54 protein-coding genes (2 of these 54 running past the window's edge) are annotated in these 57271 nt (G+C 62.2%); 38 read left to right on the top strand and 16 right to left on the bottom strand.

What is annotated here, in order from left to right:
* From ACZ9IU_RS13835 to ACZ9IU_RS13850, 4 genes are all read left to right on the top strand, one after another.
* Positions 1-206, top strand: the 3' end of a protein-coding gene (locus tag ACZ9IU_RS13835; protein ID WP_038543839.1) for a 2-dehydro-3-deoxygalactonokinase. 718 nt of this gene lie to the left of the window's left edge; 206 of the gene's 924 nt are visible here — the last part of the coding sequence; its start codon lies off the left edge, out of view; the stop codon is at positions 204-206.
* Positions 207-208: 2 nt separating this feature from the next.
* A complete protein-coding gene (locus ACZ9IU_RS13840) occupies positions 209-1138 on the top strand; it encodes a 2-dehydro-3-deoxygalactonokinase (protein WP_038543841.1) in 930 nt (309 codons plus the stop codon).
* 12 nt (positions 1139-1150) lie between these two features.
* Positions 1151-1771, top strand: coding sequence for a 2-dehydro-3-deoxy-6-phosphogalactonate aldolase (locus ACZ9IU_RS13845; RefSeq protein ID WP_038543844.1), 621 nt, complete (start codon positions 1151-1153; stop codon positions 1769-1771).
* A gap of 93 nt (positions 1772-1864) precedes the next feature.
* Positions 1865-2515 (top strand): class I SAM-dependent methyltransferase, encoded by a 651-nt coding sequence (locus ACZ9IU_RS13850; protein WP_038543846.1) that lies wholly within the window; start codon positions 1865-1867, stop codon positions 2513-2515.
* A gap of 9 nt (positions 2516-2524) precedes the next feature.
* On the opposite strand, the gene ACZ9IU_RS13855 is transcribed toward ACZ9IU_RS13850, so the two are convergent.
* Complete coding sequence (locus tag ACZ9IU_RS13855; RefSeq protein WP_038543847.1) at positions 2525-3376, bottom strand: MurR/RpiR family transcriptional regulator; 852 nt, start codon at positions 3374-3376, stop codon at positions 2525-2527.
* Between the two features lie 228 nt (positions 3377-3604).
* Here ACZ9IU_RS13855 and murA point away from each other — a divergent pair, with 228 nt between their 5' ends.
* The 10 genes from murA to ACZ9IU_RS13905 all read left to right on the top strand — a co-directional run bounded on the left by murA (position 3605) and on the right by ACZ9IU_RS13905 (position 15149).
* Positions 3605-4861, top strand: coding sequence for a UDP-N-acetylglucosamine 1-carboxyvinyltransferase (gene murA / locus ACZ9IU_RS13860; RefSeq protein WP_038543849.1), 1257 nt, complete (start codon positions 3605-3607; stop codon positions 4859-4861).
* On the top strand, positions 4858-5742 hold the full coding sequence (locus ACZ9IU_RS13865; RefSeq protein WP_038543853.1) for a glucosamine kinase nucleotide-binding domain-containing protein: 885 nt from the start codon (positions 4858-4860) through the stop codon (positions 5740-5742). The genes murA and ACZ9IU_RS13865 overlap by 4 nt, the downstream gene beginning before the upstream one ends.
* 181 nt (positions 5743-5923) lie before the next feature.
* Positions 5924-6847 (top strand): N-acetylmuramic acid 6-phosphate etherase, encoded by a 924-nt coding sequence (gene murQ / locus ACZ9IU_RS13870; RefSeq protein ID WP_038549359.1) that lies wholly within the window; start codon positions 5924-5926, stop codon positions 6845-6847.
* A gap of 77 nt (positions 6848-6924) precedes the next feature.
* Complete coding sequence (locus tag ACZ9IU_RS13875) at positions 6925-8445, top strand: ABC transporter substrate-binding protein (RefSeq protein WP_038543855.1); 1521 nt, start codon at positions 6925-6927, stop codon at positions 8443-8445.
* A 36-nt stretch (positions 8446-8481) separates the two neighbouring features.
* Positions 8482-9444, top strand: a complete 963-nt coding sequence (locus ACZ9IU_RS13880; protein WP_038543858.1) for an ABC transporter permease — start codon at positions 8482-8484, stop codon at positions 9442-9444.
* Positions 9444-10283 (top strand): ABC transporter permease, encoded by an 840-nt coding sequence (locus ACZ9IU_RS13885; RefSeq protein WP_038543861.1) that lies wholly within the window; start codon positions 9444-9446, stop codon positions 10281-10283. The genes ACZ9IU_RS13880 and ACZ9IU_RS13885 overlap by 1 nt, the downstream gene beginning before the upstream one ends.
* On the top strand, positions 10280-12016 hold the full coding sequence (locus ACZ9IU_RS13890; RefSeq protein ID WP_038543863.1) for an ABC transporter ATP-binding protein: 1737 nt from the start codon (positions 10280-10282) through the stop codon (positions 12014-12016). The genes ACZ9IU_RS13885 and ACZ9IU_RS13890 overlap by 4 nt, the downstream gene beginning before the upstream one ends.
* A 12-nt stretch (positions 12017-12028) precedes the next feature.
* Positions 12029-13054 carry a serine hydrolase domain-containing protein gene (locus ACZ9IU_RS13895; protein WP_038543866.1) on the top strand — a complete coding sequence of 342 codons (1026 nt, stop codon included), beginning with the start codon at positions 12029-12031 and terminating at the stop codon, positions 13052-13054.
* A 10-nt stretch (positions 13055-13064) separates the two neighbouring features.
* A complete protein-coding gene (locus ACZ9IU_RS13900) occupies positions 13065-14180 on the top strand; it encodes an anhydro-N-acetylmuramic acid kinase (protein ID WP_038543868.1) in 1116 nt (371 codons plus the stop codon).
* 48 nt (positions 14181-14228) lie between these two features.
* Positions 14229-15149, top strand: coding sequence for a DMT family transporter (locus ACZ9IU_RS13905; protein ID WP_038543870.1), 921 nt, complete (start codon positions 14229-14231; stop codon positions 15147-15149).
* Here the strand turns inward: ACZ9IU_RS13905 and ACZ9IU_RS13910 are convergent.
* The 9 genes from ACZ9IU_RS13910 to ACZ9IU_RS13950 all read right to left on the bottom strand — a co-directional run bounded on the left by ACZ9IU_RS13910 (position 15146) and on the right by ACZ9IU_RS13950 (position 23916).
* On the bottom strand, positions 15146-15889 hold the full coding sequence (locus tag ACZ9IU_RS13910; RefSeq protein ID WP_038543873.1) for an ABC transporter permease: 744 nt from the start codon (positions 15887-15889) through the stop codon (positions 15146-15148). The two genes, ACZ9IU_RS13905 and ACZ9IU_RS13910, sit on opposite strands and share 4 nt — an antisense overlap.
* Positions 15886-16824 (bottom strand): ABC transporter ATP-binding protein, encoded by a 939-nt coding sequence (locus ACZ9IU_RS13915; protein WP_038543875.1) that lies wholly within the window; start codon positions 16822-16824, stop codon positions 15886-15888. Before ACZ9IU_RS13915 ends, ACZ9IU_RS13910 begins: the two co-directional genes overlap by 4 nt.
* Entirely contained in the window at positions 16821-17987 is a 1167-nt protein-coding gene (locus ACZ9IU_RS13920) for an ABC transporter permease (RefSeq protein ID WP_038543877.1), read from the bottom strand. The genes ACZ9IU_RS13915 and ACZ9IU_RS13920 overlap by 4 nt, the downstream gene beginning before the upstream one ends.
* Before the next feature lie 98 nt (positions 17988-18085).
* Positions 18086-18997: a glycine betaine ABC transporter substrate-binding protein OsmF gene (gene osmF, locus ACZ9IU_RS13925; protein WP_038543879.1), complete on the bottom strand. Its 912-nt coding sequence runs from the start codon at positions 18995-18997 to the stop codon at positions 18086-18088.
* 213 nt (positions 18998-19210) lie between these two features.
* Complete coding sequence (locus tag ACZ9IU_RS13930) at positions 19211-20101, bottom strand: aldose epimerase family protein (protein ID WP_038543881.1); 891 nt, start codon at positions 20099-20101, stop codon at positions 19211-19213.
* A gap of 29 nt (positions 20102-20130) precedes the next feature.
* Positions 20131-21003 carry an SMP-30/gluconolactonase/LRE family protein gene (locus ACZ9IU_RS13935; protein ID WP_051899751.1) on the bottom strand — a complete coding sequence of 291 codons (873 nt, stop codon included), beginning with the start codon at positions 21001-21003 and terminating at the stop codon, positions 20131-20133.
* A complete protein-coding gene (locus ACZ9IU_RS13940) occupies positions 21003-22205 on the bottom strand; it encodes a mandelate racemase/muconate lactonizing enzyme family protein (protein WP_038543884.1) in 1203 nt (400 codons plus the stop codon). The genes ACZ9IU_RS13935 and ACZ9IU_RS13940 overlap by 1 nt, the downstream gene beginning before the upstream one ends.
* Before the next feature lie 108 nt (positions 22206-22313).
* Positions 22314-23222, bottom strand: coding sequence for a dihydrodipicolinate synthase family protein (locus ACZ9IU_RS13945; RefSeq protein ID WP_038549363.1), 909 nt, complete (start codon positions 23220-23222; stop codon positions 22314-22316).
* A 25-nt stretch (positions 23223-23247) separates the two neighbouring features.
* On the bottom strand, positions 23248-23916 hold the full coding sequence (locus tag ACZ9IU_RS13950) for a GntR family transcriptional regulator (protein WP_038543887.1): 669 nt from the start codon (positions 23914-23916) through the stop codon (positions 23248-23250).
* Positions 23917-24103: 187 nt separating this feature from the next.
* On the opposite strand from ACZ9IU_RS13950, the gene araD reads away from it, so the two are divergent.
* Complete coding sequence (gene araD, locus ACZ9IU_RS13955; RefSeq protein ID WP_038543890.1) at positions 24104-25834, top strand: L-arabinonate dehydratase; 1731 nt, start codon at positions 24104-24106, stop codon at positions 25832-25834.
* Positions 25835-25845: 11 nt separating this feature from the next.
* Positions 25846-26571: a ribonuclease activity regulator RraA gene (locus tag ACZ9IU_RS13960; protein WP_038543892.1), complete on the top strand. Its 726-nt coding sequence runs from the start codon at positions 25846-25848 to the stop codon at positions 26569-26571.
* A gap of 66 nt (positions 26572-26637) precedes the next feature.
* Here the strand turns inward: ACZ9IU_RS13960 and ACZ9IU_RS13965 are convergent, their stop codons facing one another.
* The gene (locus tag ACZ9IU_RS13965) at positions 26638-27882 is read right to left on the bottom strand and encodes an ROK family transcriptional regulator (protein WP_051899752.1); all 1245 of its coding nucleotides are present in this window, start codon (positions 27880-27882) and stop codon (positions 26638-26640) included.
* A 316-nt stretch (positions 27883-28198) separates the two neighbouring features.
* On the opposite strand from ACZ9IU_RS13965, the gene ACZ9IU_RS13970 reads away from it, so the two are divergent.
* The 13 genes from ACZ9IU_RS13970 (at position 28199) to ACZ9IU_RS14030 (ending at position 42020) form a co-directional block, all read left to right on the top strand.
* The gene (locus ACZ9IU_RS13970) at positions 28199-29224 is read left to right on the top strand and encodes a sugar ABC transporter substrate-binding protein (RefSeq protein WP_038543894.1); all 1026 of its coding nucleotides are present in this window, start codon (positions 28199-28201) and stop codon (positions 29222-29224) included.
* Between the two features lie 141 nt (positions 29225-29365).
* Positions 29366-30430: an ABC transporter permease gene (locus ACZ9IU_RS13975; RefSeq protein ID WP_038543895.1), complete on the top strand. Its 1065-nt coding sequence runs from the start codon at positions 29366-29368 to the stop codon at positions 30428-30430.
* A 2-nt stretch (positions 30431-30432) separates the two neighbouring features.
* Positions 30433-31212, top strand: a complete 780-nt coding sequence (locus ACZ9IU_RS13980) for an ATP-binding cassette domain-containing protein (RefSeq protein ID WP_038543897.1) — start codon at positions 30433-30435, stop codon at positions 31210-31212.
* A 692-nt stretch (positions 31213-31904) separates the two neighbouring features.
* Complete coding sequence (locus ACZ9IU_RS13985) at positions 31905-32522, top strand: HAD-IA family hydrolase (RefSeq protein WP_051899753.1); 618 nt, start codon at positions 31905-31907, stop codon at positions 32520-32522.
* A gap of 18 nt (positions 32523-32540) precedes the next feature.
* Entirely contained in the window at positions 32541-33611 is a 1071-nt protein-coding gene (locus ACZ9IU_RS13990; RefSeq protein WP_038543901.1) for an ABC transporter ATP-binding protein, read from the top strand.
* Positions 33612-33653: 42 nt separating this feature from the next.
* A complete protein-coding gene (locus ACZ9IU_RS13995) occupies positions 33654-34892 on the top strand; it encodes an extracellular solute-binding protein (RefSeq protein ID WP_038543903.1) in 1239 nt (412 codons plus the stop codon).
* Between the two features lie 58 nt (positions 34893-34950).
* Positions 34951-35871, top strand: a complete 921-nt coding sequence (locus ACZ9IU_RS14000) for a carbohydrate ABC transporter permease (protein ID WP_038543905.1) — start codon at positions 34951-34953, stop codon at positions 35869-35871.
* Positions 35868-36731, top strand: coding sequence for a carbohydrate ABC transporter permease (locus ACZ9IU_RS14005; protein WP_038543907.1), 864 nt, complete (start codon positions 35868-35870; stop codon positions 36729-36731). The genes ACZ9IU_RS14000 and ACZ9IU_RS14005 overlap by 4 nt, the downstream gene beginning before the upstream one ends.
* A 573-nt stretch (positions 36732-37304) precedes the next feature.
* Positions 37305-39245 carry an AfsR/SARP family transcriptional regulator gene (locus ACZ9IU_RS14010; RefSeq protein ID WP_038543909.1) on the top strand — a complete coding sequence of 647 codons (1941 nt, stop codon included), beginning with the start codon at positions 37305-37307 and terminating at the stop codon, positions 39243-39245.
* A gap of 95 nt (positions 39246-39340) precedes the next feature.
* Positions 39341-39496, top strand: coding sequence for a hypothetical protein (locus tag ACZ9IU_RS14015; protein WP_173426750.1), 156 nt, complete (start codon positions 39341-39343; stop codon positions 39494-39496).
* A gap of 265 nt (positions 39497-39761) precedes the next feature.
* Positions 39762-41039: a YcaO-like family protein gene (locus tag ACZ9IU_RS14020; RefSeq protein ID WP_244447506.1), complete on the top strand. Its 1278-nt coding sequence runs from the start codon at positions 39762-39764 to the stop codon at positions 41037-41039.
* Positions 41036-41779, top strand: coding sequence for a TfuA-like protein (locus ACZ9IU_RS14025; protein WP_038543911.1), 744 nt, complete (start codon positions 41036-41038; stop codon positions 41777-41779). The genes ACZ9IU_RS14020 and ACZ9IU_RS14025 overlap by 4 nt, the downstream gene beginning before the upstream one ends.
* Positions 41772-42020 carry a hypothetical protein gene (locus tag ACZ9IU_RS14030; RefSeq protein WP_038543913.1) on the top strand — a complete coding sequence of 83 codons (249 nt, stop codon included), beginning with the start codon at positions 41772-41774 and terminating at the stop codon, positions 42018-42020. Before ACZ9IU_RS14025 ends, ACZ9IU_RS14030 begins: the two co-directional genes overlap by 8 nt.
* Here ACZ9IU_RS14030 and ACZ9IU_RS14035 read toward each other — a convergent pair.
* Positions 42017-42463 (bottom strand): helix-turn-helix domain-containing protein, encoded by a 447-nt coding sequence (locus ACZ9IU_RS14035; RefSeq protein WP_080719177.1) that lies wholly within the window; start codon positions 42461-42463, stop codon positions 42017-42019. The genes ACZ9IU_RS14030 and ACZ9IU_RS14035 overlap by 4 nt on opposite strands.
* 364 nt (positions 42464-42827) lie before the next feature.
* On the opposite strand from ACZ9IU_RS14035, the gene ACZ9IU_RS14040 reads away from it, so the two are divergent.
* Genes ACZ9IU_RS14040 through ACZ9IU_RS14075 form a run of 8 tightly spaced genes read left to right on the top strand, consistent with a single transcriptional unit; the run spans position 42828 to position 51213 of the window.
* Positions 42828-43862 carry an ABC transporter substrate-binding protein gene (locus tag ACZ9IU_RS14040; RefSeq protein ID WP_038543915.1) on the top strand — a complete coding sequence of 345 codons (1035 nt, stop codon included), beginning with the start codon at positions 42828-42830 and terminating at the stop codon, positions 43860-43862.
* A 26-nt stretch (positions 43863-43888) separates the two neighbouring features.
* Positions 43889-44683, top strand: coding sequence for an ABC transporter ATP-binding protein (locus ACZ9IU_RS14045; RefSeq protein ID WP_244447507.1), 795 nt, complete (start codon positions 43889-43891; stop codon positions 44681-44683).
* Complete coding sequence (locus tag ACZ9IU_RS14050; RefSeq protein WP_038543919.1) at positions 44680-45513, top strand: ABC transporter permease; 834 nt, start codon at positions 44680-44682, stop codon at positions 45511-45513. Before ACZ9IU_RS14045 ends, ACZ9IU_RS14050 begins: the two co-directional genes overlap by 4 nt.
* 55 nt (positions 45514-45568) lie before the next feature.
* Positions 45569-46927 (top strand): FAD-dependent oxidoreductase, encoded by a 1359-nt coding sequence (locus tag ACZ9IU_RS14055; protein WP_038543921.1) that lies wholly within the window; start codon positions 45569-45571, stop codon positions 46925-46927.
* A complete protein-coding gene (locus ACZ9IU_RS14060) occupies positions 46924-48081 on the top strand; it encodes a CaiB/BaiF CoA transferase family protein (RefSeq protein ID WP_038543923.1) in 1158 nt (385 codons plus the stop codon). The genes ACZ9IU_RS14055 and ACZ9IU_RS14060 overlap by 4 nt, the downstream gene beginning before the upstream one ends.
* Positions 48078-48854 (top strand): enoyl-CoA hydratase-related protein, encoded by a 777-nt coding sequence (locus tag ACZ9IU_RS14065; protein ID WP_038543925.1) that lies wholly within the window; start codon positions 48078-48080, stop codon positions 48852-48854. The genes ACZ9IU_RS14060 and ACZ9IU_RS14065 overlap by 4 nt, the downstream gene beginning before the upstream one ends.
* 35 nt (positions 48855-48889) lie before the next feature.
* Positions 48890-49813, top strand: coding sequence for a LysR family transcriptional regulator (locus ACZ9IU_RS14070; protein ID WP_038549375.1), 924 nt, complete (start codon positions 48890-48892; stop codon positions 49811-49813).
* Positions 49810-51213 carry an amidohydrolase family protein gene (locus ACZ9IU_RS14075; RefSeq protein WP_038543927.1) on the top strand — a complete coding sequence of 468 codons (1404 nt, stop codon included), beginning with the start codon at positions 49810-49812 and terminating at the stop codon, positions 51211-51213. Before ACZ9IU_RS14070 ends, ACZ9IU_RS14075 begins: the two co-directional genes overlap by 4 nt.
* Here ACZ9IU_RS14075 and fdxA read toward each other — a convergent pair.
* Positions 51210-51548 carry a ferredoxin gene (gene fdxA / locus ACZ9IU_RS14080; RefSeq protein WP_038543928.1) on the bottom strand — a complete coding sequence of 113 codons (339 nt, stop codon included), beginning with the start codon at positions 51546-51548 and terminating at the stop codon, positions 51210-51212. The two genes, ACZ9IU_RS14075 and fdxA, sit on opposite strands and share 4 nt — an antisense overlap.
* 196 nt (positions 51549-51744) lie before the next feature.
* On the opposite strand from fdxA, the gene ACZ9IU_RS14085 reads away from it, so the two are divergent.
* Complete coding sequence (locus ACZ9IU_RS14085; RefSeq protein WP_038543931.1) at positions 51745-53547, top strand: adenine deaminase; 1803 nt, start codon at positions 51745-51747, stop codon at positions 53545-53547.
* Positions 53548-53559: 12 nt separating this feature from the next.
* Here the strand turns inward: ACZ9IU_RS14085 and ACZ9IU_RS14090 are convergent, their stop codons facing one another.
* The 3 genes from ACZ9IU_RS14090 to ACZ9IU_RS14100 all read right to left on the bottom strand — a co-directional run.
* Positions 53560-54957, bottom strand: coding sequence for a M20/M25/M40 family metallo-hydrolase (locus ACZ9IU_RS14090; RefSeq protein ID WP_038543933.1), 1398 nt, complete (start codon positions 54955-54957; stop codon positions 53560-53562).
* 87 nt (positions 54958-55044) lie between these two features.
* Positions 55045-55902 (bottom strand): carboxylating nicotinate-nucleotide diphosphorylase, encoded by an 858-nt coding sequence (nadC, locus tag ACZ9IU_RS14095; protein WP_038543935.1) that lies wholly within the window; start codon positions 55900-55902, stop codon positions 55045-55047.
* A gap of 3 nt (positions 55903-55905) precedes the next feature.
* Positions 55906-57271, bottom strand: partial view of an L-aspartate oxidase gene (locus ACZ9IU_RS14100; RefSeq protein WP_038543937.1) — the 3' portion only. Its footprint extends 176 nt past the window's final position; 1366 of the gene's 1542 nt are visible here — the last part of the coding sequence; its start codon lies beyond the right edge, outside the window; the stop codon is at positions 55906-55908.

Consider the following 57271-nt stretch of genomic DNA (forward strand, 5'->3'; position numbering starts at 1 on the left):
CGCTTGGGCAAGACAAACCGAGGAAAATCAATATCGTCGGCCACGCCGCGCTCGCCGAGCGTTACAAGACGGCGCTCGAGATCTTCGGGGCGCAGACAAATCTCGTCACGCCCGACATCGCCGCCGGTTTCCGCCGGCTCGCCTCTCGACAGGGTGATACGTCACGGGCTATCGAAGGGGCGAAAGCCGCTTCGGGAGAAATGTGACCATGCCAAAACCCACCTCGATCATCCTCGATTGGGGAACGAGCTCGCTGCGCGCCATGCTGGTTTCAGAAACAGGCGAAACGCTCGATACCCGCGATACATCGAGCGGCGGCATCCAGTTCGTCAAGAACGGCGCCTTCGAGCAGGCGTTGATGGAAACCGTGGGCGAATGGTTTTCGGCGCATGGCCCCCTGCCCGTCCTGGCAAGCGGCATGATCACCAGCCGCAACGGCTGGGTCGAAGTACCCTATGTGGACACGCCCGGGGGGATCGCCGAGCTTGCCGCCGGCACGCGCAAACTTATTCTTCAGAACGGCGCCGTCATCACCTTCCTGCCCGGCATGCGCGATCCGGCTGCAAAACCCTTTCCGGATGTGATGCGTGGCGAGGAAACCCAGATCGTCGGCTACGGCCTCGGGCGCGAACGCACCCTGGTCCTCCCCGGCACCCATAGCAAATGGGCACGGGTCAAGGACAACCGCATCGACGGTTTCCAGACCTACGCGACCGGCGAGGTATTTTCGCTTCTGACCAAACATTCGTTCATCGCCAAGGCTCTCGAGCCGCAGCCGGGCGCCGAGCCGGACTGGCAGAGTTTCGATCGCGGGGCGGACTTCGCAGCGAGCGAATCGGCCGCCGCCGATGCCTTCCTGTCGGCGATCTTCAGCGCCCGCACCGGCATTCTCGACGGCAAATTGAAGCCCGAGAATATCCTCGATTACGTCTCCGGCCTCGTCATCGGCTCGGAATTCCGCCAGGCCCGCGCTGCCGGCTGGTTCAAGAACGGCGATACGATCGGCATCGTCGGCAACAACGTGCTCAACAGCCGCTACGGCCGGATCGCGCCCCTGTTCGGCCTGACGGTCGAACCCGCTCCGGAAAACGCCGCCAAACGCGGCATCATGCTGATCGCGGCCGAAGCCGCGCAATAAAGGAGTTTCGAGATGACTTTCCAAGAGGCGCTCAAGGCATGCAATCTCGTCGCCATCCTGCGCGGCATCAAGCCGGAAGAAGCGGAAGCGGTGGGCGAGGTACTCGTCGAGGCGGGTTGGCGGATCATTGAAGTGCCGCTCAACTCCCCCGATCCGCTGAAAAGCATCGAAAAGCTCGTCAAGCGTTTTGGAGACCAGGCACTGATCGGTGCCGGCACCGTACTGACCCCGGCCCAGGTCGCCGATGTCGCCGCGACCGGCGCCAAGGTGATCATCTCGCCAAACGCGAATGTCGAAGTCATCAAGGCCAGCCGCGCAGCCGGTATGGTGAGCCTGCCGGGTGTCGCAACCCCGACGGAAGCCTTCGCGGCGATCGAGGCCGGCGCCAGCGGCATCAAGGCGTTTCCGGCAGAAGCCATCCCGCCCTATGTCATCAAGGCATGGAAGGCGGTACTGCCGAAGGACATTCCGGTTCTGGCGGTCGGCGGTGTCACGCCCGAGAACATGGCTGTCTACGCGCAGGCGGGTACCGCCGGTTTCGGCATAGGCTCCTCCCTTTACAAACCCGGTGCCGATATCGCCTCCATCGGGCAAAAGGCGAGAGAATTCATGGACGCGATGCGCGCGCTCTGACGTCTAAAACCCTGTCGCAATACCGTCGTGAAGCGGAACTATCGTTTTCCTCCTGAGTTTTCGCCCGAGCAGGGCAAACCGGAGGGGACGATCTTGGCAGTTATCCGCAACAGCGCCGAACATCAGCAGAAGGTGTATGAACGGTGGGCGCCGGTCTATGACCGGGTCTATCGAGGCTTGCTGCGCGACGGACATCGCACCGTCGCGAGGCTCGCCGCCGAAGTTGGACGGGATATCCTCGAAGTTGGCGTCGGCACCGGGCTCGTACTGCCGTACTACCCGAAACACTGCCGCATTACCGGAATAGATCTTTCCGAACACATGATCGCCAAGGCGCGCGAGAAGGTCGAGCACGCCGGCCTCTTCCATGTCCAGTCACTGCATGTCATGGATGCGCATAACCTCGAATTCGCCGACCGCTCGTTCGACGCCGTCTGCCTGCCCTTCGTCATCACGCTGATTCCGGATCCCGAACGCGCTCTTGACGAGTGCGCCCGCGTGTTACGCCCGGGCGGCGAGATCATCGTCGCGAGCAAGCTCGGTGACGGGCGAGGCCTGCAAGGGGCGATCGAGGAAGCCGTCGCGCCGCTGGTACACCGGGTCGGCTGGAGCTCGTCCTTCCGGATCGCCCGGATTGTCGAATGGGCAAAGCGCCGAGGCGATTTCGAGGTGGCGGAAATCCGTCGCGTCTTCCCGAATGGTTTCTTCAAGGTCATGCGCCTGAAGCATCGCATGGCCGCTTGAACGCGGGGATCACTTGGCCTTCAGGACAGAGACCGCAAGTTCGCTGTTGTGGACGTATTCGTTGGCATCCGGCTGGCGTTGGACCAGCAGGATGAACAGCAAGTCCGTCAGCATCAGCTGCGCATCGCGCGCGGTGATGGAAGACGAGCGCACCCGCTCCTCGTCCGCGACCGTATAAAGTCGGATATCCGCCGCCTGCATCAGCGGATTGCCGTTGAGACCGGTAATGGCGATCACCGTTGCGCCCCGCTGGCGCGCCAGTTCGGCGATCCTCAGCGTCTCGAAACTGGTGCCGGAATAGGAAAGTGCCAGCAGCACGTCCTGGCTGTTGAGCGTCGAGACGTTCGCCATCTGCACATGGCTGTCGCTGTCATGCAGCACGTTGCGCCCGAGCTTCATCAGCTTGTAGGAAAAATCGCGGGCGACCAGCGACGATGCCCCGACCCCGGCCATATGGATGCGTCGCGCATCGTTGAGAGCCGTCAGGGCCCGCTCGATCTCCTGCTCGTTGTTGACCGCAAGCGTCTGCTGCATGGACAGCATCTTGCTGCCGATCAGCTTCTGCAGGATCGTCAGGTAGCTGTCGCCGACCTCGATCGAGCCGTGGATCATGCCGGGAGGCGCATGCCATTCCTGCGCCTTCGCCTCGCTGACCGCGAGTTTCAGCTCCTGGTATCCGGCAAAACCCAGCTTCTGGCTGAATTTTACGACGCTCGACTGGCTGCGCCCCGTCTCCGCCGCAAGCGCTGCCGAGGAAAGCCGCAGCATCTGGTCCGGATTGTCGAGGATGAACTGGCCGATCTCCCGGTCCGCCGGCGCCATATCCTCGAGCTGCGCGTTGATCTTCTTTAAGACTGACATGCGTTCCTTCGGAAGCTTCGCGATGGGTTGGGACGATGGAGCAGGATATCACCGCAACGCCCGTCCACAACAGCGTTTCCATTCTTAAACCAAGGATGGATTATCGCAGATAATGCCGCACAAAGGAATAAAAAATTCCGAATGATTGACAGAGGCGCCGGGTGGTTTAGTTTCGTGAAAGCATAGAATGATTTGAGATTCACCGCGCCTTTTTTGACAGGTTTTGTCATGGACAGATTACGGATCGTCGGCGGCCATCGGCTCCAGGGAGCCGTCACCATTGCCGGGGCAAAAAACGCAGCCCTCCCGCAGATCGCGGCGACGCTGCTGAGCCCCTACCCGGTCGAGCTCACCAACCTGCCGCAGGTCAGCGACGTGGAAAACATGCTGGGGGTCGTCGAGCTGCATGGCGCGGCCGTCACCCGCACCGGCCATTCCACCATCGTCGACGCCAAGGCAATCGTCTCGAAGGAAACCTCCTACGACACAGTCCGCAAGATGCGCGCCACCGTGCTCGTCCTCGCACCACTGCTTGCCCGTTTCGGCCAGGCGCGCGTATCTCTCCCCGGCGGCTGCGCCATCGGCGCGCGTCCAGTCGACATGCATGTCAAGGCGCTCGCAGCGCTGGGTGCGGACATTGATATCGAGAGCGGCCTGATCGTCGCCTCGGCACCGGGCGGATTGAAGGGCAGCCGTATCGTGCTTCCCTCCCCCTCCGTCGGCGCCACCGAAACCGCGATGATGGCCGCGACCGCCGCCAAGGGCGAAACCGAAATCCTCAATGCCGCCCGCGAACCCGAAGTCGCCGATCTCGCCGCATGCCTGATCGCCATGGGCGCACGCATCGAAGGCGCCGGCACCCACCGTATCCTGGTTCAGGGTTCAACCACCTGGCAGCCGGCGAAACATCACGGCATCCCCGACCGCATCGAGGCCGGGACTTACGCCGTGGCAGCCGCCATCACCGGCGGCATGCTGGAGCTCACCAACGCGCGGCTGGAAAACATGGCCTCCATCGTGCAGGTACTGGAGGCGATGGGCGTCAGCATCTGGCCGAGCGACCGCGGCCTTGTCGTTTCGCGCGAAGGACCGCTGAAGGCAACCGATATCACCACCGAGCCCTATCCGGGTTTCCCGACCGATCTCCAGGCGCAGTTCATGGCGCTCGCGGCCTGTGCCGAAGGTGCATCGCTGATCCGCGAAACCGTCTTCGAAAGCCGGTTCATGCACGTGCCGGAACTGATGCGCCTCGGCGCCAATATCGCGCTCCAGGGAACCACCGCGCTGGTGCGCGGCGGCGCGCCGTTGAAGGGTGCGCAGGTGATGGCGACGGATCTGCGCGCCTCCGTCTCCCTCGTGCTTGCCGGGCTGGTCTCGTCGGGCGAAACTACCATCAACCGGGTGTACCACCTCGACCGCGGTTATGAACAACTGGACCGCAAGCTTGGCCAATGCGGAGCCGATATCGAGCGGCTCAGCGCATGACGGCCGCGACCGAATACTTTTTCCTGGGTGTCGATGGCGGCGGTACCGGCTGCCGCGCCCGTATCGAGGGTGCATCCGGCGCCGTACTCGGACAGGGTCTTTCCGGGCCTGCCACGACGCGGCTCGGCATCGAGCAGGCCTGGGCCTCGATCTCGCGCGCCTTTAACGCCGCCCTGGACGAAGCCGGGTTCGGCCCCGACGAGATGGCCCGCACCCATGTAGGAGTCGGCCTTGCAGGCACCGGCCGCAAGGGCTCCGTCGAGGCCTTGAAGGCAATCCCGCATCCGTTCGCCAGCATCGATTTTGTCAGCGACGGCATGGGCGCGTGCCTCGGCGCGCATTCGGGTCGCGACGGCGCGATCGTCATTGCCGGCACCGGCTCGATCGGGCTCGGTTTTGCGGAAGGCCGCGACCTGCGCCTCGGCGGCTACGGATTTCCCATTTCGGACGAAGGCAGCGGTGCAGATCTCGGCCTGAAAGCCGTGCAGCTGGCGCTTCGGGCTCATGACGGGCGGATCGAGAAGACCGCTCTGCTGATCGAGGTCATGCAACGTTTCCAGAACGATCCTTACGAAGCCATCGGCTGGATGGACCGGTCGTCGGCCACCGACTATGCCTCGCTGGCGCCGATGGTGATGCGGCATGCGGATCAGGGCGATTCCGTCGGCCGACGCATCGTCCAGAGCGCCGCCGAACAGATCGACACCCTGGTCCGCACGCTGTTCGATCAGGGCGCTCCGCGCGTTACCCTGCTGGGCGGCCTGTCGAGCCCGCTCGAGGCCTGGCTGGCACCCGATGTCCGCCGCCGCCTGAAGCCCGCCGACGGAGACGCCGTCTCGGGCGCCATCATTCTCGCACGCAAGGCCCTTCAAGCCTCCTGACCCTGATCCCGTGTCTCGGTAGGTCCAGGAAGGAAATGGAATAATATATTCCAATACTCAATTGACTCATGGAATGGATGATCCTAATCCTTTGGGAAAGGCAACGAAGGGTGAGGAGCAACATCGTATGACGCAGATCCTGCGAAGCGCTGCGCTGCACCCCGATCTCGAAGGCAGGGTCATGAGCGACGAACGGCTGATATCCGAACTGGAAAGACTGGTTTCGGAAGACCGCAATCCCCGCTCCATGGATATAGATCTGCTGCCGACAGTCGATGTCCTGCGTGAAATAAACGAGGAAGATCAGGGCGTCGCGACCGCAGTCGAAAAGGTGATCCCGCAGATCGCCGAGGCCGTGGAAGAAATAGTTCGCGCTTTCCAGAATGACGCACGACTGGTCTATATCGGCGCCGGCACCAGCGGCCGCCTCGGCGTGCTCGATGCTTCCGAATGCCCCCCGACTTTCAGCGTCCCGGAAGGCATGGTCGTCGGCCTGATCGCCGGCGGCAGCCACGCCCTGCAGCACGCCGTCGAAGGCGCCGAAGACAGCCCGGAACAGGGCCGGCAGGATCTCGTCGACATCGGCCTGACCGCAGCCGACGTCGTTGTCGGCATCGCCGTCAGCGGCCGCACCCCTTACGTCATCGGTGCCCTGAACTATGCCAAGGAGATCGGGGCGAAGACAGTCGCCCTGTCCTGCAACCCGGACGCCGTCATCGCCGATATCGCCGATATCGCCATTTCGCCGGTGGTCGGCCCGGAAATCCTCACCGGCTCGACGCGGCTGAAGTCCGGCACGGCCCAGAAGCTCGTGCTCAACATGCTGACCACGGCGAGCATGATCCGCATCGGCAAGAGCTATCAGAACCTGATGGTCGATCTGCATGCCAGCAATCAGAAGCTCGTCGCCCGCGCTGCCCGCATCGTCATGCAGGCGACCGGCTGCACGACGGAAGAGGCGCGCCGCGTGCTTGACCTCACCGGCAACGACGTCAAACTGGCGATCCTGATCGCGCTGACGGGAATGGATGTCGATACGGCGCGCGTGGCGCTCGACGATGCCGGAGGCTTCCTCCGCAAGGCAATTGATGGGAAGACAGCGTAAAGCTGCTGAATGACGGCCGCTGCTCAAATGTGGCTGGGTCGAGACAACGAACAGATATCAAAAGAGGGAGAATAAAAATGGGAAGACATCTTTCGACTAAACTGCTGTCCGGCCTTGCGCTGGCCGTCACCATCGGCGCGACCGCGATCGCCTCGCCGGCATCCGCCGCCTCGCTGAAAATGGCCTGGAAGCAGGATGCGACCGGCCTTGATCCGCACAAGCAGACCGCATTTTCCTCGATCCGCCTGCTGGAGCTGATCTATGAGCCGCTCGTCCGCCTCGACAAGGACCTGCAGATCGTCCCGGCCGTCGCAGCCTCCTGGGAATTTGCAGCCGACGCCAAGCAACTGACCTTCAAGCTTAACCCGAACGCAAAATTCCAGGACGGCAAGCCGGTAACGGCCGCCGACGTGAAGGCCTCGTTCGAACGCCTTCTCGACGAAAAGACCGCCGCCGCCGCCCGCGCCAACTTCCTGTCGATCGCCTCGATCGAGACCCCGGACCAGGCGACGGTCGTCTTCAAGCTGTCGCAGCCGGACGCACCGCTTCTGACCGCCATGGCGAGCATCAACGCCGCCATCGTACCGGCGGCTGAAATCGCGGCCGGCACGATTGGCACCAAGGCGCTCGGTACCGGCCCGTTTAAGCTCGACAAGTGGGAGCCGAATTCCAAGGAAACGCTCTCCGCCAACAAGGATTGGGCCGGCGGCAAGATCGCGATCGACGGCATCGACATCAGCGTTCTGCCGGACGAGACCGCGATCCTTGCGGCGCTGCGCACCAAGCAGGTCGACTTCGCGCTGATCAACGATCCGCTGGTCGCAACCCTCGTGCCGAAGGAAACCAGCCTCGTCCTCAACCGCACGCCGGTTCTCGCCTACCACGTCCTGCAGATGAACCCGTCCCGCAAGCCGATGGACGTTCTCGCCGTGCGCCAGGCAATCTCCTGCGCCATCGACCGCAAGGACGTGCTCGACACGGCTTCGGTCGGCGAAGGCAAGGTCACCGGCCCGCTGACCATGCCCGGCTACACGTCCGATGCCAGCGCGCTGTTCTGCTACAAGCAGGATATCGCCAAGGCGAAGAAGCTGATGGCGGATGCCGGTTTTGCGAACGGCTTCACCGCGACCGTGATCGCCGCCAATGGCGAGCCTGCGACCGCAGCCGCCGAAGCGCAGGTCCTCCAGTCCCAGCTCGCCGAAATCGGCGTCAAGCTCAACATCAAGATGATGGAGCTCAACGTCTATGTCGACGCCTGGCTGAAGGGCGACTTTGACATGGCGGTGGCGCTGAACGGCGGCCGTGCCGATCCCTATTCCATGTACAACCGCTACTGGACCAAGACCGGCAACCTGCAGAAGGTCACCAACTACATCGACGATACGCTCGACAGCCTGATGCAGAAGGGCCGCGTCGAGACCGACCCTGCCAAGCGCAAGGCCATCTTCGCCGACTTCGAAAAGCACCTCGTCGAAGTCGCCCCCTGGGCCTGGCTCTACACGTCCTACAGCTACACGGCACAGCAGAAGAATGTTCAGGGCTTCGTGCCGACGCCGGAAGGCTCGCTGTTCGGCCTGAGCAAGGTCACGTTGCAGTAATCGCGAAAGCATGACGGATACGAGGTTGGTGGGCGAATGAGTTACCTGGCGCGACGGCTGTTGACGTTTCCGCTCGTGATGCTCGGGGTCTCCATCCTCGTGTTCGTCGCAATCCGATTGGTGCCGGGTGACGCGATCACCGCGATGCTCGGCACCGAAGCCGGTCTTCTGACGCCGGCACAGAGAGCGGCGCTCTCGGCCTATTTCGGCATCGACAAGCCGATCCTGGTGCAATACTGGAGCTGGCTTCTCGGCGTCCTCCAGGGCGATCTCGGCATTTCCGTGATCCATGGCAAGCCGGCGCTCACCATCATCCTCGAACGTTTTCCGCTGACGCTGCAGCTCGCATTGATGTCCATGTGCGTGGCCCTTCTCGTCGGCCTGCCAGCCGGCGTGTTCGCCGCCACCCGCAACGAAAAAATCTCCGATCTGGCGGTGCGCATCTTCGCGATGATCGGCCAGTCGACACCCAACTTCGTTGTCGGCCTGCTGATCATCTATGCGCTGTCGGCCGGTTTCGGCATCCTGCCGACCATGGGCGAGTTCACGCCGTTCTTCACCGACCCCTTGCGCAATCTCGGCCAGATGATCCTGCCGGCGATCACGCTCGGTTTTGCCTTCGCCGCCTCCGTCACCCGCATCTCGCGCTCCGCCATGTTGGATGTCCTTTCCGACGACTATGTCCGCACCGCCCGCTCCAAGGGCGTGCCGAAACGCAGCGTCATCTGGCGCCATGCCCTGCCCAATGCACTGATCCCGGTCGTTACGCTCAGCGGCGTCGAATTTGGCTATCTGCTGGGCGGCGCCGTGCTTGTCGAGCAGATCTACGCTCTTCCAGGTCTTGGCCGCCTCGTGCTCGAAGCCATCTTGCAGCGCGATTATGCGCTGGTGCAGGGTTGCGTGTTGTTCATTGCCTTCAACTTCATGGTGGTCAATCTGCTCGTCGACCTCGCCTATGTGACGCTCGATCCGCGCATCCGGCTCGGAGAGGGCAACTAATGTCGATGCTGCGTGCAATTTTCAGCCATTCCAGCGGCAGGATCGGCGGTACGATCGTGGTGATCTATGTGGTCGTCGCGCTGCTCGGCATGTCCGGCATCACGCCTCACAATCCGCTGCAGCAGTTTCGCATCGACAGGCTGCATGCGCCGAACGCGGCCTACTGGATGGGTACCGACCTGTTCGGCCGCGATGTCGCGAGCCGGCTGATGAACGGCATCGGCCAGTCCTTCCTCGTCGCGTTCTGCTCGGTGGCGATCGCGACGGTTGCTGGAACTGTGCTCGGCCTCACGGCCGCCTGGTTCGGCAAGGCCTGGGATGGCCTCGTGATGCGCATCATGGACGTGCTGCTCGCCTTCCCAGCCATCCTGCTCGCGCTCCTGATCATCGCCGTTGTCGGCCCCGGCACCTGGACGAGCGTCGCGGCGATCGCCATCGTCTACACACCGATCTTCACCCGCGTCGTGCGCGGTCCGGCGCTCTCAATCAAGGCCCGCGAGTTCGTCGATGCCGCCCGCACCTTCGGTTCGAGCCGACGCTATATCCTGACCCGGCATCTGCTCCTCAACCTAGTGGCGCCACTGACGGTTCAGGTGACGCTGGCGCTCGCCTGGTCGCTGCTGACTGAGGCCGGCTTGAGCTTCCTCGGCCTCGGCACCCAGCCGCCGGCCTCTTCTCTCGGCCTGATGCTCGCCGACAGCCGCAACCTGATGGAAAACGCGCCCTGGCTGCTGATCTTCCCGGCGGTCGCCATCATGATCAGCATTCTCGGCTTCAACCTGCTCGGTGACGCCTTGCGCGATATCCTTGACCCCAAGACGCGGAGGTCCGCGCCATGACATCGCTTCTCTCGGTATCCGGCCTGCGCGTGGGCTTCGGGCGTGATCCGAAGCAGAACGAGATCGTCAAGGGCGTCAGCTTCGACCTCGACGCCGGCGAGACGCTGGCGATCGTTGGCGAAAGCGGCTCCGGCAAATCGGTCACGGCGCTCTCCATCAACCGGTTGGTCGATTTCGGCGGCGGCCGGATCATCGGCGGTTCGATCACGCTGAAACGCGCCGACGGCAGCATTCTTGATATCACCAAGGCTGAAGAGCCGGTGCTCGAAAAAATCCGCGGTTCCGAGATCGGCATGATCTTCCAGGAGCCGATGACCTCGCTGAACCCGGTGCTGACGATCGGCCACCAGATCGAGGAATCGTTTCGCCTGCATCGCGGCCTGACCGGGCGTCAGGCGACGGCCGCCGCCAAGGACGCACTCGACCGGGTCCGCATTCCCGATGCCGCGCGGCGCCTCAAATACACACCGAACCAGCTTTCCGGCGGCATGCTCCAGCGCGTCATGATCGCCATGGCGCTCGCTTGCAATCCGCGCCTGCTGATCGCCGACGAGCCGACGACCGCGCTCGACGTGACGGTCCAGGCCCAGATCATGGCGCTGCTCGGCGAATTGAAACGTGAGACCGACATGGGGATGATCTTCATCACCCATGACATCGGCCTAGTCGCCGGCATTGCCGACAAGGTCATGGTCATGCAGGCCGGCGAAGCGGTCGAGCAGGGACCGCTCGGCGACGTCCTCGACCAGCCGAAACACCCCTATACCCGGCATCTCCTGAGCGCCGTGCCGCATTTCGAATCCGGCCGCGCCGCCCGTTCCGATTTCAGCCGAGAGGCAATCGCGCCCGCGCTGACGGTCGATGGTCTGACGGTGCGCTTCAAGGTGGCGGGCAGCATTCTCAGCCGCTCGCCGGGCTCGGTCCATGCGGTCGAGAATGTCGGCTTCGACCTGATGCCGGGCGAGACGCTGGCGATCGTCGGCGAAAGCGGCTCCGGCAAGTCGACGACGGCCCGCGCTATACTCGGTCTCGTAAAGCCGACCCGTGGCAGCTTTTCCGCCAACAACGGAGCGATCGTGGACGGAAGCGATCCCTCCGTGCAGATGGTCTTCCAGAACCCCTACGCCTCGCTCAATCCGCGCCTGCGGATCGACAGCATCCTCGCCGAACCGGTGATCGCCGCCGGTGGCCGGATCGACACCGGAACGCGGGCGAAAATGGTGGCGCTGCTGAAGCGCGTCGGCCTGCCCGAAAACAGTCTGCTGCGCTACCCGCACGAGTTCTCCGGCGGCCAGCGCCAGCGCCTCTGCATCGCCCGCGCGCTGATGCTCAATCCGTCGATCGTCGTGCTCGATGAGGCAGTTTCGGCGCTGGACGTCTCGGTTCAGGCCAAGGTTCTGGAGCTGCTGGTCGACCTGCAGCACGAATATGGCCTCGCCTATCTGTTCGTGTCGCACGACATGGCGGTCGTCGAGCGTATCGCCCACCGCATCGCGGTGCTTTATGCGGGCCAGATCGTCGAGATCGGCAATGCTGCCTCGATTTTGTCCAACCCGCAGCATTCCTATACCAGGCGGCTGATTTCCGCCGTGCCGAGCATCGAGCGCCGCAACCAGCATTTCGAACTCGATACGCGCCAGGTCCCGTCTCTGGTTCGACCACCGGGTTTCGAGCCGCCGCCCGCCGAATGGCAGTCCTGTGGACCGGATCACCGAGCACGGGCGGAAGCCTGAGGATGTAATCATATGAAAGACACTGCTTCCGCCAGTCCCGAACTTGCCGCCGTTTTCGAGCGGGCCTTCGCCCCGCTCGAAAAATCCGTCACCGACAAGCGCATTCCGGGCGGCGTGCTCGGCATCGTTGACCTGAAACACGGGCGCATGACCCGCGCGACCGGCTCGGCCCAAGTCGTTCCCACTCAACGTCCGATGACCTTGGACACCTGGTTCGACCTCGCCTCGCTCACCAAGGTGATCTTCACCACGAGGCGCATTCTGAAGCTCGCCGACGACGGCACGATCGATCTCGACGCACCGCTCACCACCCTGCTGCCGGACCTGCGCCAATACAATGCAGAGGCCTGGGAACGGAAAATCACCTTCCGACAGTGCCTCGGCCACCAGACGCCGTTTCCGGGTGTCGAGCCGATCTACACCTACGGGCACGATCCGGACCTGCTGCGCGCATTCATCCTGCAGCGGGAATGGAAAGCCGGCCCGCCGGTCTATTCCGACATCAACTTCATCCTGCTCGGCTTCGCACTCGAACGACTGGCGAAGAAGACGATCCGCGACCTCGATCCCGGCCCGGGCTTCGCCTGGTCTGCCGATCCGGAAAATTCCGCCGCCACCGAAGACTGCGCCTGGCGGCAGCGGATCCTGTCGGGCGAAGTGCACGACGAAAATTGCGCGGCGCTGCAGGGTTCCGGCCATGCGGGCCTGTTCGGCACGGTGATGTCGGTTCTGGACTTCGCCGAAAGCCTGCTCGACGGCACCGGCGCGTCCGGGAATGCGATCGCGCTGATGCGCGCGCCGCTCTCGAACAGGCGGACCCATGGCTGGGAGCATTCCTATGCCGACTGGTGGGGCGGAAACCTGTGCAACCCCGGAACGATCGGCCATACGGGCTTTACCGGCACAAGCCTGCTGATCGATTTCGACAGGGGTCGTGCCGTGACCCTGCTCACCAACCGCATCCATCCGACCCGCCATTTCGACAGCGGCATCCTGGCCCTGCGGCAGGCGGTCTGCAATCTCGTGAACCAAACCTGAGGAGCTGATCATGGAGCCAATCTGGGCTGTCGGCCTGATGACCGGAACCGTCCTCGACGGCAATATCGACGTGGCGCTCCTGAAGACGGACGGCGAGACGATCGACACGTTTGGTGCCTATACGCTCGCCCCCTATCCGCCGGAAATCCGCGCCCTCCTGGAGGAAACGCTCGCTCAGGCCCGCGTCTGGAATTTCGAAGGATCCGATCCGGCGATCTTCCGCGAGGCCGAACAGGCGCTCACAAAGGCGCAGTCCCACGCCGTCAGGGAACTCGTCGAAAGCACGGGGCTGACGATGGCCGATATCGGCATCGTCGGTTTCCACGGCCAGAGCGTGCTGCACCGGGCACCCACCAAAGACAGGCTCGGCGACACCCGCCAGCTCGGCGATGGCGAGCTGATGGCCTCGATCCTCGGCACCAAGGTCGCCTACGATTTCCGCTCGGCGGACGTGCGGGCGGGTGGCCAGGGCGCGCCGCTTGCCGCCGCCTATCATTCGGCTCTGCTACGCGGCGTCGATACCAGCGGCGATACGGCCGTGCTCAATCTCGGCGGCGTCGCCAACATCACCTGGTGGGACGGCAGGGATCTGATGATCGCCTTCGATACCGGCCCGGCCAACGCGCCGCTCAACGACTTCATCAAGGCACGCGGCCTTGGCGAAATGGACCGCAACGGCGCGCTCGGCGCCTCCGGCAAAGTCGACGAGGAACGCCTCACAAAGCTTCTCGAGCATCCCTACCTCACGGCGCCCTATCCGAAATCGCTCGATCGTTTCGACTTCACCGCCGCCATGGCAGACGGCCTTGACGACGCCACCGGCGCGGCAACCCTTTCAGCCTTCACCGCATCTGCAGTCGGCAAGGCGCTCGATCTGCTGCCGCACCGGCCGAAGCGGCTGATCGTCAGCGGCGGCGGCCGCCACAATCCGACGATCATGTCGATGCTTGAAAGCCGCGCCGGCGTGAAGGCGGTTTCCGCCGATACGCTCGGCTGGCGGGGCGATGCTGTCGAGGCCGAGTGTTTCGCGTTCCTCGCGGTACGCGTGTTGCGCGGCCTGCCGATCAGTTTTCCCACAACCACCGGTGCACCAAGGCCCTTGCAAGGTGGCAGGCTCGCCGGGTAAGTCCGCACTTTCAAATTGCAGGATCAGAGTCGGGAGCGCTCGCGCAGCATGAACAAGAGAGCGGTCTCGGCGATAGCGGGCAATGCGGTAATGGCAGGCATACTGCTGATGCTGCTCGGGGATTTCATGTTCGCCCTCAACGATGCCATGGGCAAATGGCTGGTGGCGAGCTTTTCGGTCGGACAGGTTCTGCTGATCCGGTCGGTCGGCGCCTTTTTCGTGCTCGGCCCGATGCTCGCCCGCCAGCCGATTTCGGCACTCTACAAGGTCGAGAAGCCATCGCTGCATGTGCTGCGCATCGTTCTGGCAACCGCCGATACCGGGCTATTCTATGCCGCCGTCGCCTACATGCCACTCGCCGACGTCATGACCTTCTACATGGCAGGCCCGATCTACGTGGCGGCCCTGTCGCATTTCCTGCTCGGCGAGCGCATCGGGTGGCGGCGCTGGCTCGCCGTCCTGATCGGCTTCATCGGCGTGGTGATCGCGCTACGTCCCTCCTCGGAAATGCTGTCATTGCCGTCGATTTTCGGGCTGATCGGCAGTCTTTCCTTCGCACTGACGCTGGTGCTGAACCGCACGCTGCGCTCGACCCCGGATGCGACCCTCGTCACCTGGCAGACGCTTGCATGCCTCGTGGCCGGCGCGTTCCTGACCGTCGGCAACTGGAGCCCGTTCAATACCGGCGAACTGCTGGCCCTGCTCCTGCTTGGCATCGTCTCCTGCGGCGCCCATCTGCTGATCACCCGCTCGCTGAAACTGGCGCCGGCCTCGGTGCTCGCACCGCTGCAATATACGCTGCTGCTCTGGGCGATCGTGCTCGGCTGGATTTTCTTCGGCGATTTTCCGGATGTCCAAACGCTGACGGGCGCCGGCATCATCGTCATCGCCGGCCTGTTCATCTTCCACCGCGGCAACCTGAAACAGGATGTCGAACCGGTCGTGCCGACCGATTCCAGCCACGGTTAGGCCGCACCCGTCCGGCGGGCGATCATCGCCTCGGCCGCCGAGAGCCCATCATAGATCAGCACAGCCAGTGCGCCGACAATCAACCCGCCCTGCAGCACGAAGGCCAGGTTGTTGGATTGCAATCCGGCAATGATCACTTCGCCGAGGGTCTTTGCCGCGACCGTCGAACCGATCGTCGCGGTGGCGAGACTGATCACCACCGACAGCCGGATGCCGGCGACGATCACCGGCAAGGACAGCGGCAACTCGACCTGGATGAGCCGCTGGAAAGGTGTCATGCCGGAACCGCGCGCCGCCTCCATCACAGACCGTGGCAGGTTGGTGAGCGCCGTCAGCGTGTTTTCGAAAATCGGCAGAAGCCCATAGAGAAACAGCGCAATCAGCGTCGGCTTCTCGCCGAAACCGACAGCCGGCACGGCAAGCGCCAGAACAGCGACCGGCGGAAACGTCTGGCCGATATTGACGAGGCTTCGGGAAAGCGCCAGGAACTCCACCCCGAACGGCCTGGTGACGAGGATCGCCAGAAGCACGGCGATGATCGTCGCAGCTAGCGTCGCGATGAAGACGGTCCGCAGGTGCAGGATCGTCAGGCTGAGCAGGCTGCCCTGATTGTAGATCGCCGGTGCGTTCGGCTGCACGAGCGGCTTCAGCAGCGGCTCAAAACTTTCCGGCGAGACCAGGAAGGCGATCAGCACGAGAAGCAGAAGGCTGCGCAGGATGGTCGGCACCCAAGCCCTCATCGTGGCCTCGCGGCGCGCTTGAGGATCGCGTCGAGCGTCACCCGCCCCATCGGAGCGCCGCTCCTGGAGATGACCGGAAGCGCATCGCGGCCGCTCCAGATGAGATCGGCAAGCGCCTCCTGCTGGCTCCTGTCCTCGCGGATCGGCTCGCCTTCCGCCTCGCCCGGCTCTGCCGCAGCGCCAGCCTTTGCAATCGAAAGCAGCCGGAACGGCCGTTCCGCATCACCGATCAGCGTCTCGACGAACGGCGTTGCCGGTGCACGGACGAGTTCGGCCGGCGGCCCATATTGCACCACCCTGCCCTTGTCCATCACGGCAATCTTGTCGGCGAGATGGAATGCCTCATTCATGTCATGGGTCACCAGGACGATCGTTGTGGCGAAATGTTTCTGGATCGCCAGCAGATCGTCCTGCGCCTTGGCGCGGATGATCGGATCGAGTGCCCCGAAGGGCTCGTCCATCAACAGCACGTTCGGTTCGGCCGCGAGCGCCCGCGCCACCCCGACGCGCTGCTGCTGTCCGCCGGAAAGTTCGTGCGGATAACGCGGCCCGAACGTCTTCGGCTCGAGCTGGAAGAGCGTCAGCAATTCCTCGACCTTGGCGTCGGTGCGGGCCTTCGTCCAGCCGAGCAGGCCGGGCACCGTCGCAATGTTCTGCGCCACCGTCCGGTGCGGGAAAAGCCCATGGCCCTGGATGGCGTAGCCGATCCTGCGCCGCAACTCGTAGCCCGGGATGGACCGGTTGTCCTCGCCGTCGAGCCGGATGGCGCCTTCTGTCGCCTCCACCAGCCGGTTGATCATCCGGATCAGCGTCGTCTTGCCGGAGCCGGACGTGCCGACGACGACCGTGACCGTGCGCGGCTCGATCACCATCGAGACATTGTCGACGACGGCGATACCGTCATAGCGCTTGGTGATGGCATCAATCTCGATCATGCGGATCTGGCTCCGTTGGGGACGCGGGAGTTCATCTCGATCAGCGCGTCGAGGACGACGGCCGAGGCAAAGGCGAGCGCCACAGTCGGCACGGCGCCAAGCAGGACAAGGTCCATCGCTGTCTGGCCGATGCCCTGGAAGACGAAGACGCCAAAACCGCCGCCGCCGATCAGCGCGGCAATCGTCGCCATGCCGATATTCTGGACGAGCACAATGCGGATCGCGGTCAGAATCACCGGCAGCGCCAGCGGAAACTCGATCTTGAAAAGCCGCTGCCGGCCGGTCATGCCGATGCCGCGGGCAGCGTCGTTTGCCGCGCGCGGCGCGCCGGCAAGCCCGACGACGGTATTGGCGACGACAGGCAGCAGCGAATAGAGAAACAGTGCGACAAAGGCAGGCGCCACCCCGATGCCGCGGATGCCGATCGCCGCAGCCCCCGGCACATTGGCGGCGACCCAGCCAAGCGGCGCGATCAACAGGCCGAAAAGCGCGATCGACGGGATGGTCTGGACAAGGTTCAGCGTGTTGAGCACGCCATCCCGAAGCGGTGCCACCCGATGACAGAGAATACCGAGCGGCAGCCCCACCAGGACGGCAGCAAAGAGCGAGCCAAGCGCCAGTTCCACATGCTTGCCCGCCTCGACCCAGAAGACGTCGGCGCGGCCTGCATATTCCTTCATGATCGACAACCCGTTCCAGCTTCCCGACATCAGCAGCGTGCCAATCGCCGCCGCTGCCATGACCAGAAACAGAACCCGCATCGCCGGCGTCGGATCGAGCCGCGTGATCGCATCGGCAGCCAGAAGCGCAAAGGCGAACAGCAGCAGCCAGAAGCCCGAGGCGGGTGAGACGCGAGCATAGGTATTGCCGGCCGGCGTCAGGAAGGTCGCCGCGTATCCGATCGAAAGCGTCAGTGCCGCCAGCGCCACGACGGCTGCAAGGAGCTTGATCCAGGGGGAAGTGCGAAAGAGTGCCGCGGCGATTGCAAGAACAAGGACAATGACAAGGCCCCAACCCGCCCAAGCCGGCAGCGACTGAAGCATCGCCTGCGCCTGGCCCTGTACTATCCGATTGGGCTTGAGCGTCGCAAACGACGCCCAGAGCGCGCCGTAGGCGGCTAGAAGGGCGATGACGATGCCGAGCTTATCGAACCGAACTCTCAAACCGACCCATGCCCCTCATAAACCGACCCTATGATCGATGAAAAAGCCGGGCGTCCAACGCCCGGCCCATGTTGACACGAAACCGGTCCGAAAAGGAATTACTTCAGGAAGCCGTTCTTCTTGAGAAAATCCTCGGCAACCGCCTTGGCCGGCTCGCCGCCCACCTGCACGCGACCATTGAGGTCCTGCAGCGTGACGAGATCGAGCTTGGCGAAGACCGGCTTCAGCACCGCCTCGATGGTCGGGTTCTTTTTGAGCACTGCCTCGCGGATGATCGGGGTCGGCTGATAGACCGGCTGGACGCCCTTGTCGTCTTCGAGAACCACAAGGCCAGAGGGCGCGATACCGCCGTCGGTGCCGTAGACCATGGCGGCATTGGCATTGTTGGTCTGGTTGGCGGCCGCACCGATGGTCGCAGCCGTATCACCGCCCGAGAGCGTGATCAGCTGGTCGGGTTTCAGCTTGAAGCCGTAGGTGGTCTGGAAGGCCGGCAGGGCTGCGGCCGAATTGACGAACTCGGACGATGCCGCCAGCACGATCTTGCCGCCGCCGGCGACATATTTGCCGAAATCGGTCAGCGTCTTCAGCTTGTTGGCATCCGCGACATCCTTGCGCACCGCGATTGCCCAGGTGTTGTTGGCCGAAGACGGCGTCAGCCAGACGATCTTGTTGGCGTCGTAATCGAGCTTCTTGACCGCTTCATAGGCCTTTTGCGGGTTCTTCCAGGCCGGATCGTCGCCCTTTTCGAAGAAGAAGGCGCCGTTACCAGTATATTCCGGATAGATGTCGATCTCGCCGGCGGTGATCGCCTTGCGCACCACAGGCGTCGCTCCGAGCTGGATACGATCGGTGGTCTGGATGTTGTTCGCCTTCAGCATGGCAAGGATGATGTTGCCCAGCACCCCGCCTTCGGTGTCGATCTTGGACGAGACGACGACCTGGGCATTCGCCATGGTGGCCGAGACGCCCAGCGCAAAAGCTATGCCCAAAAGCATTTTCTTCAAAGACATGACAGAATTTCCCTCCGGATCGCCAGTCACCACCTCGTTTGACTTGGCCTGGAACACATAAAAGCCACTGTTATGTAGGGCGACTTATGCAATGTGCGAGTTCTGGAAGGGCCCATCCAACAAATATTTTGTGCGGTGCATTTTTATCCGCCGAACGGTCTAGCTCACACGATCCGCGGCAAAAACAGAAATGATGGTTCTGTCTTCTCCCGCTCAGGAGAACCGAAGAACCATGGATCCCGTGATAGTTTCTCCAGGTGCCAACCATTCAAGGTCGCCGTATCGCGCCAGTTCCCGTCGACTGTGGACGTCGGGCACGTGGCTGACGGGTTCGACGCAGAGAATGGGCCGATCGTCGGGCACGTAGACATGCAGATTTGTCAGGGCGCCCGTCGCCGAAAGCGTCATGCTGACCCCAGCCCGTCGCCACTCGACGATGGCCTGGCGCGGTGCCCATTCCGAAAAATGTCCATCGAACCACGGCATCTTCGACGTATCGAGACCGTGGGCGAAATCGAGTCCCCTATTGGCTGGAACGGGCTCGGTCGGCAAACCTCGTTGATCACGGCCGAAACCGATCTCAGCATCGAAGTTCAGCCAGGTTTCGTCCTCTTTGCGGAACCAGGGATGAAAACCCATGCCATAGGGAAGCGTACGGTTCGCTGTATTGGTCAGTGTCAACGACAGTTCGGCGCCATCCGCGCCGATCGAGATATGCTGCACCAGCCGATAGGCGAACGGGATCGCCTCATGGGTAAAATCGTCGGCCAGGGTCAGCGTGTTTTCGGTGACCTCGATAACTTGCCAGGCCCTGTCGCGGGAAAATCCGTGCAGCGCCATGTTCTGTTCCGGCCGGTTGAGCGGGACCTCAACCGGTCCGTCGGCGTTCAGGAAGCGGCCGGCATCCAGCCGATTGGCAAACGGTGCCATGATGAAAGAGCCGCCGGTCAATGCGACCTGCGCCGGCGGGCAGGCATGCAGGATCTCGAACCAGTCACCGTCAGGCTTTCGCCACCGGAAGGAGGTGAGGCTGGCGCCATGGGCGGCATCGACAACCAGTTCGCAACGGTCAGCCTTGAGCGTGTAGATGGATGCGTCAGTCATCGATCTTATTGGCCTTGTCGAAATCCACGTCAAAATCCTTTCAAGCGTGCGACCGGCACCCCGGCGACCGGCGAGGATGCGACCAGCACCGCGCCGCTCAAAGGATATGCCTCCAGCCTCTCCTGCGAAAGATAGCGGTGCGAGGTGACGAGCAGCGTCTTGAGATCAGGACCGCAGAAACACGGCATGGTCGGCGTCGCAACCGGCAGCGGATATTTGCCGACCACCACGCCTTCAGGCGAATAACGATTGAGACATCCGGCAGAAACGCCAGCGCTCCAGTAGAAGCCGTCGGCATCAGTCGCGCCGCCATCCGGCCGCCCGTCCGCCTCGCCGGGTGTGGCGATCCTAACCCCTTCGCCGATCTCGCCCGTCGCGGCATCGAAATCATGCCGCTCGATCCACTGACCGCCCGAATCCGAATGATACATGCTCGTGCCGTCCGGCGACCAGGCGAGCCCGTTCGAGATCAAAAGCCCGCTCTTCTTGACGGCAAACTTGCCGTCCGCAGCGATGCGGTAAAGCGAACAGACCGGCTGCCGCTCCGGCCGCTGGTCGGTCGTGCCGACCCAGAAGGCGCCGTCCGGTCCCACTTTGCCATCATTGAGCCGATTGCTCTCAAGCTCGCCGTCGAGATGCGCGAGCGTCTGTCGCTCCCCGGTCTCCGGATCGAAGAGAATAATCTCACGCATCAGCGACACGACCAGCCGGCCGCTTTCACAAAGCCCGAGCGAACAGACATTGGTACCGAGAACCCACTCGTCGACCTGGCCCTCGCCGAGCCGGATCGCCAGCAGCCGGCCGGTCGGGATGTCGCAGAGAAAGACGAGATTTCGTCTTTCGTCCCAGACCGGGCCTTCGCCAAGCCCGAGACTGAGGCGACCGATCGGTTCGAAACGCATCACAGGTCGCCGACATTGGTGGTGCGGCGGATGACGTCTGGATTGTCGAGCACGTAATCGCTGAGTTCCAGCCCGAGGCCCGCTCCTTCGAACGGATAGATCTGGCCGTTTTCGATACGCGGCATGACGGTGACGAGATCGCGATACCAGGTCGAGTAATAGGCGCGTACCGACTCCTGGAAGACTGCGTTCGGCGCGTTGAGCGCCAGGTGGATAGAGGCGGTGAAGACGACCGGGCCGGTGCAGTCATGCGGGGCGATCGGCCGCTGGAAGGCTTCCGCCATGGTGGCGATCTTCTTCGCCTCGCTCAAACCACCGCACCAGGAAATGTCGAGCATGACGTAGTCGACGGCATTCTTGCGCAGCAGTTCGACGAACTGGGCGCGGGTCGCAAGCGTCTCGCTGGCGCAGACCGGCAGGCCCGAACGCTGCGCATAGATCGCCAGCGCCTCGGTGTCTTGCATCTTGATCGGATCCTCCATCCAGAAGGGGCGGAATTCCTTGATCTCGCGGGCAATCGCCAGCGCCGACGGCAAATCCCACATCGAATGCAGCTCGACCATCACTTCCATCTTGTTACCGACCGCGTCGCGGATCTTGCGGAACGGCTCGAGCCCCTTTTCGAGGTCATCCCGATGAATGAAATTGCCGCCGCTGGCGACCGCGAAGGGATCGAGCGGCCAGATCTTCATGGCGGTGATACCTTCGGACAGCAGGCTTTCGGCAAGCGCACCCGCATCGTTGGTGAAGGCGACCTGATCGTCATAGGGGCCTTGAGGCTTGTCGGCGTCGCCGATGTAGCGGCGCGAACCACGGCTGTTGTAGGAATAGCCGGCACAGGTGTTGTAGGTGCGGATCGACGGCCGCGACAGGCCGCCAAGAAGCTGGTGGATCGGCTGGTTCGTGACCTTGCCGAGGATGTCCCAGAGCGCGATATCGACGGCGGATGCCGCGCGGATTTCGACGCCGGAGGAGCGGAAGCCCACATAGGTCTCGGTCAGTTGCTTGGAAATCCGGTCGATCTCCAGCGGGTTCTTGCCGATCAGTGCCGGCGCGACTTCCGCATGCAGGTAGGTCGCGACGGCATCCGCCCCGCGAAAGGTCTCGCCGAGGCCGATGATCCCTTCGTCCGTATGGATGCGAAGCCAGATGATATTGTTCAGGCTGGGAAGTTGGACTGTTTCAAGCGCTGTGATTTTCATGGGGTCTATCCGGATGAACGAAGGACGGGCCGGCGGGTGATCCGTCGGCGCGGGATCAGTGAACGGCGCCAGGAACGCCGGTATTCGCGAGGCCTTCTCCTTCGCCGCTCAGGCGGCGACAGGTTCCCAGCCCTTTAAGATCTGTTCGAGGCGATCGCGGTCGGCGGCATCGAGCGCCGGCAGGCCCGGCAGACGCACCGGCCCGAGGTTTTCGCCTCGCAAGGCCAAAGCCTCCTTGACGACCGTGACATTGGCGCCGTTGTTGAACTTAGTGCGCAACGTTTCGAAGCCTGCAATCTTGGCGACCAGCGCCCGCGTCCTGGCATAGTCGCCCGCTTCGAGCGCATTCCAGATCGCCAGCGACCGGGCCGGATCGATATTGACGAGGCCGGACGTGAAGCCTTTGGCGCCGAGTGCGTAAAAAGGTGCCGCCCAGCCCTCGGCGAGACCGCAGATCCAGACCGCATCCGTGCCCTCGGTCGCCCGCACGCATTCGGAAAACAGCATCATGTCGGTCGAGGCGAACTTGACGCCGGCAATGTTCGGATGGGTGGCAATGCGGGCAAGATCGTCGACGGCCATTGCATTGGACCGCACATAGGCGACGAGCGGCAGTTCCGAAGCCTCGGCGATGGCGATGAAATAGTCGGCCTGCGAGCAGGGTGCGGCGAATGGATCGAGCGGGTGATGGACCATCACTCCCTGAGCGCCTTCACGCTTGGCCGACTTGGCGGTCGCAATCGCTTCGCCGACCGAACGGCCGGCTGCGGCGGTGACGACTGTCTTGCCCTCGACAGCTGCGACGCAGATAGCCTGCAGGCGAAGCACTTCCTCATGCTGAAGGCTGTAGAACTCGCCGGTATTGCCGCCGCAGACGATATTGTGAATGCCCGCGTCGGCAATGCGGCGGATGATCTTGCCGGTCAAGTGAGGATCGATCGCCCCCTGGTTGTCGTAGGCAGTCACGTGGACGCCCGAAATGCCCGTGAGGACACGCTTGTAATCGCGGATATTCATGTCCGTTTCCCCCATTCCCGACTTGCTACACCCGGAGAAGATGTTTCTCGCCCGAGCGAATGACGTGGTCGCGCATCAGCCGCTCGGCGAGATCCGGCTCGCGGGCGGCGATCGCGTTGGCGATGGCCTGATGTTCCTCGACCGCCAGGAAGCGCTCCCGCTCCTCCGACAGCACGCTGAGACGGGCCGCATGGGTGTAGATGTTCTGGCCGCCCTGCAGGCGACGCAGATAACCGCAGCCAGATGCTTCATGGATGGCGTTGTGGAAGCGCTCGTTGAGAGCGATGAACTGCAGCACATCCACCGTCTCGAGACCGGCCCGCATCTCGACGATGAGCTCGCACATCAGGGCAATATCTTCATCCGTCACCCGCTTGGCGGCCTGGCGAGCGATCATGCTTTCGAGCGCGGCACGCGCCAGCATCATCTCTTCCGCCTGGCCGGCATTGAAGGTGATGTAGATCCCGCGGCGGGGCTCCGATCGTACCAAACCTTCGGCTTCAAGTACGCGCAAGGCCTCCTTCAGCGGCGTCGTGCTGATGCCAAGCTGACTGGCGAGATGACGCTCGTTGAGCTTTTCGCCACCCTTCAGTCGGCCGGCAAGAATGGCGTCGCGCACTAGGCCATAGACGTGGTCGCGCAGGCTTTTCAGAAAAACCGGCTCCACGGGCAGAAGTGCGTCGTCACCTCCCATTCATATCCTCCATGCTTATGGCGCTGATCTACCACCTGAAATTTGATATATCAAGGCAGAAATCTGAAACTTGATATATCAATTTGCGCAAAGCCTGTTTAAGTTGATGCCGGGCGGGAGGAGCTCCGTCCCCGGATCGAAACATAATCGATACCGGAATGATGGCAGGATTTCTGGAAGAGCAAGCATGACTAAGCAAGCAGCCAATCTCCGCAGCGCACGTTGGTTCGCGCCGGATGATCTTCGTTCGTCGGGACATCGCTCCCGCATGATGCAGATGGGTTATGACGAGAAGGATTGGGGCAAAAAGCCGATCATCGCCATCCTCAATACCTGGTCTGACCTCAACGCCTGCCACGCCCATTTCAAGGACCGCGTCGAGCATGTGAAGCGCGGCGTGCTGCAGGCGGGCGGCTTTCCGGTGGAACTGCCGGTGCAGTCGCTCTCCGAAAGCGCGCTGAAGCCGACCTCCATGCTCTACCGCAACTTCCTCGCCATGGAGACGGAAGAGCTGTTGCGCGCCCACCCGGTCGACGGGGCGGTGCTGATGGGCGGCTGCGACAAGACCACCCCTGCCCTCGTCATGGGCGCCATCAGCGCCGGTTTCCCGATGATCTTCCTGCCCGCCGGCCCGATGCTGCGCGGCAACTACAAAGGCGAATGGCTGGGCTCCGGTTCTGACGCCTGGAAATACTGGGACGAGCGCCGCGCCGGCACGATTTCCGAAGAACAATGGACCGGCGTCGAGGAAGGCATTGCCCGTTCCTACGGCCATTGCATGACCTTCGGCACCGCAAGCACGATGACCGCGATCGCCGAGGCGCTCGGTCTCACCCTCCCCGGCGCGAGCTCCATTCCCGCCGCCGACGTCAACCATATCCGCATGAGCACGCGGTGCGGCCGCCGGATCGTCGAAATGGTCTGGGATGAGTTGACTCCGGACAAGATCATCACGGCCGATGCGGTCCACAACGCCACGACCGTCGCCATGGCGACCGGCTGTTCCACCAATGCCGTTGTCCATCTCCTGTCGATGGCCCGCCGCGCCGGCGTGCCGCTGACGCTGGACGATCTCGACAAGGCGGGACGCACGACGCCGGTTGTCGCCAACATTCGTCCGACCGGCGACAAATACCTGATGGAAGACTTCTATTACGCCGGGGGCCTGCGCGCCCTGATGTCGGAGATCAAGGATCTCCTGAAGCTCGACGCCATGACCGTCAGCGGTTTCCCGCTCGGCGAAACGTTGAAGGGTGCGGAAGTCTACAACAGCGACGTCATTCGCCCGCTTTCCAACCCGATTTACCACGAGGGCTCGCTGGCGGTTCTCAAGGGCAATCTCGCGCCAGACGGCTGCGTCATGAAGCCCTCTGCCTGCGAACCGCGGCTGCGGGTTCACGAAGGCCCTGCCCTCGTCTTCGACAGCTATCCCGAAATGAAGGCGATGATCGACCGCGAGGATCTGGACGTCACCGCCGATCACGTATTGATTCTGCGCAATGCCGGGCCCAAGGGCGGTCCCGGCATGCCGGAATGGGGCATGCTGCCAATCCCGAAGAAGATCCTGAAACAGGGTTATCGCGATATGCTGCGCATTTCCGATGCCCGCATGTCCGGCACGAGCTACGGTGCCTGCATCCTGCATGTGGCGCCGGAAGCCCATATCGGCGGGCCGCTGTCGCTGGTGCGCACCGGCGACATCATCCGCGTCGACCTGCCGAACCGCTCGATCGATATGCTGGTGGACGAAGAGACGCTCGCCAGCCGCCGCGCCGAATGGGTAGCCCCGGCCGATAAATATGAACGCGGTTATGGCTGGATGTTCTCAAAGCACATCAAGCAGGCCAACGAAGGCTGCGATTTCGATTTCCTCGAACGGCAATTCGGCGCGACCGCCGGCGAGCCAGACATTTTCTGAGTGGAGAACCCATGACCGACTACGTTCTTTCCGAGACCACGCGCAAGAAATACCAGGGCATCAGCTGCGCGACGATCTGCACCGCGCTCTTCAAGCGTGGACTGCGTAATCAGTTCATCCAGGATGTCCGGCCGCTTTCCCAAAAGCCGCAGAACATGGTCGGTCAGGCCTTCACCCTGCGTTACATCCCTGCACGTGAGGACCTCAACCCGCTTTCCGTGTTCCAGAACCCGCAACATCCGCAGCGCGCCGCCGTCGAGCAGTGCCCGGCCGGCCATGTGATGGTCATGGACAGCCGCAGGGATCCCCGAGCCGCCTCCGCCGGCTCCATCCTTGTGTCGCGCCTGATGGTGCGCGGCGTCGCCGGCGTCGTCACCGATGGCGGATTTCGTGATAGCCCCGAAATTGCCGAACTCGGCATCCGTGCCTATCACAACCGCCCCTCCGCCCCGACCAACCTGACACTCCATCAGGCGCTCGATATCAACGTGCCGATCGGCTGCGGCGACGTCGCGGTCTGGCCGGGCGACGTGGTTGTCGGCGACAATGAAGGCGTTGTTATCGTTCCAGCCGGCATCGCCGACGAGATCGCCGACGAGGTGGTCGAGATGACCGCATTCGAGGATTTCGTCACCGAGGAGGTCTTGAGCGGCCGCTCGATCATCGGCCTCTATCCGGCGACCAGGGAGGAGACCAAGACGGACTTCGCCCGCTGGCGCCAGGCCAAGGGCCGCTGAGGCAACTTCTCCACCGATCAAACGAAACGGCGCCGGGATCAATGGAATCGGCCGACGGCCAGCAGTCTACGAACCTGCCGGCATCTCGCGCAGGTCCTTGAAAAGCACGCTTTGGTCGGTGAGGTATTTGGCAAAGATCGGCAGGCTGGCGCCGCCGATCGCCCGCGCCTGGGAGCCGACCATTCCCTCGATGATATCGGGAATAATGACGCCCTGAAGATCGAGTCGTGCCACCGCCTCGATGGTCGAGGCGACGATCCGTTGCCGCACCCAGGCCGGAAAACCGCCGTCGATCACGGCGGCACCAAAATCGATGATCGAGGCCGCCGCGACGATCGCCTGGGCAAGCGCATTCGCGGTCTGGAAAATCCACAGATCGAGCGGCTCTCCGAAATCGATCCAGTCGTCGGCGGAATACCAGAGCGGCTGCGGATCCAGGTTCCGCTCTTTCAGAAGGTTCTCGAGAACGAAGATCGAGGCGATGTCGAGCAATTGGCGCGTCTCGCCATCCTTGCCACGCACCGGAAGCGGCCCCACCGCGCCGGCGGTTCCGGTCCGGCCGGAAAAAATCGCGGAATTCAGAACGATCCCGCCGCCGATGAACGATCCGATGAAGAAATACACGAAATCCGGATAGGACGGGCCAACGCCGAACACCAGTTCTGCGCCGCAGGCGCTGGTCGCGTCGTTCTGCAGATAGACCGCGTGCTGGACCTTAGCTGCGATTTCCGCCTGCAGATCGAACCCGCGCCAAACCTCCATCGCCCCTTGTGGAGCGCCCACCTCCTCGGCCCAGTTCCAGAGTTCGAAGGGCGCGGCGATCCCGATCCCGGCGATACGGCCGCGCTGTGCCTCATTCAACTGGCCTTCGAGCCGGGCGATGCCGGACGTAATGATCTCGATGATCTTCCCGGGAAGCGGATAGGCATAGGTCTCGTGATATTGCAGCCGGATATGACCGACGAAATCCATCAGCACCAGGTCGGCACTACGCCGGCCGATCTTCACGCCGAACGAATAGGCAGCATCCGGATTGAGACGCATCGGCACCGAAGGCTGCCCCACCCGGCCGCGCACCGGTTCACCGCGCAACAGTAGACCGTCCTTTTCGAGTGCCCGCATGATGACCGAGACGGTCTGGGCGGAAAGCCCGCTGCGTCGCGTGATATCCGCCTTCGACATCGAGCTGTTCAGGCGCACAAGCGAAAGCACGAGCCGCTCGTTATAGGCCCTCACCCGCACCTGATTTGAGCCGCCGGTAAAATTGCCCAGCAGCGCATGGCCTTGCGCCACACTATCCGAAACCGACATGGCTCTTCCTCCCAGAAGCCTTGAACCGACGGAGAAGTCTCATTCGGGAACGCTGGGTATCTTTTTGATATCCCACCCCAATCCCAAAGACGTACCGCACACGGATCGCCAGATTCTGAACCTCCACTTCGGCAAACTATGGCACGAGAAATAAATAATTCAATCGGAATTAATTATTGACAGGCTATTTCAACTCGTTCTTAATTAGGGTGTAAGGGCACAGGACGGCTTGGAGGAGACGCCTGTCGAACTCGGTGGCACCGGTGTCCGAACGTTTGGTCCGCATGGCGGACAATCTTAACTCTGGGAGGAGACCATGAAGAAATCCGTATTGTCCGCCGCATTCGGCGCCCTTGTCCTGGGCGTCGCGTTTTCCGCCCCTGCCCAGGCCGCCGGCGTGTCCGCCTGCCTGATCACCAAGACCGACACCAATCCCTTCTTCGTCAAGATGAAGGAAGGCGCCTCGGCCAAGGCCAAGGAACTCGGCGTGACGCTGAAATCCTATGCCGGTAAGATCGACGGCGACAGCGAAAGCCAGGTCGCAGCCATCGAAAGCTGCATCGCCGACGGCGCCAAGGGCATTCTCATCACCGCGTCCGACACCAAGGGCATCGTGCCGACTGTCAAGAAGGCCCGGGATGCCGGCGTCCTCGTCATCGCCCTCGACACCCCGCTCGACCCGATCAACGCCGCCGACGCCACCTTCGCCACCGACAATCTTCTTGCCGGCAAGCTGATCGGCCAGTGGGCCAAGGAAACCATGGGCGACAAGGCCAAGGATGCCAAGGTCGGCTTCCTGGATCTGACCCCGGACCAGCCGACCGTCGACGTTTTGCGCGACCAGGGCTTCATGATCGGCTTTGGCATCGATCCCAAGAACCCGGACAAGATCGGTGACGAAACCGACAAGCGCATCGTCGGCCACGACGTGACCAACGGCAACGAGGAAGGCGGCCGCAAGGCCATGGAAAACCTTCTCCAGAAAAATTCCGGCATCAACGTCATCCACACGATCAACGAGCCCGCCGCCGTCGGTGCCTACCAGGCCCTGAAAGCTGTCGGCATGGAAAAGAACGTGCTGATCGTCTCGGTCGACGGCGGTTGCCCGGGCGTCAAGTCGGTCAAGGAAGGCGTGATCGGCGCCACCTCGCAGCAATATCCGCTGCTGATGGCATCGCTCGGCATCGAGGCGATCAAGAAGTTCGCCGACACCAAGGAAAAGCCGAAGCCGACCGAAGGCAAGTCCTTCTTTGACACCGGCGTCTCGCTGGTCACCGACAAACCTGTTTCCGGCGTCAAGTCGATCGACGTCAAGGAAGGTACGGCTAAGTGCTGGGGTTGATCCTCATCAGATAGCCCCATTCCGGCCGGGGCGAAATCCCCGGCCATTTTCGACCAGCGATACGCCGCTGGGAAGCAACCGGCGAAGACCGGGCGAACTCAACGGATGGTTCCTGCGCATTCGGCGCGCGGAGGAGGAAACATGAGTGGAACACAGGAATTCGAGCGTGTTCTCGACGGCAGCGACAAAAGCGTTGCCTCGTTCGAGAGCCAGGACGTCTCTCTCTTAAAACGCGCGCAGCATTTTCTGCATTCGACACCCGCTGCCGTGCCGCTGATCGTACTGATCCTGTCCATCATCATCTTCGGCATCGCCATCGGCGGACGGTTCTTCTCGTCCTATACGCTGACGCTGATCCTTCAGCAGATCGCGGTGGTCGGTATTCTCGGCTCCGCCCAGACGCTGATCATCCTCACCGCCGGCATCGATCTTTCGATCGGGGTGGTGATGGTGATATCGGCCGTCATCATGGGCAATTTCGCCGTTACCTACGGTATGCCCGCGGGCATCGCAATCCTTGTCGGGCTGATCACCGGCGGCATCTGCGGCTTCTTCAACGGGTTCCTTGTCGCGGTCATGAGGCTGCCGCCGTTCATCGTGACGCTCGGCTCCTGGAACATCATCATGGCGACGAATTTCATCTATTCCGCCAACGAGACGATCCGCGACACCGACGTGGATGAAAAGGCGCCGCTCCTCCATCTCTTCGCTCTCAATTTCAAGGTAGGCAGCGCCATCCTGACACTTGGTGTCATCGCCATGGTCCTGCTCGTGGCAGTGCTCTGGTACATCCTCAACCATACGGCCTGGGGAAGGCATGTTTACGCCGTCGGTGACGACCCGGAAGCAGCAAAACTCTCCGGCATCCAGACCCGCAAGGTTTTGCTCAGCGTCTACACGATCGCCGGGATCATCGCCGCCTTCGCCGCCTGGGTTTCGATCGGCCGCAACGGTTCAATATCCCCCTCCTCCGCCGTGACCGACTATAACCTGCAGGCAATCACCGCAACGGTGATCGGTGGCATCTCGCTGTTCGGCGGCCGCGGCTCCATCCTCGGCACGCTGTTCGGCGCCATGCTCGTCGGCGTCATGTCGATGGGGCTCAACATGCTCGGCGCCGATCCTCAATGGAAAGTCATGCTGACCGGCTGGCTCATCATCGCCGCCGTCGCCATCGATCAGTGGATCAGAAAGGTCTCGGTGTAATCATGAGTGTCGAACCCATCCTCACAGCCCGCGGCCTGGTCAAGCGTTACGGACGCGTGACCGCTCTCGACAACGCCGATTTCGATCTCTACCCCGGTGAAATCCTCGCCGTCATCGGCGACAACGGTGCCGGCAAATCCTCGCTGATCAAGGCGATCTCCGGCGCGGTGCGGCCCGACGAGGGTGAAATCACCCTGGAAGGCCGGCCGGTGCACTTCAAGTCGCCGCTCGAAGCCCGCGATGCGGGCATCGAAACCGTCTACCAGAACCTCGCGCTCTCACCGGCGCTATCCATCGCCGACAACATGTTTCTCGGGCGCGAAATCCGCAAACCGGGCGTGCTCGGTCAGTGGTTCCGCATGCTCGACCGACCGACCATGGAAAAGCAGGCTCGAGACAAGCTTACCGAACTCGGGCTGATGACGATCCAGAACATCAACCAGGCCGTCGAGACCCTGTCTGGCGGGCAGCGTCAGGGCGTTGCGGTGGCCCGGGCCGCCGCCTTCGGTTCCAAGGTCATCATCCTCGACGAACCAACCGCCGCACTCGGCGTCAAGGAAAGCCGGAAAGTTCTGGAGCTTATCCTCGACGTGCGCTCGCGCGGCATTCCGATTGTGCTCATCTCGCACAACATGCCGCATGTGTTCGAAGTGGCCGACCGTATCCATATTCATCGGCTTGGACGACGGCTGACCGTGATCGATCCGAAAGAATACACGATGTCCGACGCCGTCGCCTTCATGACCGGCGCCAAGGCGCCCGCCCAGCCCGTCGCGGCGTAACGATCGCCCCGACTAAGCTCCCGTCGGAGCCGTCCTCCGGTCGCCTAGTCCAAGAGATACAGGCGATCGGGTACCCCCACGATAATATCCCGTCGCCCTCTCCACCGCGGCCCGCTCGCGGCGGAGGGCGATTGCATTGTGCTGCGGACCTTGAGAAGCAGCCGTGCCCCCTGGCCAGCCCGACTGTAGTGGTCCCGGCATGGCTACAGGCCATTCTCACACACGACGTCTGCCACGAACACCACCGACGACCGTCCTGCCGCTAACATCCGAGCGGCCGCGCTTCCCCAACACAATCAACCGCCTGCCATTATGATGCCGGCCACCCCGATATCGGTCTTTCCGCCGATCGTTCGATCGGCGATCCTTGTGACCAAAACGATTACGATAGAAAATTCCCATCAGTAAAAACATAAAGAATTTTATATTCCATTCCGCCACGCGGCATTGCCGTTGCGAGATGACCGACTCACCCGCAAATCAGGCGTATTTCTAAGGCCTTATCGCCTGCGGCTCATTACATCCCGCACCAATACCCATAGTAGATCCCCGACCAAAATGAAGCGAAGGCGGCAACACCCTGTTGAAAACATTCGATACGAATAAAAAATTCCATACTTAATTGACAGGGCGGAATTATCTAATAAGTTGTTAACACTTAAGGGATGAGGGAGTGGTGCTGGAACCGGCTCATGAAGAAACGCGAAAAGCTCTTCATTTTTGATATTGGCGGCGTGTTCGTGAAGCTCGATCCGGCTTCCCGTGACCGCGCGGTATCGAAGCCCGGCGGCGCAGGTCCGTCCCTGCGGTATGGCGACGTTCCGGAGGCGATCTTCCGCGATTTTCGGCTGGGGCGGTCGACGGAGCCCGATTACGTGCAGGCGCTCGCCGGAATATTCGGCGTGCCGACCGAAAGCGTCTATGAAGCCGAACATGCATATGTCGCCGAAGGTTTTGACGAATTCATCGGCTTCGTCCGCAAGCTCAAGGAAAATCATCGCGTCGTCTGCCTCAGCAACAATCAGGCGATCCACTGGCGCTATATCAGCGACAACCTCCTGGGCGCTGGTTATTTCGATCACGAATACCTCTCCCAGGACATGGGCCTTGAAAAACCGGACCGGATGATTTTTCAGGCGGTGTCGGAAGTCGAAGGATGTTCGGAAAAGGACGTCATCTTCATCGACGACATCGAGGAAAACGTCGTGGCGGCACACGAGCTAGGATGGCAGAATTGCATCCTTCATCGCGATCCGTTTGAAACGGCTGAATTGCTCACGGCACTTGCCGCCGAGCACACTTTGAATTGACGAGTACGGAGTTTCGGCATGGCTCGAATGACCCTCAGCGGCATCAAGAAAAGCTTCAAATCCGTCGACGTGCTGCACGGTATCGACCTCCAGATTTCCGACAGGGAATTCGTCGTTTTCGTCGGCCCGTCGGGATGCGGAAAATCGACGCTGCTGAGATTGATCGCGGGCCTCGATACGATCAGTTCCGGTGAGTTTCACCTCGACGACCGCCGGATGAACGACGTCGCCCCGTCGCGCCGCGGCATCGCCATGGTGTTTCAGTCCTATGCGCTCTATCCGCATATGGATGTCTATGAAAACATGGCTTTTGGCGCACGGCTGATGGGCCTTGAGAAAGACGAAGTCGAAAAGCGCATCGACGAAGCCTCCAAGATGCTGCGGCTCGATCCGCTGCTGAAGCGCAAGCCCCGCGAACTTTCCGGCGGCCAGCGCCAGCGCGTTGCGATCGGCCGCGCGCTGGTCAGAAAGCCGAAGGTCCTGCTTCTCGACGAGCCGCTTTCCAACTTGGATGCGGCGCTGCGCTCCGACGTGCGCCTGGAGATCGCCAGGCTCCATCGCGAGATCGGCGGCACCACCATCTATGTCACCCACGATCAGGTCGAGGCGATGACGCTTGCCGACCGGATCGTCGTGATGAACAACGGCAAGGTCGAACAGTTCGGCAGCCCGCGCGAACTTTACGAACGGCCGGCCAACACGTTCGTCGCGACCTTCATCGGCTCGCCCCGAATGTCGCTTCTCAACGTTGAACGCGACAGCAACAATCTCGGGCTTACCGGATCGGGATCGGTCAATGTTTCCCGCCTGCCGCAATCCGACGAGCGCGATCTCGTGATCGGCGTCCGGCCGGATGCGATGACGGTCTCCACGGACGAAAGCACTGAGGGTTTCAAGGGCAGCGTCGTCTACACGGAATATCTGGGCGAGAACACCTATGTGTACGTGCGCCTCGGCGACGGCACGCTGGTCGGCATCCGGTCCTCGGCCTCGGTCGACCTGCCTCCGGACACGCCGGTCGTCATCACGGTGGCTTCAGAGGAAATCCACTATTTCAGTCGCGCAACGAGGGAGAGGTTGGCGGCCTGAAAGCACTTTCGTCTCCTATAAATACCAAGAGGATGGAACCAGATGAAAAAGCTAGTTTGCAGCACGATAGTAGCCTTGGGAGCCTTGGCGACGGCCTTGCCGGCAATGGCGCAGGAATTGACCTTCTGGAGCTGGCGGCAGGAAGATAAGGCCCAGTACCAGAAATTTATCTCCGCTTTCGAGACGAAGAACCCGGGCATCACAGTCAAGTTCGAAACGTTCGAAGCGACGAACTACAACACGATCCTGTCGACCGCGCTTGCTGGCGGTTCGGGACCCGACCTGATGTTCACCCGCACCTATGGCGGCATGGAAACGATCGCGAGCGGTGGCTATCTTCTGGCTCTGGACAAGACCAATGTCCCGGCCCTCTCGACCTTCACCGCGCCGGCGCTCGCCTCGGAGACGATGCGTTCGAACAAGACCACCTACGCCGTACCCTTTGCCAGCCAGACCATGCTGGTGATTTACAACAAGGATATCTTCGACAAGAACGGCTTGAGCGAGCCGCAGAGCTGGGATGACTTCATCAAGGCATCCGAAAAGCTGAAGGCTGCCGGCGTCATGCCGTTTGCCAACGGCACGGCAACCGCCTGGCAGAACGAAGTCGTGGTCGGCGGCCTCGTATCCTCGATCATGGGCCGCGGCTTCTACGACGACCTGATGGCCGGCAAGGCGGACTTCACAGACAAGCGTTATGTCGGGGCACTCACCAAGCTCAAGGAAATCACCAAATATTTCCCGGACGGCTTCATCGGTCTTGATTATGCTTCCGCCCAGCAGCTCTTCTCATCGGGCATGGCCGGTATGTTTGTCGGCGGCTCCTACGAGCTTGCCAACTTCAAGAAGCAGAACCCAAACATGAAGATGGGCATCTTCGCGGCTCCGGGCCTGAAGGCCGAGGACGAGAAGCTCGTCGCCCTCTATTTCGACGGCGGTTATGCGGCCAACGCCAAGGGCAAGAACAAGGAAGCTTCGGTCAAGTTCCTGAACTTCCTCGCCAGCCAGGAATTCGGCCAGATGTTCGCCAACGACCTGAACAACATCTCGGCAGTACCCGGCGTGACGTTCAAGGACCCGCTGCTTGGCGAAGTCGCCGACCTCAACAAGCACTCGATCCCCTATCTGATGCTGGTCCATTTCCGTTACGGCGAGCCGTCCGGTTCGGTCCTGCTGCAGAGCGAGATCCAGAAGCTGCTTGGCGGCAAGGCGACCCCGGAAGAGGTCGGCAAGAACCTGACGACCGGCCTTGCGAACTGGTACGCCCCGTTCAAGAAGTGACCTCAAGCGGCGGGACGGTTTTACAAGCCGCCCCGCCTCCAATCTCAAGAGAGTTGTAATGCCCGGATCGCCCCTTGTTTCGCGAAGGCTCTGGATTTCGGCCCTGATTGTGCCGCCGCTTGCCTTCGTAGCGCTGTTTGTCGTCTACCCGATCATCTCGGCCTTCGCCTATGCCTTTTTCCATTGGAACGGGCTGGCGCGCGGCGAATTCGTCGGTTTCGCAAACTTCTACAAGGTGCTGTTCACCCAGCCTTATGCCGATTGGACCGTCAACGCGTTCCTTCACAACGTCTGGGTCTTCTTTGCGCTGATGGTGCTGCAGAACGGCGTCGGATTCCTGCTCGCCTACTGTCTCTGGCGCGAGCTGCCGGGTGCTGCCTTCCACCGGATTTCCGTCTTCCTGCCGGTCGTACTGTCGACCATCATCGTTGGCTTTCTCTGGAAGCTCTTCCTTCATCCGCTTTTCGGCGTGGTCAACATCTCGTTCCGCGGGCTGGGCCTTGGCGGACTTGCCCAGCCCTGGCTGGGTCAGGATTCCACCGCGCTCTGGTCGTTGATATTCGCCAATGCGTGGCACATGGTCGGCTTCCCGACGCTGGTCTTCCTCGCAGGCATGCAGCGCATTCCGGGTGAAATCCTCGATGCCGTTCGCATGGAAACCGAAAGCGAGTGGACCAAGATCACCAAGATCGTCTGGCCGCTGGTGGCGCCAAGCGCCACGGTCGTCTTCACGCTTCTTTTCGTCGGCAGCTTCAACTGGTTCGAGATTCCTTACGTGATGGTCGGCCTTGAAGGCTCTCCGCACGGCGCAACCGATGTGCTCGGGCTCTATTTCTACCGCACCGCCTTCGGCAACATGTCCGGCTCGGGCCAGGATTTCGGCGCCGGCAGCGCGCTTGCCGTGCTGATCTTCGTCTTCATCGCGCTGGTGGCCGGCGTCATCACCTTCAAGCTGCGGGCCAGGGAAATCCAGATATGAGCACTGCTTCGCAAAGCTATTACGATCGGCGCGGCATGCTCGCCACGCTCGGCAAGGATGGGCTGATCCAGATCATCCTGATCCTGAATACGGTGGTGATGCTCGCTCCCATCGTCATCATGCTGTTTGCCGCGTTCAAGACCAATGCGCAGATCTTCCAGTCGCCGTTCGGCATCCCGGATTTCTCCAACCTTGCCAACATCGTCAAGATCTGGAGCCAGACCAACTTCCTGCGCTATCTCCTGAATTCGGTGATCGTCACCGGCGCGTCGATCGTCGTGATCCTGACGCTCGGGACGATGGCGGCCTATGCGGTCGGTCGCTACAAGTTCCGGGGATCGAGCTTCGTGCTGATGTTCTTCCTGGCCGGACTGACGCTTCCCCTGAAGCTCGCGATCATCCCGCTCTTCATCCTGATGCGCGATCTCGGCATCCTGAACACGCAGCTGTCGCTGATCGTCATCTATGTGGCGATGGGCCTGCCGACCACCGTCTTCATCATGACCGGCTTCATCGCCACGCTTCCGAACGAACTTGAGGACGCGGCCCGCATGGACGGCGCCAGCGAACCGCGGATCATGTGGTCGATCATGCTGCCGCTGGTGCGGCCGGCCCTGGTGATCGCCGGCATTCAGAACGTCGTGCCGATCTGGAACGACTTCTTCTTCCCGCTGATCTTCATCCAGAAGGACAACCTGAAGACCCTGCCGCAAGGCCTCACGACCTTCATGGGCGAATACACGACAGATTGGGGCGTGCTGTTCGCGGGGCTTCTGTTGTCCTCGGCGCCGGTCATCATCGTCTACATCATCCTGTCCCGCCAGTTCATCAACGGCATGACGGCGGGAGCAGTGAAGTAGGGAGGTCAAGAACCACGCTTGGAATGTCCATTGAACGCAGGGACCGTGAATATGGCAAGTTGAACGCGGATCGATGTGCTGTTATGCACGTCTCGGATGCGGCTCGCACCCGCAACACCATAAAACAATCGCAACCCTGTAGCGGTTCAAGACGTTCAGCGGTAAAAGCAGATTCATGAACGACAACGTCATCAAATTCCGACGCCCGGAACCGCCGCCGCGAGAGCCGAATCCGTTGCTACGCAAGTTGGCAGTTGTTGCAGCCGTGATCGTATGCCTTGTTCTCGCCTGGGCGTACTTCCAGTTCCTCGGAAGCCCGGCGTAACCCTGAGCTCATCCGGCCCGACCGAGGCCGATATCCTGATGTCGGTCGAGCAAATATCTTACAACCTGCTTCCGACCTGCGGCGGCGGATGAAAACGCGTCTTCGACGAGAGCAATACAACGTAATTTGCCGAAGCGGGTTTCGTACTTGGAGCTTATTAGCTCAGCAGTATCAGAAATGAATGTACAGACCGTCCCCATAACGATACATATTTTCTACAACAACGCGTAGTTCCGAACAGCAATACAATGCTCGAAAATACGATGCTCCAAATCCGGTTGCTCGGTCGCCCCTCGCTTGAGTTGGACGGCGTGAGCATCGCGCTGCCGGAAAAAGCCTATTTTCTATTTGCTGTCGTTGCGATGGCGCCCAGATTGACGGTCGACCGCGAAACGATACGGCGGCTGCTCTGGCCTTCCCATGATGCGGAAAAACGCGCCAACAGCCTGCGTCAGCTTCTGGCACGCATCGCCAAGGCGGTCGGACCGGACGCCCCGGCCATCCTCGTCAACGACGAAGAAACGCTGCGGCTTGATTGCGATCGGTTCACGGTTGATCTCCTCGCCTTGATGGAGGCGGCACCGTTAGACGAGGATAAATGGGACCTTGTTCATGGCGAACTGCTCGAAGCCGTCGAGGCTCCGACCGGCGGAGCGGAGGACTGGCTTCTGGACGCGCGGCGCAAGGTCGGTGACTGGCGACTGAGCCACATCGAAAGCCTGCTCGCGATATCGTCCCACCAGCAGTCCTCGTCACTACCCTTGCTTGCCAACCGCCTGATCGAACTGGATGCCTCTCACGAGGGCGCCGCGCGAGCCCTGATGAAGTATCACGTCAGCCATGGTGACTTCGCCGCCGCTCGTCAGGCTTATAGCCGATGCCGGGACCAGCTGAGGGCGGATTATGGCACGCCGCCGACACCGGAGACGGTTGGGCTCGCCCACGAACTCGGCATCCTCAGCCGGCCGGGTTCTGACCGTACGCCCGAAGCGGAGGAACGCCCAAGGGGTGTCATGCCGGCACAGCCGCGCGTGGTGATCCTGCCGCCCGAGACCATCGTCCAGGACGCACTGGTGCAGCGCCTCGGCAGAGCTCTTTTGGAAGACGTCACGATCGGCCTCAGCCACCAACGTGTTTTCAAGATCATCGCCGCCCATACGAGTTTCGAACTGCTCAATCGATCGGGCGATCCCAATCAACGCCAATCGGCCCTCAGCGACCTTCAGTTCGACTATTCCGTATTCGTGACGATCCAGGGGGAAGGCGACGAGATTTTTGCGACCTGCAGGCTGACGCGGGTGGGCACCGGCGAAGTGCTCTGGGCCATCAACCTGCCGCTCGACGTCCAGCAGATGAGAGCATCTTTCAGTCAGTTGGCACGGCGCATCTCGATGTCGCTGACCGATGTCATCGAACGGCATGAAATCGCCAGGTCCCTGGATGACGTCGACCCCTCTGCCTACCGCCTTTACCTCGAAGGAAAGCGCTATCTGTCCGGCACGGACCTGCCGCATCTGCGTCAGGCGCGCAAATGGTTCAAGTCGGCGGTCAAGCGGTGTGACAGTTTTTCGCCGGCGCATGCCGGAATTTCGCGGTCGCTCGGCATGGAATGGCTGGTTCGCGGCATGAAGGACAACGAGCTACTGGATGTCGCCAATCAATCCGCCCGCGCATCCCGCGATCTCGATCCCGGCAGCGGCCGCGCTTTCCGCGAGCTCGGCTTCATCTCGCTTTATCGCCGACGTTTCGACGAAAGCCTGGACCTTTTTCAGGAGGCTCAGAACCTTAATCCGAGCGACGCGGACGTGCTGATAGATTATTCGGACGCTCTGTCGCATGCCGGCGACCTGGACAAGGCTCTCGATCTCGGGCTCGCCGCCTTCAAGCTGAACCCTCTGCCGCCGGATTATTACTACTGGATACTGGGCTCCACCCATTACGTGCGCCAGGAATATTCAAAAGCGATCGATACGATCGACCCGGTCCGCAGCAAACACGCCACCGCGCGGCTGCTTGCCGCCAGTCACGCGATGGCAGGCGACATGCCGGCCGCGCGTAGATATGCGGCGATCGTCCGGGAAAACTTCCCCGATTTCCGGAGCGAAGATATCCGTTACTTCGTGCCTGACCGCGACCCGGCGCATGCCGAGCTGCTCATTCACGGCCTCAGGCTCGCCGGGCTGCCGTAAAAAGGCGTGAAAATGCCTGTCACGCTGGAATAACACCCGGTGTGGTCCTTTCTCTACGCAACGCAGCACAAGCTGCCTATTAGCGGAGAGAAAGCATGGAAACGAAGTTCAAGACATCCAAGCCGGTCGAAACCACTACCTCTGCCCCGACGTTGCGGTTTTCCGCCGCTGCCGAAGCCGTGCTTGGCGGCCGGACCGAGATTGCCGCGAACGCGCTCTCTCAGGTCACGCATGCAATGAGATATCAGTAATGAGCCTGGAAGCCCAAGGGGCCGACGGCTGCCTTGGGCTTGACCACCAGCCGCCAAGCAAAAGATCATTCAAGTAGCCACACAAGCCCCCTAAACAAGCCTGTCACGCCCAAGTCACGGTGCCTTTGGTTTCTTCTGCACTAGAGACCCTTGGAGAGGACGAATCGACGGGATGAGTTCGGCATCGGAACCACTTTTGCAGACCCGGCAGTCGCCCGCCCAATCTCATTCGAGGTCAGGGTCCTTCGAAATTTGGCAGCCGGAAATGATGATGCAGATCCAGTCATCGACGCAGACGATCCAGAAATTCGCAGCCTCCCTCACGCAGAGGGAGCAGGGTTTCAGCACGTATCATGACCGGCGCGTGTCGCCGGCGGAAACCTTCGACGCGATCAGCCCGTTTTTCAGAGATCTCGGCATTACCCGGGTCGGCTTCCTGACCGGCCTCGACCGGGTCGGCATTCCCGTCGCCTTTGCGACGCGGCCCAACAGCTACACTCTCTCCGTCTTCCAGGGCAAAGGCGTCGATACCGATGCGGCGCGCACCTCGGCCGCCATGGAAGCCCTGGAGACACGGGTTGCCGAGGTCGAACCGGCATCGCTCACCTGGGCGACCGTCAACGACGTCGCCGGCTCTGCCGCGGGTATGATCGACCTTCATTCGACCGCACGGTGCGTGCCCTCCGAAATCGGCGACCGTCAGATACCCTGGGTCACCGGTATCGACATCCTCTCCGGCAATCAGATCATGGTGCCCTGGTGGCTCGCCGGGATGGATCACCGAGGCGAACGGCCTGCAGGGTTCGAGCAGTCCAGCGATGGCCTCGCATCCGGAAACACCCATGCGGAGGCACTCCTGCACGGGCTGTGCGAACTCGTCGAGCGCGATGCCTGGACCCTTGTCCAGCTCAAATCCGAGGACGAATTGAATGCCTGCCTCGTCGATCCGGCCAGCGTCGAGGATGCCGTGCTCGACCTCATGGTCAGCCGCCTTCGCAATGCGGGCATGCAGCTCCTTCTCCTCGACATGACGACAGACCTCCAGGTTCCGGCATTTCTGGCCGTGCTTATCCCGGACGCCACGGCCAAGCGATCAGACCCGCGCTGGAGCCAGATTTGCGGCGGCTGCGGCTGCCATCCCGACCCGGTGCGCGCAATGCTGCGCGCCATAACCGAAGCAGCACAGAGCCGCCTGACCGCGATTGCCGGCAGCCGCGACGATTTTTCGCCCCGCATCTATCAGCACATACGGGCGGATAACGCTCTCAGCCGCCTGGTCGCCCTGTCGTCGCTGGACAGGCGCCCGGTCCAGTATCGCGAGCTTGACGCAACCCGCCACTCCATCAACGGCACGATCGATCACATACTCGGTCGTCTCAGACTTGCCGGCATCAGGCAGGTGGTTGCGGTTCCCATGCAGGATGCCGGGCTCCCCGTTTCGGTCGTCCGGGTCATCGTTCCCGGCCTGGAAGTCGAACTTTCCGGACAATATTTGCAGCTCGGTATCCGCGCTGCAAATGCCATAAGGAGGTCACGGCATTGAAAGTCGTTTTCGTCGGGCCGAGCCTCGGGTCATCGACCCGCCAGATGAAACAGCGATTCCCGTCGCTGACCTTCCGCGGACCTGCTGCCCGCGGCGACATCCTGAAGGCGGTCGAGGACGGCGCCACGGCGATCGCACTGATCGACGGCTATTTCGGCGAGTCCGCCTCCGTGTGGCACAAGGAGATCCTTTATGCGCTGAGCCGCGATGTCTCCATCGGCGGCGGATCGAGCATGGGAGCGTTGCGCGCTGCCGAATGCGAGGCATTCGGAATGATCGGCATCGGCCGGATATATTCTGACTATGCCGCCGGGCGGCTGATCGACGACGAGGCCGTGGCATTGATTCACGGCCCTGAGGAGCTCGGATGGATGCCGCTCTCGGTGCCGCGCGTCGACTACGAGGCAACGATCCGCAAGCTTGGGCGGATGGGACTCATTTCAGCTGCCGAGCGGGAACGGTTTTTTCTCGCTGCCAATTTCATGCACTACACCGAGCGGACCTATCAGGCCATTCTCGAACGATGCGAGTTCAGTGATCCTCAGCGTAGTGCGGTGATCCTTCACGACATTAAACGCCACAAGGTGGAATTGAAACGTGAGGATGCGAGGGCCGTTCTCGTTTGGCTCAACGGCATTACCAGTTCCCGTAAACACTCCAAATGGACGTTCGCACAGACCGCCCATTGGGAAAAACTGCGCGACGAGATGGACTCGTCGCAAGGATCCATGAATGATTGATCTCGCCCACGACGTCGCCAGTGACGAATATGCCCGCCTGTTCCGCATGCTTTCCGCGGTCAACAAGGAGGCGGAATCGCTTCAGCTCTCCACGGTCGTCCACTTGACGAACATGGCTCTCCTTCAACTCTCGCTCGATTGGGAGGGCGTCAGCCCCGAAAACGAGAGGAGCGTGAAGCTGAATGCGATATTCCGCAGCAAGACGAAGATAGCCCTCGATGAGGACGGTCCCAGGACTTAAGCGTCAGGGGCCGCCGATCGGGCCGGCTGTCTTTCGATATCGTCCAGAAGCGCTTCCGCCTCGAATTCCCTTGCAACAACCGCCTGAACCAATTCCAGGATGCGTTTGCGAAGAACCGGTTTGGAAATGCTCATGAAGGCGGTGCTCATCAGCAGCGCTTCATGGGTGAAATCGAACTGCGGGTCTTCGAGCTGATTGTCGTTCGACGGTTCGACTGTCGGAATCCGATCGAAGAACGCCACCATCTCGATCTTCAGCGCGGTCGCGATCTCCACCAGTTTGCCGACTGCAATCCGGTTGATGCCGTTTTCATATTTCTGAAGCTGCTGAGATGTGATGCCCACATGGTGGGCAAGTTGCGGCTGCGTAAGTTTTTTCTCTCGCCTGTAGAGGCGGATCCGCTTTCCAACCTCTCTGTCGGCGGCATTCGGTGCTTTGCTCACTGCGGGACCATCTCTTTGGCACTAGGATACTGACGTGTTATTCGTATCCTATCATCGATAAGTTGCCGAGTACCCCTGCAAGCATTTTCTATCTTGAGTGGATAATTAAGTAAACGTCCACCATAAATCAGGCCTTCGCAAAGTCTTGGCCCCAAATCGATGCTTCGGTTCGGGCGACGGACTTGACGATTGCAAATTCAATAGAATTGCCGTGCGTTTTGGCGTTGCCTTTTCGGCAACCAAATATGCGAAATATTGTTCTTTATTAGAACGCGACATTGCGCCATCCTCTCCTCAATCCGGCGCTGAGACCGGCCAAGTCAAGCGAAAATGTATCAGGCCACAAGGCCAACAGGGGAACGCTATGTCTCATTTCACACTGAATCGCCGCCGTTTCATATCCAACGCTGCGGCCTTGGGTGGCTTCGCCGCCGCCTCCAGCATCCTCGGCATCCGCGCCGGCAATGCCAAGGATGTGGCCAAGGTGCGCATGCAGCTCGGCTGGCTCGTCTCGAACGGCGTGCTGGGCGAAGTCGCCGCCATCAAGAAGGGTTTCTTCGAAGAACAGGGCATCGAGCTTGAAATCGTCCCCGGCGGACCGAGCGTCGACGGCGTCGCGGGCGTGGCATCGGGCCAGTCCGCAACCGGCCAGATCTCTTCCAGCCCGTCCGTGATGCTGGCGCGTTCCGCCGGCCTGCCGGTCAAGGCCTTCCTGTCCGGCTACCAGAAGCACCCCTTCACTTATTTTTCGCTGAAGAACAAGGCGATCAAGACCCCGAAAGACATGATCGGCAAGACGATCGCCACCCAGCCGACCGCCTTCATCCTGCTGCGCGCACTGCTCGCTCAGAACGGCATCGCCGAGGACCAGGTGAAGATGGTCAACATGGGTTCGGACATGAACCAGCTGATCACCGGTCAGGCCGATGCGGTCACCGGCTGGCTCACCAACGTCAATGCCCTCGATGTCCTCGGCGACAATCGCGTCGACATGATGCTCTGGGACAGCGGCCTACAGCTGTACGCCAACGTCTACTACACGACCGACGACCAGATCGCCAAACATTCCGATGTTCTCGAACGTTTCACCCGCGCCGCTGCCAAGGGCTGGGGTTATGTCCGCAACAACCAGAAGGAAGCGGTCGAGATGCTCTGTGAGGCCTATCCGATCCTCGACAAGGCCAGCGAAATGAAAGCCGTGGCCCCGTGCGTCGACTTCTCCTTCGGCGCGACCACCAAGGCGTCCGGCTGGGGCACCATGTCGCGTGAAAACTGGGCGGCGCAGATCAAGGCCTATGCCGATCTCAAGCAGTTCAAAGGAACGGTTCCGACGGTCGACGACGTCGCGAACTTCTCCATTCTCGAAGCCACCAGCGACATCCGCAAACAGGTGGGGTGATGGCCATGTTAGGAACGGCGAAGTTGATGCCGAACGTTCCCCAGACCGAACCGGCAGCCACGGCGGTTTCGATCCGAAACCTCTCCGTCCGGTTTGGTGATAGGAACAACGAGTTCACGGCCCTTTCCGACGTTTCCGCGGACATACCGGAAGGCGCCTTCGTCACCATGCTTGGGCCGTCCGGCTGCGGAAAATCGACCCTGCTCAGATGTGTGGCGGATCTCGTCCACATCAGCGACGGTTCGATTTCCGTCTTCGGTCGCAGCCCGCAGGAAGCTCGCGAGAGCCGCGACTTCGCCTTCGTTTTCCAGGACGCGACGCTGCTTCCCTGGCGGAACGTACTCGACAACGTCCGCCTGCCGCTGGAAGTCGGAAAACACGCCCAAACCGGCAACCATGCGGACCCGCATGAACTGCTGGCGATGGTCGGATTGAAGGGGCGCGAAAACGCGCTCCCTCACGAACTCTCGGGCGGCATGCGCCAGCGCGTGGCGATCGCCCGCGCGCTGATCACGCGGCCGCGCATCCTTCTGATGGACGAACCATTCGGGGCACTCGACGAGATCACCCGCGACCGGCTGAACGAGGAACTGCTGCGCGTCTGGCAGGAAACGGGAACGACAATCCTGTTCGTCACCCATTCCATCCCGGAAGCGGCTTTCCTCGGCCAGAACGTGCTGATGCTCCAGGCTCATCCGGGTCGCGTCAAGGAGTTCATGAAGGTCGATCTCCCCTTCCCGCGTTCGCTTGCTGTGCGTGACACCGTCGAATTCATCGGCGTCACCGCGCATCTGCGCCGCCTTTTGGAGGAATGCCTGTGAGCCACGTCGTTTCTTCCACCACCAAGACCGGTGCCCCACCCGAGCGTAAAATTGCGCTTCTCGATGCAACGGCCGGCGTGCTCGTCAAGCATATGCCGGCGATATCAGCCGCCGTCGGGCTTGTGGTCCTCTGGCAGCTCGTCGTCTGGTTCTTCAAGATCCCGACCTTCATGGCTCCAAGCCCGGTCGATGTCGCCTACGCCTTCCAAGACAATGCTAAGCTGCTCTGGACTAACATGCTGCCGACGATCCTCGAAGCCTTCCTCGGCTTCGTTTTCGGCAATCTCGTCGCCATCCTTCTGGCGGTCTGGTTCGTCCATAGCGCGACGGCGGAAAAAGCTTTCTATCCGATCGCCGTCTTCATCAAGGCGATCCCGATCATCGCGCTTGCCCCGATCCTGGTGCTCATCTTCGGCAACGGGCTTGCGCCAAAAATCATCATCGCCGGGCTGATCTGCTTCTTCCCGACTTTGGTCAACATGGTTCAGGGCCTGAAATCCGCGAGCCCCGCCATGCTCGACCTGATGCGGGTGCTGTCTGCCAGCAACACGGAAATCCTCTGGAAGGTGCGGCTGCCGAGTTCTATGCCGTTCCTGTTTGCGGCATTGAAGATCGCCGCGACCAGCAGCGTCATGGGCGCCATCGTCGCCGAATGGATCGGCTCCAGCTTCGGCCTCGGCGCCCTGATCATCGAGGCGACCTACAATTTCCGCTCGCCGCTGCTTTACGCAACCGTCGTGATCGCTGCGGTCCTTGCCGTCGTCCTCTTCTTCGTCGTCTCGGTGATCGAAGCCCGGATGATCCGCTGGAAGCCGGCCGGATCGCACTGAGCCCAACACACTGAGCCAACTGTCCTCAGGCCCAACTCTTTGGGAGTTTGAACCAATGCAACAGACAATTCTTCAGGCGGCGCGCAACGTCGCAGTGGTCGACCGTTCCGATGTGGTGGTGGTCGGCGGGGGACCGGCGGGCATTTCCGCAGCCGTTTCCGCGGCCCGCAACGGCGCCAAGGTGACCCTCCTCGAACGCTATCCTTACGTCGGCGGGCTTGCCGCCGGCGGCATGGTGCTGGTGCTCGACGACATGATCAACAACCTCGAAATCACCGTGCAGGGCATCTGCATGGAGATGATCGAGCGGATGAAGAAATGGAACCTCTGCGTCACCCCGACCGGCCGCGACCGCGAGCTCGACATCCGCGAGACGCCGGACGCCTGGCGGCGCTGGGCGCGCTGGGGCCTGTTCGATTTCCACACCCAGTCCATGCCGCACCCGATCTGCTTTTCCGCCGCCTTCGATCCGGACGGTTTCAAACGCGCCTCCTATGACGTGCTGACCGAAGCCGGCGTCAAGCTCAGAACCCATAGCTGGTTCTCCTCCGCGATCATGGAAGGCAAGACCATCAAGGGCGTCATCTGCCAGACCAAGTCTGGCATGGAAGCGATCCTCGGCGATGTCGTCATCGACACGACCGGCGACCTCGACGTCGCGGCCTCTGCCGGCGCCTCGCATGTGGAATCCAACTTCATCCTGACCACCGTCTCCCGCTGGGGCGGCGTCGATACAGATGCAGCCGAGCGCTTCGAATTCGAGGAGCCGGAAGCCTTCAAGAAGATCGACCACGAGGCAAAACGCCTGATCGGCGGCTGCTGGTCCTTCTGGTGGCTGAAGACCCCGCTGCCCGGCGTCGTCTGGCTCAACTGCCCGCATATGCCGAACCTCTCCGGCCTCAAGACCGAAGACCTGACCAAGGCCGAACTCGAAGGCCGCAACCGCATCGCCCGCCTGCTCGATTTCACCCGCGAAAAGATGCCGGGTTTCGAAAAGGCCTATGTGGTCGATTTCGCGCCGCAGACCGGCGTGCGCCAGACGCGTCTTCTCGAAGGCGAATACGTCGTCACCAAGGATGACGTGATGAACCGCATCCACTTCTCCGACACCGTCTGCCGCGGCCGCGATTATTACACGCCCTACCGGTCGATGCTGCCGCGCGAGGTCGACCAGCTGATCGTCGCCGGACGTCACTACTCGGCGACACCGCAGGCGCAGAAGTCGAGCCGTGAGATCCCGCCCTGCATGGCGATGGGCGAGGCCGCAGGCGTCGCCGCCGTCGTGGCGCTCAATGCCGGAACCACCGTTCGGAAAGCCGATGTTCGTGCGATCCAGAAACAGATGCGGGCCCAGGGTGCCGATCCCGGCGACGTGCCCTCCGATAATGCAACATTCCTGGAGGCTGCGGAATGAATTCTCTACCCCTCGACGGCATCCGCGTAATCGATTTCACGCAGGTCATGCTCGGCCCCTGCTGCACCCAGACGCTCGCCGACTACGGCGCCGAAGTCATCAAGATCGAGAAGGCCAAGATCGGCGACCTGTCGCGCTGGTCGCTCGGCTCCGATCCGGACGGCCTCAACAACCCGGTCTTCTGCTCGCTCAACCGCAACAAGAAGAGCCTGGCGCTGGACCTGAAGCTCACCGAAGCGCGCGACGCCGTGCTGGCGCTGATCGCGGGCGCAGATGTGGTGGTCAACAACTTCCGCCCCGGCGTGATGGAGCGGATGGGCTTCGGTTACGACGACCTGAAGAAGATCAATAAGCGGCTGATCTACGCCATCGGCACCGGCTTCGGCCTCACCGGCCCCTACCAGCACAAGGGCGGCCAGGACATTCTCGCCCAGGCGCTTTCCGGCGTCATGCGCCGCAAGTCCGACAGCGCCCACCCGACCTCGATCTACGCCACCCCGCTTGCCGACTATTCCGCCGGCATGCACCTCGTCCAGGGCATTCTGCTGGCGCTCCTGCACCGGGAAAAGACCGGCGAAGGCCAGCAGGTTGCCGTCAGCCTCTACAATTCCATGCTCGCCATGCAGATGCAGGAAGGCGCCGCGCACATGATGCGCGAGAAGGATTTGAACTGGGGCGCCTTCCCGCTGACCGGCGTCTTCGACACCACCGACGGCGCGATCGTCATGGTCGGCGCCTTCAAGCAGAACCCGCTGCAGGACATCTGCAACGCGCTCGAAATCGAAGATCTTTCCGCGCAACCGCGCTATAAGGATTTCGATTCCCAGATGGCGCATCGCCCCGAACTGCAGGAGATTTTTCGCGCGAATTTTGCCAGGAATAGCAATGCCCATTGGCTGAAGCGCCTGGAAGAGGTTGATATCCTCTGCGCGCCCGTGCGTAACCTTGCCGAAGCGCTGCAGGACCCGCAGACGGTCATCAACAAGATGATCCTCGAAGCGGGTGAAACGGCCGCCGGGCCGATCCGCCTCATCGGGTCTCCCATCGACATGTCCGCGGCACCCGTCTCGGTGCGCATCGCACCGCCGAGCCTCGGTCAGCACAATGCTGAAATCCTCGCCTCCTTAGACGCTCGCCGCGGAGATGCGGCATGACCGTCGGATTTTCCGTCGAGAACCGTGTCGCACGGGTCACGCTCGACCGCCCGGACCGCATGAACGCCGTCGATGCCGCGACCGAAAAGGAACTTGAGGCGATCTGGACCGAGATCGAGGCCCGTGACGACATCTCCTGCGTGGTCCTGACCGGCAGCGGCCAAAAGGCCTTCTGCACCGGCGCCGATCTCAAGGGCGGCGCCACCAAGAGCGGCCTCGATTATTGGGCGGAAAGCCGCACCAACGGCTTCGGCGGCCTCGCCTTCCGCAAATCGCTGGACGTGCCGGTGATCGCCCGCGTCAACGGTTATGCGCTCGGCGGCGGCTTCGAAATGGTGCTCGGCTGCGATATCGTGATCGCCGCCGACACCGCCAAGTTCGGCCTGCCGGAAGCACGCGTCGGCCGCATGCCGCTGGATGGCGGCATGGTGCTCCTGCAGCGCAAGATCCCCCACAACCTCGCCATGTCGGTGATGCTGACCGGCCGGCAGTTTACCGCCGCCGAAATGCAGGGCTTCGGCATCGTCAACGAGACCGTGCCCTTCGATCAGCTGGATGCAGCCGTCGACAGATGGGTGGGCGATATCGTCGCCTGTGCCCCGCTGTCACTGAAGGCGATCAAGCAGACGGTCAACCGCACCGGCCATCTCAGCCCCGCGGAAGCTCAAGGATTGCGCACCCCCGCACTGATCCGCGCGCTTCAAAGCGAAGACGCTGTCGAAGGCGTGACGGCCTTCCGCGAAAAGCGCGCTCCGGCTTGGCAGGGCCGGTAGGTATGGTATAAATTTCAGGATCTTGGGGGATGAATATGCACGCCAGTATCCTGAAATATTTCGTCGAAGTCGCGCGCGCCGGCTCGATCCGCAAGGCCTCCGAAGAACTGCATGTGGCGACCTCCGCCGTCAGCCGCCAGATCCGCAAGCTTGAGGACGAGCTCGGCACGCCGCTGTTCGAACGGTTCTCCGACGGCCTGCGCCTCACCTCCGCCGGCAAGGTGGTGCTGAAGCACGCCAAGGAGACGATACATCACTACGAGATCATGAAATCGGATCTCGGCGATCTGCAGGGCAAGCGCACCGGCCGCGTCCACATCGCCTGCCTCGACAGTCTGGCCGTCCAGTTCATGCCGGAATTCGTGATGGGATTTCATCACAAGAACCCCGCCGTCGACTTCCGCATCCGCGCCGACAATTTCAACAACATCTTCCATTTCGTCGCCGACGGCGATTGCGACATCGGCATCACCTTCGATCTTGCCCGGCCACACGATATCAAGCTGGTCCACGGCGTGCGCATGCCGCTGATGGTGATGGTTGCCAAACACCATCCGCTGGCCCGCCAGAAAAGCGCCACCCTGCAGGAATGCGCCCAGTTCAAGCTGCTGCTGCAACTCGACAACGAGGTGATGAGCTCGATGATCGCCGTCGAGCTCGCCTCGCTCGATCGCGTCGGCCGCACGCTTGTCGCCACCAATAACCAGATGATGCTGAAGCCATTGATCCTCTCCGGCGAAGGCGTCGCCTTCTTCACCCCGCTCGGCCTCCTGAAAGAGCTGAAGGCCGGCGACGTGGTTGCCCTGCCGATCGCCGGCTCCCGCCTGCAGAACATGGAGGTCGGCATCGTCGCGCCTCATAACCGTCAGCTCACCCATGCCACCGAAGCCGTGATCGAAGCGCTCAGCGTCGATCTCGAAAAATTCAGTAACCAGATTGCGGAGGTCATCAAGCGGTGACATCGAACGAGGACACGCGTTTCCTGCAGCATCCGGGCCATAAAAAAGCCCTGCGTGGCGATGCGGCACAAGCCGCCCTTCCCGCTCTCGCCTCCGCCATCCCGCTTGTCCCCGGCGATCTTCTCATGCCGATGCCGGTCAATGCCCATGACCATGGCTACGGCATCCGAACGCTGGATTTCGGCAGCCTCGACGATGCGCTGGAAACCTGGATCCCGACCATGCGGCTCCGCCCCCGCACGGACGCCTATCTCGAGGCCCTCGTCGCCTTCGGCCGCCTCGCAAAGACCGGCGTCGCCGCGACCATCCATTGCCACAACTCCCTCAATGCGGCTCGCATGGTCGACGAGGCCCTGGAGGTGATCCGCGCCGCAAAGGATGTCGGCATCCGGCTCGGCCTCTCCTGCCCGCTGCTCGACCACGACGCCTGGGCCTATGATGGCGGCCCGGAACAGTTGAAACCGTTCCTGAACCCGGCGGACTGGGAGGCACTTTCTCCCCTCGCCCCACGCTATGCACCCTTCCGCGATCAGCTCGCCGCGGCCGATGCAGTGGCAGCCGCGAATTCCAATTCGCTGGTCGATGTTCAATACGGCCCGGTCGGCCCGCAATGGTGCTCGAACGCCCTGCTTGAAGCGATTGCCGGGGCGTCGGCCGCCAACAACCGCCGCATCCATATGCATCTGCTGGAAAGCCCACGGCAACGGGCATGGCTGGACCGTCGCTTCCCGCAGGGTATCGTCCGTTATCTCGACGACATCGGCTTCCTTTCGCCGCGCCTTGCCGTTGCACACGGCGTGCAGCTCCGCCCGGACGAGTATGAATTGCTGGCCGAACGCGGTGTCCAGCTCGTCTCCAACCCCTCCGCCAACCTGCGCCTACGCTCCGGCACCGCGCCGCTCGCGGATGCCGTCAAAAGCGGCCTGCGCTTCGGCATTGGCCTGGACGGCGGCGCCTTCGATGACGACCAGGACCTCTGGCGCGAAATGCGGCTTCTCTATTTCCTGCATGGCGGACGTGAGCTTGAGCGAGATTTCACCGCTGCCAACATTTTCGACGCCGCGATCCGCACCGGCGCGACCGTCGTCAACGCCCCGCTCGGAGAGGATTTTACGGTCGTCGACTACGAAGCCCTGATCGCCGACAGTGTCTTCGACGATCTCGACGAAGCTGAGGTGCTCCTCAACCGCATGTCCGCCGCCCATGCCAAGGCCGTCTATGTCGCCGGCCGGCCGGTCATGCAGGACGGCAGGCTCGTGAATGTCGATTTCGAGACGGCCCGCAAGGAACTGCTGGCCCAGGCCAAGGCCGACCTGCCGCGCCTGGCAATCGAGCGGGAGAGATGCGGCAAGCTGATCGCCGCCACCCGCGCCTATTACGGAAGCTGGACCAACGCTTAGTGAGCCACCTCGCGCGCGGGCGTCGATGTCACCACCGGGTGATCGATGTTTCGCGTCCGGCTTTTGTCCCAGCCGCCGGGTGATCCCAACCCGGTGACCTCGGCTCCGAAATAATCACGGTTGACCGGAATGAACGCCATCTGCGCCTCGGTCGCCTCCTCGTCATAGGCAATGGCATCGACCGGACAGATGGAGAGACAGAGGCCGCAATTGATGCATTCGTCCGGATGGATATAGAACATCCGCCCGCCCTCGTAGATGCAGTCGACGGGACATGCCGCGGTGCAGGCGCCGTCCTTCACGTCGATACAAGGTTCGGTGATGATATAGGCCATCGGATCGTTTGCCTTTCATTGCCTTGAGCGCACTATCCCAAACCTGAGCGTTGCTGGAAAGCAGCATATTTCGCCGCAAGAGTTCGAATTTTGGCAACGCTCCGATTGTGTTCCCTTCCGAATGGCGCTTCCTTGCCATGCCGGCGTTCCCTACAGTCTCGCCTGTCCCTCCCTATGTCCTCCAAATGAGGTTTTCATGCCCGCCCTCACTCGCTTCTCCGTCCAGCCCCTGTCGACCATGACCCGCCGTCTCGCGGATGTCGCCTCCGCCCGCCGCGATCCCGATCTGGTCATCCAGGGCGCGCGCGTGCTGTCCACCTATTCGGAGCGCATTCTCGACGGTCGCGAAGTCTGGGTTTCGGGTGGTCGCATCGCAGCCGTCAAACCGGCCGGCAGCTACCGGAGCGGCTCGGCGAAGCTCTGCGATACCAAGGGCGGCATCATCGCCCCGGGCCTCGTCGATCCGCATATCCACATCGAATCCTCGATGGTGACCGCCTGCGCCTATGCCGAGGCCGCACTTCTCAACGGCACCACGACGATCTTCTGCGACAGCCACGAGATCGGCAATGTCATGGACGTCGCGGGCGTCGAGGCGATGCTGGAAGATGCGCGCCTGGCGCCGTTGTCGATTTTCCTGACCGTGCCGAGCACCGTGCCTGCGACGTCTCCGGAACTCGAAACCGCCGGCGGCGACCTGACGCCCGCCAAGATCGCCGCACTGTTCGACAAATGGCCGGAGGCCGTGGCGCTCGGCGAAAAGATGGATTTCGTCCCCGTCGCGATGGGCGACGAGCGCAGCCATGCGATCCTGGCCGCAGCACTCCAGCGCGGCCGGCCGGTCTCGGGCCACGTCTATGGCCGAGAATTCGTCGCGGCCTATGCCGCCTCCGGTGTCACCGATACCCATGAGGCGATCGACCGCGACATTGCCGACGACCTGCTCGAAGCCGGTGTCTGGCTTTTCCTGCGCGGCGGCCCGCCGACGACGCCCTGGCATTCGCTGCCGCATGCAATCAAGACGATCACCGAACTCGGCGCCTCGCACAAACGCGTCGCGGTCTGCACCGACGATCGCGACGCCGAGGACCTGCTCGCCTTCGGTCTCGACTGGGTGACACGCGAAGCGGTCAAGGCCGGTATGACATCGGAACAGGCCTGGGCAATGGGCTCGCTGCACGGTGCGACCCGTTTCGGCATGGAAGGCGAAATCGGCGGCATGGGCGGCGGACGAAGGGCGGACCTCGTGCTTCTGACCGACGACCTGAAACCGATCAGCACCTGGTACGGCGGCGAGCTGGTGGTCGACAACCGCAAGATCACGCCAATCCTGGATGAGGCACTGTCAAAACCCTATCGTTATCCGGAGGCTGCCTACCACACAGTCAAGCTGCCGAAGAACCTCAAGTTGACCCCCGATCTTCCGATCGACACGGTCACCGCCCATACGATCCGCACCGAGCTTCCCGGCATTACGCTCGGCCACGTCACTGTGACGCTCGGACCCGCCGACGATTGGCAGGCGCATTTCGACCGTCACGACCTCTGCTTCGTCTCCGTCGTCGAGCGGCACGGTAAATCGTCCGGCAATGTCGCGCACGGGTTGCTCAACGGTTTCGGCCTGAAAAAGGGCGCCGTCGCCTCCTCCGTCGGTCATGACAGCCACAACATCATCGTCGCCGGCACCAACGAGACCGACATGCAGCTGGCGCTGGATGCGATCGAGGAAAAACAGGGCGGCGTCTGCGTCGTCATGGACGGAAAGGTCACCGCAATGGTGCCGCTGCCGATCGCCGGCCTGCTCTCCGACAAACGTGTCCACGAGGTCGCCGACGAGGTGAAGGTCCTCAAGCTCGAATGGGAAAAGGCCGGCTGCACCATCGCCTATATGGGCTTCAACCTCATCCCGTTGTCGGTCATCCCGGAGATCCGCATCACCGACAAGGGACTTGTCCTGGTGCCGGAAATGGTGATCTCGCCGCTCTTCGAAAAAGCCTGAGCGGCGATATGATCAGTCGGCGAGCGCTGCGAGAATACGCACCCAGGAGCGGATGCCTTTGTGGAAGCTCGACAGGTCGTATTTCTCGTTCGGGCTGTGAACGCGGTTGTCGAAACGGGCAAAGCCGACAAGCAGCGCGTCACAGCCGAGCCGGCGCTTGAACTCGCCAATGATCGGGATCGAGCCGCCAGTTCCGGCAAGTGCGGCCTCGCATTCCCATTCGGTGGAAAGTGCGGCTAACGTCTTCGTCAGGAACGGGCTCTCGACCGGCATGACGGTCGCCGGCGCCAGCCCGAAATCCTTGAAGGTCACCGAGCAGTCGGCCGGGATGCGCGCCCGAAAATGCGCCTTGAAGGCATCGCGGATCTTCTCCGGCACCTGCCCCTCGACCAGCCGGAACGAGATCTTGGCGGTCGCCTTGGCTGGGATGACCGTCTTGAAGCCTTCCCCGGTATAACCGCCGCTCATGCCGTTGATCTCGCAGCTCGGCCGCGCCCAGACCTGTTCGAGGATCGACCGGCCCGCCTCGCCCGCCGGAATGGTCAGCCCGATATCGGCAAGAAAACCCTTCTCGTCGAACGGCAGCCGTTGCCACTGCGCCTTGATGGCCTCCGGCAGTTCCTTGACGCCGTCGTAAAAGCCTTCGACTGCCACGCCCCCATCCGACGTCCTCAGGCTCGCGATCACATCCGATAGAACCTGAAGCGCGTTGCGGGCGGCATTGCCGAACATGCCGGAATGCAGGTCCCGGTCGGCGCAGGTAATCTCGATCTCGGTGCTGTAGAGCCCGCGCAGCATGGTCGTGACGGCCGGCGTCTCGCGGTCCCACATGTCGGTATCACAGACATAGACCATGTCAGCCTTCAGTTCCTCGGCGGTAGCATCGAGGAACGGCACAAGGCTCGGGCTGCCCGCCTCCTCCTCGCCTTCGAAGAGAATGCTAACCTGCACCGGCAGCTTGCCGGTCACTGCCTTCCAGGCACGGCAGGCCTCGACGAAGGTCATCATCTGTCCCTTGTCGTCCGAAGCGCCGCGCGCGACGATCGCAGTATCGCCATTCGGCAACGGCTCCAGCCGCGGCTCGAACGGATCGCTCGTCCAAAGCGCCAGCGGATCAACCGGCTGGACGTCGTAATGCCCGTAGAACAGCAGATGCGGCCCGGCCGCCTCCTTCTGATGCGCGACGACCATCGGATGGCCCGTGGTCGGCCGGACGGAGGCATCGAAGCCGATCGCTCCGAGATCGCGGCTCAGCCACTCGGCCGCCGCCTTGCACTGATCGCGATAGCCGGGATCGGTGGAGATGCTCGGAATACGGATCAGGTCGAAGAGGCGCGCGAGGCTCTCGTCGATTTCGGCATCGACAAGAGCCAGCACGGCGTCGATCTGGTCTTCGGGTATTCTCGGCATCTTGCACTCCTTGCCCGTTCGGTGTTCCGGATCAAGGATGTACCATTGTTTTCAACGACACCGGAAGCCTCCGGCGCCGTCGGTCACCTAATTTGCAGACCGGAAATCGAGCCCGATATCTAGTGTCGGCGCGCTATGGGTGATCCACCCCACCGAGAGCAGATCGACGCCCGAGGCGGCCACGGCGGCCGCCGTCGCCGGCGTGATCCCGCCGGACGCTTCGGTGATCGCCCGGCCCGCGACGATGCCGACCGCCTCGCAAAGCTGGTCCGGCGTCATGTTGTCGAGCAGCACCGCATCGACGCCGACCTCCATGGCTTCGTGAAGCTGGTCGAGCGTATCCACCTCCACCTCGATCTTCACCATATGCCCGACGCCCGCCCTGGCGCGGCGAATGGATTCGGCGATGCCGCCGGCAATCGCCACGTGATTGTCCTTGATCAGCACGGCGTCATAGAGCGCAAAGCGATGGTTCATGCCACCGCCGGCGCGCACCGCGTATTTCTCCAGCGCCCGAAGCCCCGGCGTCGTCTTGCGGGTGCAGACGACGGAAGCCCTGGTGCCTTCGATCGCCGCGACGATGCCGGCCGTGACGCTGGCGATGCCGGAGAGATGGCCGAGGAAATTGAGCGCCGTCCGTTCGCCGGTCAGAAGGCCGCGGGACGGACCTTCGATCGTGGCGATCACGTCACCCGGCTTCACCGCCCCCCCATCCTCGATATGACGGGTCATGACGATCTTCGGATCGACGAGCTGGAAGGCGAGCTCGGCCGCATCAAGGCCGGCGATGACGCCGTGCTTGCGGGCCGCCATGACAACCGTCGAGCGGTGATCAGCCGGAATGACTGCCGTGGACGTGATGTCACCGGCCAGGCCGAGGTCTTCCAGAAGCGCTGCGCGCACCGGCGGTTCGACGAGAAGTCGCGGAAGGGCGGCAAGGGTCATGTGTCAGGCACTCCGGGCAAGGGGATGGGAGGTGGTCGCGCGGGCGATATCCAGCGCATCGGCAAGGCGCATCTGCCGCCGTTCCGCATAGGCGAGCTTCAGCGGGAAATCGGTGCGGGCATGCGCGCCGCGGGATTCCTTTCGCAGCGACGCGAAGACGGCAATCAGCAGCGCGACGATCGCCGGATCGGCTGCCGATCCGGCGCTTTCGACGAGCGGCAGCAGGCTGGCGATAGCGCCATGAATGGCACCGGCGTTTCTGAGGACGCCGAGATGCCGCGACACGATCGGCCGCACGGCGGAAATGTCCGCCGACACCGGTAGTTCTGCAGCGGTGACCTGATGAGGCGTTCCGGCAGAGGTCGCCGAGAGGTCCTGCGCGGCCCGCATGCCCATCACGGCCGCTTCCAGTAGCGAGTTGCTGGCGAGCCGGTTGGCACCGTGGAGACCGGTCGAAGCCGCCTCCCCGACCACCCAGAGGCCGGGCACCGAGCTGCGGCCGTTCACGTCCGTCGCCACCCCGCCCATGTGGTAATGCACGGCGGGACGAACCGGGATGAGATCCGAATTGGGATCGACTCTCGCCTCCCGGCAGAGCGCGTCGATCGCCGGAAACCGTCTGGAGAACCCGTTTCCGAGCGCCGGCCGGGCATCGAGAAAGACACGCCCGCCGCGGGCGATCTCGGCACTGATGGCACGCGCCACGATATCCCGCGCAGCCAGTTCGGCGCCCGGTTCGCGGGCGAGAAAACGCTCGCCCTTTTCGTTGACCAGCACCGCACCCTCGCCGCGCACCGCCTCGCTGACCAGCGCCAGCGGCCGCCGTTGGGAGTCGAGCGCCGTCGGGTGGAACTGCACGAATTCCATATCCGCAAGCACCGCGTCCGCCCGTGCAGCAAGCATCACCCCCTGGCCGAAATTGCCGGTGGGGTTGGTGGTCGCGTCATAAAGCCCCCCAAGGCCGCCGGTCGCCAGAACCACCCGCGTGGTCGGAACAACAACCGCTCCCGAGCCCGCCGCGCAGAGCAGGCCGGACACCGCATCGCCATTCGTCAAAAGCCGACGAACCTCAACACCATCAAGCACCGTGATCGACGGCGTTCTGGAAACGGCTTCGACCAACGCCCGGACGATCGCCGCGCCCGAGCCGTCGCCCGCCACGTGCACGATACGGCGGCGCGAATGGGCAGCCTCCAGCCCGAGCGAAAGCGAACCGTCAGCGGCCCGGTCGAAACGCACGCCGAATTTTTCCAGGATGGCGATGGCGTTCGGGGCTTGCGTCAGGATCGAAGCGGCGACTGCCGGATCACAAAGTCCGTCGCCGGCTGCGAGCGTATCGGCCAGATGCAGGTTAGCGCTGTCGTCGGCC

It is taken from the genome of Mesorhizobium sp. USDA 4132 (assembly GCF_056279545.1).

Coding starts and splice junctions, on each gene's coding strand:
- ACZ9IU_RS13840 (WP_038543841.1), top strand. CDS start 209: ATGCCAAAACCCACCTCGATCATCCTCGATTGGGGAACGAGCTCGCTG.
- ACZ9IU_RS13845 (WP_038543844.1), top strand. CDS start 1,151: ATGACTTTCCAAGAGGCGCTCAAGGCATGCAATCTCGTCGCCATCCTG.
- ACZ9IU_RS13855 (WP_038543847.1), bottom strand. CDS start 3,376: ATGTCAGTCTTAAAGAAGATCAACGCGCAGCTCGAGGATATGGCGCCG.
- murA (WP_038543849.1), top strand. CDS start 3,605: ATGGACAGATTACGGATCGTCGGCGGCCATCGGCTCCAGGGAGCCGTC.
- ACZ9IU_RS13865 (WP_038543853.1), top strand. CDS start 4,858: ATGACGGCCGCGACCGAATACTTTTTCCTGGGTGTCGATGGCGGCGGT.
- murQ (WP_038549359.1), top strand. CDS start 5,924: ATGAGCGACGAACGGCTGATATCCGAACTGGAAAGACTGGTTTCGGAA.
- ACZ9IU_RS13875 (WP_038543855.1), top strand. CDS start 6,925: ATGGGAAGACATCTTTCGACTAAACTGCTGTCCGGCCTTGCGCTGGCC.
- ACZ9IU_RS13880 (WP_038543858.1), top strand. CDS start 8,482: ATGAGTTACCTGGCGCGACGGCTGTTGACGTTTCCGCTCGTGATGCTC.
- ACZ9IU_RS13885 (WP_038543861.1), top strand. CDS start 9,444: ATGTCGATGCTGCGTGCAATTTTCAGCCATTCCAGCGGCAGGATCGGC.
- ACZ9IU_RS13890 (WP_038543863.1), top strand. CDS start 10,280: ATGACATCGCTTCTCTCGGTATCCGGCCTGCGCGTGGGCTTCGGGCGT.
- ACZ9IU_RS13895 (WP_038543866.1), top strand. CDS start 12,029: ATGAAAGACACTGCTTCCGCCAGTCCCGAACTTGCCGCCGTTTTCGAG.
- ACZ9IU_RS13900 (WP_038543868.1), top strand. CDS start 13,065: ATGGAGCCAATCTGGGCTGTCGGCCTGATGACCGGAACCGTCCTCGAC.
- ACZ9IU_RS13905 (WP_038543870.1), top strand. CDS start 14,229: ATGAACAAGAGAGCGGTCTCGGCGATAGCGGGCAATGCGGTAATGGCA.
- ACZ9IU_RS13910 (WP_038543873.1), bottom strand. CDS start 15,889: ATGAGGGCTTGGGTGCCGACCATCCTGCGCAGCCTTCTGCTTCTCGTG.
- ACZ9IU_RS13915 (WP_038543875.1), bottom strand. CDS start 16,824: ATGATCGAGATTGATGCCATCACCAAGCGCTATGACGGTATCGCCGTC.
- osmF (WP_038543879.1), bottom strand. CDS start 18,997: ATGTCTTTGAAGAAAATGCTTTTGGGCATAGCTTTTGCGCTGGGCGTC.
- ACZ9IU_RS13930 (WP_038543881.1), bottom strand. CDS start 20,101: ATGACTGACGCATCCATCTACACGCTCAAGGCTGACCGTTGCGAACTG.
- ACZ9IU_RS13935 (WP_051899751.1), bottom strand. CDS start 21,003: ATGCGTTTCGAACCGATCGGTCGCCTCAGTCTCGGGCTTGGCGAAGGC.
- ACZ9IU_RS13940 (WP_038543884.1), bottom strand. CDS start 22,205: ATGAAAATCACAGCGCTTGAAACAGTCCAACTTCCCAGCCTGAACAAT.
- ACZ9IU_RS13945 (WP_038549363.1), bottom strand. CDS start 23,222: ATGAATATCCGCGATTACAAGCGTGTCCTCACGGGCATTTCGGGCGTC.
- ACZ9IU_RS13950 (WP_038543887.1), bottom strand. CDS start 23,916: ATGGGAGGTGACGACGCACTTCTGCCCGTGGAGCCGGTTTTTCTGAAA.
- araD (WP_038543890.1), top strand. CDS start 24,104: ATGACTAAGCAAGCAGCCAATCTCCGCAGCGCACGTTGGTTCGCGCCG.
- ACZ9IU_RS13960 (WP_038543892.1), top strand. CDS start 25,846: ATGACCGACTACGTTCTTTCCGAGACCACGCGCAAGAAATACCAGGGC.
- ACZ9IU_RS13965 (WP_051899752.1), bottom strand. CDS start 27,882: ATGTCGGTTTCGGATAGTGTGGCGCAAGGCCATGCGCTGCTGGGCAAT.
- ACZ9IU_RS13970 (WP_038543894.1), top strand. CDS start 28,199: ATGAAGAAATCCGTATTGTCCGCCGCATTCGGCGCCCTTGTCCTGGGC.
- ACZ9IU_RS13975 (WP_038543895.1), top strand. CDS start 29,366: ATGAGTGGAACACAGGAATTCGAGCGTGTTCTCGACGGCAGCGACAAA.
- ACZ9IU_RS13980 (WP_038543897.1), top strand. CDS start 30,433: ATGAGTGTCGAACCCATCCTCACAGCCCGCGGCCTGGTCAAGCGTTAC.
- ACZ9IU_RS13985 (WP_051899753.1), top strand. CDS start 31,905: ATGAAGAAACGCGAAAAGCTCTTCATTTTTGATATTGGCGGCGTGTTC.
- ACZ9IU_RS13990 (WP_038543901.1), top strand. CDS start 32,541: ATGGCTCGAATGACCCTCAGCGGCATCAAGAAAAGCTTCAAATCCGTC.
- ACZ9IU_RS13995 (WP_038543903.1), top strand. CDS start 33,654: ATGAAAAAGCTAGTTTGCAGCACGATAGTAGCCTTGGGAGCCTTGGCG.
- ACZ9IU_RS14000 (WP_038543905.1), top strand. CDS start 34,951: ATGCCCGGATCGCCCCTTGTTTCGCGAAGGCTCTGGATTTCGGCCCTG.
- ACZ9IU_RS14005 (WP_038543907.1), top strand. CDS start 35,868: ATGAGCACTGCTTCGCAAAGCTATTACGATCGGCGCGGCATGCTCGCC.
- ACZ9IU_RS14010 (WP_038543909.1), top strand. CDS start 37,305: ATGCTCGAAAATACGATGCTCCAAATCCGGTTGCTCGGTCGCCCCTCG.
- ACZ9IU_RS14015 (WP_173426750.1), top strand. CDS start 39,341: ATGGAAACGAAGTTCAAGACATCCAAGCCGGTCGAAACCACTACCTCT.
- ACZ9IU_RS14020 (WP_244447506.1), top strand. CDS start 39,762: ATGATGATGCAGATCCAGTCATCGACGCAGACGATCCAGAAATTCGCA.
- ACZ9IU_RS14030 (WP_038543913.1), top strand. CDS start 41,772: ATGATTGATCTCGCCCACGACGTCGCCAGTGACGAATATGCCCGCCTG.
- ACZ9IU_RS14040 (WP_038543915.1), top strand. CDS start 42,828: ATGTCTCATTTCACACTGAATCGCCGCCGTTTCATATCCAACGCTGCG.
- ACZ9IU_RS14045 (WP_244447507.1), top strand. CDS start 43,889: ATGCCGAACGTTCCCCAGACCGAACCGGCAGCCACGGCGGTTTCGATC.
- ACZ9IU_RS14055 (WP_038543921.1), top strand. CDS start 45,569: ATGCAACAGACAATTCTTCAGGCGGCGCGCAACGTCGCAGTGGTCGAC.
- ACZ9IU_RS14060 (WP_038543923.1), top strand. CDS start 46,924: ATGAATTCTCTACCCCTCGACGGCATCCGCGTAATCGATTTCACGCAG.
- ACZ9IU_RS14065 (WP_038543925.1), top strand. CDS start 48,078: ATGACCGTCGGATTTTCCGTCGAGAACCGTGTCGCACGGGTCACGCTC.
- ACZ9IU_RS14070 (WP_038549375.1), top strand. CDS start 48,890: ATGCACGCCAGTATCCTGAAATATTTCGTCGAAGTCGCGCGCGCCGGC.
- fdxA (WP_038543928.1), bottom strand. CDS start 51,548: ATGGCCTATATCATCACCGAACCTTGTATCGACGTGAAGGACGGCGCC.
- ACZ9IU_RS14085 (WP_038543931.1), top strand. CDS start 51,745: ATGCCCGCCCTCACTCGCTTCTCCGTCCAGCCCCTGTCGACCATGACC.
- ACZ9IU_RS14090 (WP_038543933.1), bottom strand. CDS start 54,957: ATGCCGAGAATACCCGAAGACCAGATCGACGCCGTGCTGGCTCTTGTC.
- nadC (WP_038543935.1), bottom strand. CDS start 55,902: ATGACCCTTGCCGCCCTTCCGCGACTTCTCGTCGAACCGCCGGTGCGC.